The 46,775-nt window shown below is 66.8% G+C and carries 63 protein-coding genes, 2 tRNA genes and 1 pseudogene (1 of these 66 running past the window's edge); 28 read left to right on the top strand and 38 right to left on the bottom strand.

The features are described from left to right. Positions 1 to 31: 31 nt before the first annotated feature. Positions 32 to 268 (top strand): FixH family protein, encoded by a 237-nt coding sequence (locus HV701_RS18310; RefSeq protein ID WP_175134438.1) that lies wholly within the window; start codon positions 32 to 34, stop codon positions 266 to 268. Between the two features lie 19 nt (positions 269 to 287). Further along, complete coding sequence (locus HV701_RS18305) at positions 288 to 524, top strand: hypothetical protein (protein ID WP_175134437.1); 237 nt, start codon at positions 288 to 290, stop codon at positions 522 to 524. A 40-nt stretch (positions 525 to 564) separates the two neighbouring features. Here the strand turns inward: HV701_RS18305 and HV701_RS18300 are convergent. Both HV701_RS18300 and amaB read right to left on the bottom strand, forming a co-directional pair. Beyond that, positions 565 to 1,847 (bottom strand): annotated as a pseudogene (locus HV701_RS18300) (phospholipase A). Positions 1,848 to 2,066: 219 nt separating this feature from the next. Continuing rightward, positions 2,067 to 3,569, bottom strand: a complete 1,503-nt coding sequence (gene amaB, locus HV701_RS18295) for an L-piperidine-6-carboxylate dehydrogenase (protein WP_175134436.1) — start codon at positions 3,567 to 3,569, stop codon at positions 2,067 to 2,069. Positions 3,570 to 3,695: 126 nt separating this feature from the next. Between amaB and HV701_RS18290 the strand changes: the two genes are divergently transcribed. The 9 genes from HV701_RS18290 (at position 3,696) to HV701_RS27075 (ending at position 9,784) form a co-directional block, all read left to right on the top strand. Further along, positions 3,696 to 4,451, top strand: a complete 756-nt coding sequence (locus HV701_RS18290) for an amino acid ABC transporter ATP-binding protein (protein WP_236756999.1) — start codon at positions 3,696 to 3,698, stop codon at positions 4,449 to 4,451. A 117-nt stretch (positions 4,452 to 4,568) separates the two neighbouring features. Next, on the top strand, positions 4,569 to 5,360 hold the full coding sequence (locus HV701_RS18285; RefSeq protein WP_175134435.1) for an ABC transporter substrate-binding protein: 792 nt from the start codon (positions 4,569 to 4,571) through the stop codon (positions 5,358 to 5,360). 36 nt (positions 5,361 to 5,396) lie between these two features. Next, complete coding sequence (locus tag HV701_RS18280) at positions 5,397 to 6,089, top strand: amino acid ABC transporter permease (RefSeq protein ID WP_175134434.1); 693 nt, start codon at positions 5,397 to 5,399, stop codon at positions 6,087 to 6,089. Between the two features lie 2 nt (positions 6,090 to 6,091). Next, positions 6,092 to 6,781 (top strand): amino acid ABC transporter permease, encoded by a 690-nt coding sequence (locus tag HV701_RS18275; protein ID WP_175134433.1) that lies wholly within the window; start codon positions 6,092 to 6,094, stop codon positions 6,779 to 6,781. 25 nt (positions 6,782 to 6,806) lie between these two features. Further along, positions 6,807 to 8,099 carry an NAD(P)/FAD-dependent oxidoreductase gene (locus HV701_RS18270; RefSeq protein ID WP_175134432.1) on the top strand — a complete coding sequence of 431 codons (1,293 nt, stop codon included), beginning with the start codon at positions 6,807 to 6,809 and terminating at the stop codon, positions 8,097 to 8,099. 12 nt (positions 8,100 to 8,111) lie between these two features. Next, a complete protein-coding gene (locus tag HV701_RS18265; RefSeq protein ID WP_175134431.1) occupies positions 8,112 to 8,696 on the top strand; it encodes a helix-turn-helix domain-containing protein in 585 nt (194 codons plus the stop codon). Positions 8,697 to 8,801: 105 nt separating this feature from the next. After that, positions 8,802 to 8,878 (top strand) — tRNA-Arg (locus HV701_RS18260). A gap of 115 nt (positions 8,879 to 8,993) precedes the next feature. Next, complete coding sequence (locus tag HV701_RS18255) at positions 8,994 to 9,452, top strand: hypothetical protein (protein WP_175134430.1); 459 nt, start codon at positions 8,994 to 8,996, stop codon at positions 9,450 to 9,452. A 47-nt stretch (positions 9,453 to 9,499) separates the two neighbouring features. Then, positions 9,500 to 9,784 (top strand): four-helix bundle copper-binding protein, encoded by a 285-nt coding sequence (locus HV701_RS27075; RefSeq protein ID WP_175134429.1) that lies wholly within the window; start codon positions 9,500 to 9,502, stop codon positions 9,782 to 9,784. Positions 9,785 to 9,950: 166 nt separating this feature from the next. Here the strand turns inward: HV701_RS27075 and HV701_RS18245 are convergent, their stop codons facing one another. Together HV701_RS18245 and HV701_RS18240 are read right to left on the bottom strand one after the other, a co-directional pair. Next, positions 9,951 to 11,063 (bottom strand): glycosyltransferase family 4 protein, encoded by a 1,113-nt coding sequence (locus HV701_RS18245; RefSeq protein ID WP_175134428.1) that lies wholly within the window; start codon positions 11,061 to 11,063, stop codon positions 9,951 to 9,953. A gap of 21 nt (positions 11,064 to 11,084) precedes the next feature. After that, positions 11,085 to 12,035 (bottom strand): glycosyltransferase family 9 protein, encoded by a 951-nt coding sequence (locus tag HV701_RS18240; RefSeq protein ID WP_175134427.1) that lies wholly within the window; start codon positions 12,033 to 12,035, stop codon positions 11,085 to 11,087. 321 nt (positions 12,036 to 12,356) lie between these two features. Here HV701_RS18240 and HV701_RS18235 point away from each other — a divergent pair, with 321 nt between their 5' ends. Further along, positions 12,357 to 13,742 carry an aminotransferase-like domain-containing protein gene (locus HV701_RS18235; protein ID WP_175134426.1) on the top strand — a complete coding sequence of 462 codons (1,386 nt, stop codon included), beginning with the start codon at positions 12,357 to 12,359 and terminating at the stop codon, positions 13,740 to 13,742. A 48-nt stretch (positions 13,743 to 13,790) separates the two neighbouring features. Then, positions 13,791 to 14,318 carry a DedA family protein gene (locus HV701_RS18230; protein WP_175134425.1) on the top strand — a complete coding sequence of 176 codons (528 nt, stop codon included), beginning with the start codon at positions 13,791 to 13,793 and terminating at the stop codon, positions 14,316 to 14,318. Between the two features lie 19 nt (positions 14,319 to 14,337). Here the strand turns inward: HV701_RS18230 and HV701_RS18225 are convergent, their stop codons facing one another. The 4 genes from HV701_RS18225 to HV701_RS18210 all read right to left on the bottom strand — a co-directional run bounded on the left by HV701_RS18225 (position 14,338) and on the right by HV701_RS18210 (position 19,726). Then, entirely contained in the window at positions 14,338 to 15,600 is a 1,263-nt protein-coding gene (locus tag HV701_RS18225) for an arsenic transporter (RefSeq protein ID WP_175134424.1), read from the bottom strand. A gap of 89 nt (positions 15,601 to 15,689) precedes the next feature. Then, positions 15,690 to 17,021, bottom strand: coding sequence for a trypsin-like peptidase domain-containing protein (locus tag HV701_RS18220; RefSeq protein WP_175134423.1), 1,332 nt, complete (start codon positions 17,019 to 17,021; stop codon positions 15,690 to 15,692). A gap of 108 nt (positions 17,022 to 17,129) precedes the next feature. Beyond that, positions 17,130 to 18,725 (bottom strand): gamma-glutamyltransferase, encoded by a 1,596-nt coding sequence (gene ggt / locus HV701_RS18215; RefSeq protein ID WP_217467978.1) that lies wholly within the window; start codon positions 18,723 to 18,725, stop codon positions 17,130 to 17,132. A gap of 26 nt (positions 18,726 to 18,751) precedes the next feature. Beyond that, positions 18,752 to 19,726 carry a Bug family tripartite tricarboxylate transporter substrate binding protein gene (locus tag HV701_RS18210; protein ID WP_175134422.1) on the bottom strand — a complete coding sequence of 325 codons (975 nt, stop codon included), beginning with the start codon at positions 19,724 to 19,726 and terminating at the stop codon, positions 18,752 to 18,754. Positions 19,727 to 19,973: 247 nt separating this feature from the next. On the opposite strand from HV701_RS18210, the gene HV701_RS18205 reads away from it, so the two are divergent. Both HV701_RS18205 and HV701_RS18200 read left to right on the top strand, forming a co-directional pair. Further along, positions 19,974 to 20,630 carry a GntR family transcriptional regulator gene (locus HV701_RS18205; protein ID WP_175134421.1) on the top strand — a complete coding sequence of 219 codons (657 nt, stop codon included), beginning with the start codon at positions 19,974 to 19,976 and terminating at the stop codon, positions 20,628 to 20,630. A 174-nt stretch (positions 20,631 to 20,804) separates the two neighbouring features. Continuing rightward, the gene (locus HV701_RS18200; RefSeq protein WP_175134420.1) at positions 20,805 to 22,076 is read left to right on the top strand and encodes an MFS transporter; all 1,272 of its coding nucleotides are present in this window, start codon (positions 20,805 to 20,807) and stop codon (positions 22,074 to 22,076) included. A 19-nt stretch (positions 22,077 to 22,095) separates the two neighbouring features. On the opposite strand, the gene HV701_RS18195 is transcribed toward HV701_RS18200, so the two are convergent. From HV701_RS18195 to HV701_RS18185, 3 genes are all read right to left on the bottom strand, one after another. Continuing rightward, positions 22,096 to 22,968, bottom strand: coding sequence for an NAD(P)-dependent oxidoreductase (locus HV701_RS18195; protein ID WP_175134419.1), 873 nt, complete (start codon positions 22,966 to 22,968; stop codon positions 22,096 to 22,098). 126 nt (positions 22,969 to 23,094) lie between these two features. Continuing rightward, entirely contained in the window at positions 23,095 to 23,802 is a 708-nt protein-coding gene (locus tag HV701_RS18190; protein WP_175134418.1) for a fumarylacetoacetate hydrolase family protein, read from the bottom strand. Positions 23,803 to 23,873: 71 nt separating this feature from the next. Then, a complete protein-coding gene (locus tag HV701_RS18185) occupies positions 23,874 to 24,806 on the bottom strand; it encodes a helix-turn-helix transcriptional regulator (protein WP_175134417.1) in 933 nt (310 codons plus the stop codon). Between the two features lie 171 nt (positions 24,807 to 24,977). Between HV701_RS18185 and HV701_RS18180 the strand changes: the two genes are divergently transcribed. Beyond that, positions 24,978 to 25,406, top strand: coding sequence for a PaaI family thioesterase (locus HV701_RS18180; RefSeq protein WP_175134416.1), 429 nt, complete (start codon positions 24,978 to 24,980; stop codon positions 25,404 to 25,406). 90 nt (positions 25,407 to 25,496) lie between these two features. Here HV701_RS18180 and HV701_RS18175 read toward each other — a convergent pair whose 3' ends face one another. After that, entirely contained in the window at positions 25,497 to 26,954 is a 1,458-nt protein-coding gene (locus tag HV701_RS18175; RefSeq protein WP_175134415.1) for a phospholipase D-like domain-containing protein, read from the bottom strand. Between the two features lie 200 nt (positions 26,955 to 27,154). Here HV701_RS18175 and HV701_RS18170 point away from each other — a divergent pair. After that, positions 27,155 to 27,230: transfer RNA gene (locus HV701_RS18170), tRNA-His, on the top strand. A 92-nt stretch (positions 27,231 to 27,322) separates the two neighbouring features. Here HV701_RS18170 and HV701_RS18165 read toward each other — a convergent pair. From HV701_RS18165 to HV701_RS18060, 22 genes are all read right to left on the bottom strand, one after another. Further along, a complete protein-coding gene (locus tag HV701_RS18165) occupies positions 27,323 to 28,378 on the bottom strand; it encodes a tyrosine-type recombinase/integrase (protein ID WP_175134414.1) in 1,056 nt (351 codons plus the stop codon). Next, positions 28,375 to 28,599 (bottom strand): DUF4224 domain-containing protein, encoded by a 225-nt coding sequence (locus tag HV701_RS18160; RefSeq protein WP_175134413.1) that lies wholly within the window; start codon positions 28,597 to 28,599, stop codon positions 28,375 to 28,377. Before HV701_RS18160 ends, HV701_RS18165 begins: the two co-directional genes overlap by 4 nt. After that, positions 28,599 to 28,799: a hypothetical protein gene (locus tag HV701_RS18155; RefSeq protein ID WP_175134412.1), complete on the bottom strand. Its 201-nt coding sequence runs from the start codon at positions 28,797 to 28,799 to the stop codon at positions 28,599 to 28,601. The genes HV701_RS18160 and HV701_RS18155 overlap by 1 nt, the downstream gene beginning before the upstream one ends. Beyond that, positions 28,796 to 29,119 carry a hypothetical protein gene (locus HV701_RS18150; protein ID WP_254595203.1) on the bottom strand — a complete coding sequence of 108 codons (324 nt, stop codon included), beginning with the start codon at positions 29,117 to 29,119 and terminating at the stop codon, positions 28,796 to 28,798. Before HV701_RS18150 ends, HV701_RS18155 begins: the two co-directional genes overlap by 4 nt. Beyond that, positions 29,119 to 29,532, bottom strand: coding sequence for a class I SAM-dependent methyltransferase (locus HV701_RS18145; RefSeq protein ID WP_175134411.1), 414 nt, complete (start codon positions 29,530 to 29,532; stop codon positions 29,119 to 29,121). Before HV701_RS18145 ends, HV701_RS18150 begins: the two co-directional genes overlap by 1 nt. Continuing rightward, positions 29,525 to 30,337, bottom strand: coding sequence for a Lar family restriction alleviation protein (locus HV701_RS18140; RefSeq protein ID WP_175134410.1), 813 nt, complete (start codon positions 30,335 to 30,337; stop codon positions 29,525 to 29,527). Before HV701_RS18140 ends, HV701_RS18145 begins: the two co-directional genes overlap by 8 nt. Continuing rightward, positions 30,327 to 31,196 carry a hypothetical protein gene (locus HV701_RS18135; RefSeq protein ID WP_175134409.1) on the bottom strand — a complete coding sequence of 290 codons (870 nt, stop codon included), beginning with the start codon at positions 31,194 to 31,196 and terminating at the stop codon, positions 30,327 to 30,329. The genes HV701_RS18140 and HV701_RS18135 overlap by 11 nt, the downstream gene beginning before the upstream one ends. Further along, positions 31,193 to 31,474 (bottom strand): DUF4031 domain-containing protein, encoded by a 282-nt coding sequence (locus HV701_RS18130; protein WP_175134408.1) that lies wholly within the window; start codon positions 31,472 to 31,474, stop codon positions 31,193 to 31,195. The genes HV701_RS18135 and HV701_RS18130 overlap by 4 nt, the downstream gene beginning before the upstream one ends. A 2-nt stretch (positions 31,475 to 31,476) precedes the next feature. Then, entirely contained in the window at positions 31,477 to 31,950 is a 474-nt protein-coding gene (locus HV701_RS18125; RefSeq protein ID WP_175134328.1) for a hypothetical protein, read from the bottom strand. Continuing rightward, on the bottom strand, positions 31,950 to 32,651 hold the full coding sequence (locus HV701_RS18120; RefSeq protein ID WP_175134407.1) for a hypothetical protein: 702 nt from the start codon (positions 32,649 to 32,651) through the stop codon (positions 31,950 to 31,952). Before HV701_RS18120 ends, HV701_RS18125 begins: the two co-directional genes overlap by 1 nt. A 2-nt stretch (positions 32,652 to 32,653) precedes the next feature. Further along, positions 32,654 to 33,073 (bottom strand): hypothetical protein, encoded by a 420-nt coding sequence (locus HV701_RS18115; protein WP_175134406.1) that lies wholly within the window; start codon positions 33,071 to 33,073, stop codon positions 32,654 to 32,656. Beyond that, the gene (locus HV701_RS18110) at positions 33,070 to 33,324 is read right to left on the bottom strand and encodes a hypothetical protein (protein WP_054443002.1); all 255 of its coding nucleotides are present in this window, start codon (positions 33,322 to 33,324) and stop codon (positions 33,070 to 33,072) included. The genes HV701_RS18115 and HV701_RS18110 overlap by 4 nt, the downstream gene beginning before the upstream one ends. Positions 33,325 to 33,404: 80 nt before the next feature. Next, entirely contained in the window at positions 33,405 to 33,935 is a 531-nt protein-coding gene (locus tag HV701_RS18105) for a hypothetical protein (RefSeq protein WP_175134405.1), read from the bottom strand. 35 nt (positions 33,936 to 33,970) lie between these two features. Next, the gene (locus HV701_RS18100; RefSeq protein WP_175134404.1) at positions 33,971 to 34,267 is read right to left on the bottom strand and encodes a hypothetical protein; all 297 of its coding nucleotides are present in this window, start codon (positions 34,265 to 34,267) and stop codon (positions 33,971 to 33,973) included. Between the two features lie 9 nt (positions 34,268 to 34,276). After that, entirely contained in the window at positions 34,277 to 34,903 is a 627-nt protein-coding gene (locus HV701_RS18095; RefSeq protein ID WP_175134403.1) for a lambda exonuclease family protein, read from the bottom strand. Further along, on the bottom strand, positions 34,900 to 35,814 hold the full coding sequence (locus HV701_RS18090; protein WP_217467977.1) for a RecT family recombinase: 915 nt from the start codon (positions 35,812 to 35,814) through the stop codon (positions 34,900 to 34,902). The genes HV701_RS18095 and HV701_RS18090 overlap by 4 nt, the downstream gene beginning before the upstream one ends. A gap of 42 nt (positions 35,815 to 35,856) precedes the next feature. Continuing rightward, positions 35,857 to 37,071: a coiled-coil domain-containing protein gene (locus HV701_RS18085; protein WP_175134402.1), complete on the bottom strand. Its 1,215-nt coding sequence runs from the start codon at positions 37,069 to 37,071 to the stop codon at positions 35,857 to 35,859. A gap of 12 nt (positions 37,072 to 37,083) precedes the next feature. Further along, positions 37,084 to 37,248 (bottom strand): hypothetical protein, encoded by a 165-nt coding sequence (locus HV701_RS18080; RefSeq protein WP_175134401.1) that lies wholly within the window; start codon positions 37,246 to 37,248, stop codon positions 37,084 to 37,086. Then, positions 37,245 to 37,814, bottom strand: coding sequence for a hypothetical protein (locus HV701_RS18075; RefSeq protein WP_175134400.1), 570 nt, complete (start codon positions 37,812 to 37,814; stop codon positions 37,245 to 37,247). The genes HV701_RS18080 and HV701_RS18075 overlap by 4 nt, the downstream gene beginning before the upstream one ends. 94 nt (positions 37,815 to 37,908) lie before the next feature. Beyond that, the gene (locus HV701_RS18070; protein ID WP_175134399.1) at positions 37,909 to 38,271 is read right to left on the bottom strand and encodes a hypothetical protein; all 363 of its coding nucleotides are present in this window, start codon (positions 38,269 to 38,271) and stop codon (positions 37,909 to 37,911) included. A 3-nt stretch (positions 38,272 to 38,274) separates the two neighbouring features. Next, positions 38,275 to 38,529, bottom strand: a complete 255-nt coding sequence (locus tag HV701_RS18065) for a hypothetical protein (protein ID WP_175134398.1) — start codon at positions 38,527 to 38,529, stop codon at positions 38,275 to 38,277. Positions 38,530 to 38,572: 43 nt separating this feature from the next. Next, positions 38,573 to 38,917 carry a hypothetical protein gene (locus HV701_RS18060; protein ID WP_175134397.1) on the bottom strand — a complete coding sequence of 115 codons (345 nt, stop codon included), beginning with the start codon at positions 38,915 to 38,917 and terminating at the stop codon, positions 38,573 to 38,575. A 193-nt stretch (positions 38,918 to 39,110) separates the two neighbouring features. On the opposite strand from HV701_RS18060, the gene HV701_RS18055 reads away from it, so the two are divergent. After that, positions 39,111 to 39,614 (top strand): hypothetical protein, encoded by a 504-nt coding sequence (locus HV701_RS18055; protein ID WP_175134396.1) that lies wholly within the window; start codon positions 39,111 to 39,113, stop codon positions 39,612 to 39,614. A 54-nt stretch (positions 39,615 to 39,668) separates the two neighbouring features. On the opposite strand, the gene HV701_RS18050 is transcribed toward HV701_RS18055, so the two are convergent. The 3 genes from HV701_RS18050 to HV701_RS26835 are packed head-to-tail and all read right to left on the bottom strand — an operon-like array spanning position 39,669 to position 41,443. Continuing rightward, positions 39,669 to 40,238: a hypothetical protein gene (locus HV701_RS18050; protein ID WP_175134395.1), complete on the bottom strand. Its 570-nt coding sequence runs from the start codon at positions 40,236 to 40,238 to the stop codon at positions 39,669 to 39,671. Then, positions 40,235 to 40,681, bottom strand: a complete 447-nt coding sequence (locus HV701_RS18045) for a hypothetical protein (RefSeq protein WP_175134394.1) — start codon at positions 40,679 to 40,681, stop codon at positions 40,235 to 40,237. The genes HV701_RS18050 and HV701_RS18045 overlap by 4 nt, the downstream gene beginning before the upstream one ends. A 12-nt stretch (positions 40,682 to 40,693) precedes the next feature. Further along, a complete protein-coding gene (locus HV701_RS26835) occupies positions 40,694 to 41,443 on the bottom strand; it encodes a LexA family transcriptional regulator (RefSeq protein WP_254595202.1) in 750 nt (249 codons plus the stop codon). A gap of 71 nt (positions 41,444 to 41,514) precedes the next feature. Between HV701_RS26835 and HV701_RS18035 the strand changes: the two genes are divergently transcribed. The 3 genes from HV701_RS18035 (at position 41,515) to HV701_RS18030 (ending at position 42,178) form a co-directional block, all read left to right on the top strand. Next, positions 41,515 to 41,766 (top strand): transcriptional regulator, encoded by a 252-nt coding sequence (locus HV701_RS18035; protein WP_175134393.1) that lies wholly within the window; start codon positions 41,515 to 41,517, stop codon positions 41,764 to 41,766. Further along, positions 41,767 to 41,892, top strand: a complete 126-nt coding sequence (locus HV701_RS26965) for a hypothetical protein (protein WP_276529868.1) — start codon at positions 41,767 to 41,769, stop codon at positions 41,890 to 41,892. A gap of 67 nt (positions 41,893 to 41,959) precedes the next feature. Continuing rightward, positions 41,960 to 42,178: a hypothetical protein gene (locus HV701_RS18030; protein WP_254595201.1), complete on the top strand. Its 219-nt coding sequence runs from the start codon at positions 41,960 to 41,962 to the stop codon at positions 42,176 to 42,178. Between the two features lie 245 nt (positions 42,179 to 42,423). On the opposite strand, the gene HV701_RS18025 is transcribed toward HV701_RS18030, so the two are convergent. Beyond that, on the bottom strand, positions 42,424 to 42,588 hold the full coding sequence (locus tag HV701_RS18025) for a hypothetical protein (RefSeq protein WP_175134443.1): 165 nt from the start codon (positions 42,586 to 42,588) through the stop codon (positions 42,424 to 42,426). A gap of 384 nt (positions 42,589 to 42,972) precedes the next feature. On the opposite strand from HV701_RS18025, the gene HV701_RS18020 reads away from it, so the two are divergent. The 7 genes in view from HV701_RS18020 to HV701_RS17990 are tightly spaced (each overlapping or abutting the next) and all read left to right on the top strand, a layout consistent with a single transcriptional unit that may run on beyond the window. Then, on the top strand, positions 42,973 to 43,380 hold the full coding sequence (locus HV701_RS18020) for a recombination protein NinB (RefSeq protein ID WP_175134391.1): 408 nt from the start codon (positions 42,973 to 42,975) through the stop codon (positions 43,378 to 43,380). Continuing rightward, positions 43,380 to 43,955, top strand: a complete 576-nt coding sequence (locus tag HV701_RS18015) for a hypothetical protein (protein WP_175134390.1) — start codon at positions 43,380 to 43,382, stop codon at positions 43,953 to 43,955. Before HV701_RS18020 ends, HV701_RS18015 begins: the two co-directional genes overlap by 1 nt. Continuing rightward, on the top strand, positions 43,955 to 44,353 hold the full coding sequence (locus tag HV701_RS18010; protein WP_175134389.1) for a nuclease domain-containing protein: 399 nt from the start codon (positions 43,955 to 43,957) through the stop codon (positions 44,351 to 44,353). The genes HV701_RS18015 and HV701_RS18010 overlap by 1 nt, the downstream gene beginning before the upstream one ends. Further along, entirely contained in the window at positions 44,346 to 44,909 is a 564-nt protein-coding gene (locus tag HV701_RS18005) for an HNH endonuclease (protein ID WP_175134388.1), read from the top strand. The genes HV701_RS18010 and HV701_RS18005 overlap by 8 nt, the downstream gene beginning before the upstream one ends. Beyond that, on the top strand, positions 44,906 to 45,700 hold the full coding sequence (locus tag HV701_RS18000; protein ID WP_175134387.1) for a helix-turn-helix domain-containing protein: 795 nt from the start codon (positions 44,906 to 44,908) through the stop codon (positions 45,698 to 45,700). Before HV701_RS18005 ends, HV701_RS18000 begins: the two co-directional genes overlap by 4 nt. Continuing rightward, positions 45,700 to 46,455 (top strand): replicative helicase loader/inhibitor, encoded by a 756-nt coding sequence (locus tag HV701_RS17995; protein ID WP_175134386.1) that lies wholly within the window; start codon positions 45,700 to 45,702, stop codon positions 46,453 to 46,455. The genes HV701_RS18000 and HV701_RS17995 overlap by 1 nt, the downstream gene beginning before the upstream one ends. Next, on the top strand, positions 46,452 to 46,775 hold the 5' portion of the coding sequence (locus HV701_RS17990) for a hypothetical protein (RefSeq protein WP_175134385.1). The gene runs 153 nt beyond the window's last position; the window shows 324 of its 477 coding nt (coding positions 1-324); its start codon is at positions 46,452 to 46,454; its stop codon lies beyond the right edge, outside the window. The genes HV701_RS17995 and HV701_RS17990 overlap by 4 nt, the downstream gene beginning before the upstream one ends.

The raw sequence follows: 46,775 nt of genomic DNA, 5'->3' as shown, positions 1-46,775 counted from the left end.
CCCGAGTGATATCGAATAAAGGATGCCGACGATGAATACTGCCCATGTTGCCGCGCCGCTGGCGGTCAAACCCTGGTACCGCGAATTCTGGCCCTGGTTCCTGATGGCCGGGCCCTTCTTGGCGGTGGTCGGCTGTGCCGTCACCATCTACCTGGCCTATACGCAGTTCGGCGACCAGCCGATCCAGGAAGGCGTGGTCAAGCGCGGGCTGGTGATCGAGCAGGTGGATACGGTGGCCGCGCCGCCGGCCGCGGCCGGCGCGCGCTGATGCGGCCCGGAGAGACGCCATGGGACTGAGATCATTGATGTGGATACTGTGGCCCTCGTTCCTGGCGGCGGCCGTGGGCAGCGCGATCGTCTTCGCGTTGATCGATCCGCTGGACGTGGCGGTATTCGGGTATGTGCCGACGGGGCGGATGGGGTTCTATACGGTGTCGTTCTTCCTGCTGTGGGCGATGGCGGGGGCGTCGAGTGCATTGACGGCCTATCTGATGCCCAAGGTAGAAGAAGATCCGGATCTCTGAGGCCTGTCCGTATGGACAGGCCTCAGGCATGTGCGCGCCCTTACGGCACGATCGACAGGCCGACGCGGAACTGCGATTCGTTGCGCTGGTTGTAGCCCAGCAGCGTCTCGCCGTAGCCATTGAAGTATTGCAGGTGCAGGTAGCCGTTCATGTTGAGCCAGGTGCGCTGCAGCGGCCAGGCGAAATCGAGCTGGGTGGTGCGGCGGCGCTGGTCGCCCTGGCGGTACATGGCCGACACCACGGCGCCGTTGTCCTGCGCCCAGCGCAGGTTCCAGTCGACGCGGCCGGCGTAATCGGCGTAGTCGGCGTTTTCGCTGGCCACGCCGAAATAGGCCTTGACCTTGGGCGCGAAGGTCAGCGTGCTGCCGCCGTCGAAGCGGTAGTTGAACTGCGGCTGGATATAGGCATCGTTGACCGAGCGCGAGTCGTCGCCGGCCTTGCCGTTGGAGTTGTGCTCGACGCCGGTGTTCATGCCCAGGCGCCAGTTCTGGTTATGCGACGACCAGATGTCATCGGACAGCCAGAACACGCTGGGGTTGAAGGTGGTGTCGATGAAGGGCATGGAATCGCCCTGCAAGTCCCACAGCGAGGTCTGCGTGTAGCCCAGGTAGAAGTTCTCGCCCCAGGTGGCCGGGCGGCCGCCGGAAGGGGTGAACAAACGGTACTTGGCGCTGATCTGGAAACGCGCGGTGGTCTGGCCGCGCGTACCGATGTCGAAATACACCGGCTTGTACTCGGAGATCGCGCTGCGGAAGCGGTCGAACGCCGTTTGCTGCACCGTGGGCGAGACCGCCGCGTCCGGCGCCGGGCCGCCTTCGGGCGAGGCGCCGACCGCGCTCACCATCGCCGGCGGCACCGGCTGGCCGGTGCGCGGGTCCACGACCGGGCCGGGCGCCGGCGTGCTGGCCAGTGTGCCGCTGTCGCGGACGGTGGCGTCCAGCGCCATCATGGCCGGCTGGCCCTCGATGGAGACGGCCTGCAGGCCGCGGGCGCTGGCGGGGACCTCGGCGCTCCAGGCCATGCGCGCGAAATTGTTGACCGGCACGCTGTATTGGCCTTGCCTCCTTGCAACCGGGCCAGGCTGCGCACGATCTGGCCATCCTGGCCGCGCCATTGCAGCACCAGTTCGGGCGGAGCTTGCCACGTGGCGCGGGCATTGCCCTCGTTGAAATACACGGCTTCGATAGTGACGGTTTCGCCGGGGGCCGCGGAAGGCCGGTCCAGTCGGTACGACACGCCGGCAGCGGCGGTTCCGGACAGCCCCAGTGCCAGGGCGAGGGTCAGGGAGCGCAGGGGAAGGGCGATACGTCGGAACGAAGTCATGGGAATCGAGGGAAACGGTGACGATGCAATGTAGCATCGCACCAGCCTACATTTTGTAAGCCGTACTTATCGGATGTAGGACTTGCAACAAGGGAGCTGGCGCCGGCGCGCTCGCAGCCGGGGCAGGCAAAGGGCGCGTGGCCGATACCGGCGCCGCCGATGGCACGGGGCCCCGCGCATCATCGACGATGCGCGGGGCCCCGTGCCATCGAAACTGCCTTACTCGCCGAACTTGATGCCCTGCGCCAGCGGCAGGTTGCGCGAATAGTTGATGGTGTTGGTGGCGCGGCGCATGTAGTTGCGCCAGGCATCCGAACCCGACTCGCGGCCGCCGCCGGTTTCCTTTTCCCCGCCGAAGGCGCCGCCGATCTCGGCGCCCGAGGTGCCAATGTTGACGTTGGCGATGCCGCAGTCCGAGCCCGCGGCCGACAGGAAGGTCTCGGCCTCGCGCAGGTCGTTGGTGAAGATGGCTGACGACAGGCCCTGCGGCACGCCGTTCTGCATGGCCAGCGCCTGGTCGAAATCGGTGTAGCGCATCACGTACAGGATCGGCGCGAAGGTCTCGTGGCAGACCACGTCGGTCTGGCCCGGCATCTCGGCGATGGCGGGGCGCACGTACCAGGCGTCCGGGTACTGCTCGGCCAGCACGCGTTCGCCGCCGGTGATCTTGCCGCCTTGTTCGCCGGCGGCCGTGAGCGCGGCCTGCATGGCGTCGAACGAGGCGCGGTCGATCAGCGGCCCGACCAGGTTGCCGCCGTCCAGCGGATTGCCGATAGGGGCGCTGGCGTAGGCTTTTTGCAGGCGTTGCAGCAGGTCGTCGGCCACGCTTTCGTGCACGATCAGGCGGCGCGTGGTGGTGCAGCGCTGGCCGGCGGTGCCGATGGCGCCGAAGACGATGCCGCGCGCAGCCATGTCGAGGTCGGCGCTGGGGCCCACGATGATGGCGTTGTTGCCGCCCAGTTCCAGCAGCACGCGGCCGAAGCGCTGCGCCACGCGCGGGCCGACCTGGCGGCCCATGCGGGTCGAGCCGGTGGCCGACACCAGCGCCACCGTGTGCGAATCCACCAGGGCTTCACCGATGTCGCGGCCGCCGATCAGCACTTCCGACAGGCCCGCGGGGGCATCGCCGAAGCGCTGCACCGCCTGGGCGAACAGCGCCTGGCAGGCCAACGCGGTCAACGGCGTCTTTTCCGACGGCTTCCAGACCACGGCGTTGCCGCACACCAGCGCCAGCGCGGCGTTCCAGGACCATACCGCCACCGGGAAATTGAAGGCGCTGATGACGCCCACCACGCCCAGCGGATGCCAGGTTTCCATCATGCGGTGGCCGGGGCGCTCGGAAGCGATGGTCAGGCCGTACAACTGACGCGACAGGCCCACGGCGAAGTCGCAGATGTCGATCATTTCCTGGACCTCGCCTTCGCCTTCGGCCAGGATCTTGCCGGCTTCCAGGCTGACCAGCCGGCCCAGCTCGCGCTTGTACTGGCGCAGCGTTTCGCCGAACAGGCGCAGCAGCTCGCCACGGCGCGGCGCCGGCACGTCGCGCCAGGCCAGGCTGGCCTGGCGCGCGCGGGTGATGGCCGCGTGCGCCTGTGCCACGGTGTGCTCGTGGACCTGGGCCAGTTCGGCGCCATCGATCGGGCTGCGGGCGACCAGCGTGCCGCCGGTCAGGGTCGCGGGGTTCAGTCCGAGTGCGCGCAGGATGTCTTGGGGCGTGTCCATACCGGTTCCTTGGAGATGCCGGCGAAGGCGGGACCTTCGCTTAAGGGTTATGCCTAAGTGGCGATTCTGGAAATAAATTTACTATACGAAACTCCAGCGCGAAATGCGAAACCTTTTTTGAAGGCGATGTTCGTGGCAGAACCCTTGCTCGTAGTCGAGGCGGTCACCAAGACCTACCAGCGCGACGGCCAGCCCGATCACCTGGCGCTGGCCGGCATCGACTGCCGTCTGGCGCGAGGCGAAGTGCTGGTGGTGGTGGGGCCGTCGGGGTCGGGCAAGAGCACCTTCCTGCGCACCCTCAATGGCCTGGAGCGCATCGACAGCGGCACCATCCGCGTCGACGGCGTGTCATTGACCGACCCGGCCACCGACCTCAACCGCTGGCGCACCGACGTGGGCATGGTGTTCCAGCACTTCAACCTGTTTCAGCATCGCACCGCGCTAGACAACGTGGCGCTGCCGCAGCGCGTGGTGCGCGGCCGCGACCGGGCCCGGGCCGGGCGCTACGCGCTTGAACTGCTGGACCGGGTCGGCATGGCCGACTTCGGCGCGCGCTATCCCAGCCAGTTGTCCGGCGGCCAGCAGCAGCGCGTGGCGATTGCCCGCGCCCTGGCGCTGGACCCCAAGCTGATGCTGTTCGATGAGGCTACCTCGGCGCTCGACCCCGAGACCGTCGGCGGCATCCTGGAATTGATGCGCGCCCTGGCGCGCGACGGCATGACCATGGCGGTGGTGACGCACGAGATGGGCTTTGCCCGCGACGTGGGCGACCGCGCGCTGTTCATGGATGCCGGCCGCGTCGTCGAGTCCGGCACCCCGGCCGAGGTTTTCGGCCAGCCGAAGCAGGCGCGCACCCGCGCCTTCCTGGAAAAGATTCTGTAGCACGCAGCACCCGTTTCACGCAGCAGCAAGCAGGGCCGGTCCGGCCAGACCGGGCGCCGCCGGCATCAGGTGTACGCCCGGAACGACACACCTCATCCACCTTTGAAGGGGAAGCAAATGCTGAAAATCAAACAATGGCTGGGCGCCGCCGGTATGGTGCTGGCCGTGGCCGCCATCGCCCAGCCGGTGCGGGCCGATGAGCTGTCCGACATCATCAAGCGCGGCGAACTGCGCGTGGCGGTGCAGACCTCCGGCCCGCTGATGAGCTTCATGGACAAGAGCGGCAAGCGCACCGGCCTGGCGGTCGAGGTGGCCAAACGCATGGCCGACGACCTGGGCGTCAAGCTGGTGCTGCAGGACTATGAATGGAAGGGGCTGATCCCGGCGCTGCTGTCCGGCAAGGCCGACATGGTGGCCGCCGACATGACGCCGACGCCGCAGCGCGCCGCCCAGGTGTTGTTCTCGGCGCCCATGTTCTACGCCGACACCGTTGCCGTGGTGCCCAAGGACTCGCCCTACAAGTCGTACGCGGAACTGAACAAGGACGGCGTGACCGTCGGCGCGCTGGGCGCCAGCACCTACGCCGAGGTCGGCAAGAAGATGCTGCCCAAGGCCACGCTCAAGGAATTCTCCGGCGGCAGCGCGCCGGTCGGCCAGGCCCTGTCCAGCGGCCGCCTGGACGCCGGCATCATGTCGCTATCCACCGCCAACCAGTTCCTGGTCGACTTCGGCAACCTGCGCGTGCTGGACGGCGTCATGGTGCGCGAGCCGCTGGCCTTTGCCGTCGGTCCCAACGCCTTCCGCCTGAAATTCTGGCTCGACAACTGGCAGACGCTCAAGACCGCCGACAACACCCTGCCGGAACAGATTAAGTACTGGTACTCGACCGACTGGAAGAAAGACCACTGATCGCGCGCTTTTCCCACCACTGACCACAGGACCGGCATGGACTGGCTGATCGACTACTACAACTGGCGCATCGTCAGCCAGTACACGGGCCAGTTCGCCACCGGGCTGGCCAACACCCTGATCGCGGCCGGCGCCAGCCTGGTGCTGTCGGTGCTGGCCGGCGTGCCGCTGGCGCTGGCGCGCATGTCGCCGCGCGCCGCGGTCTGGCGGCCGGTGGCGGGCTACGTGCAGTTCATCCGCTCGACCCCGCTGCTGGTGCAGATCTACCTGGTGTATTACGCGGTGCCGATGCTGGTGCCGGGCGCCAAGGGCTGGAGCGAGATGCTGCTGGGCATCCTGGCCATGACGCTGCACCACGCGGCCTATATGAGCGAGATCATCCGCGTCGGCATCGAATCGGTGCCGCGCGGCCAGATCGAAGGCGCCAAGGCCTGCGGCATGAACTATCGCCAGCGCCTGCGCTACGTGGTGTTGCCGCAGGCCTTCGCCAACACGCTGCCGCCGCTGCTGGGGCAGACCGCCGTGCTGATCAAGGACACCTCGCTGCTGTCGCTGATCACGGTCTTCGAACTGGTGGCGGCCGGCGTGCAGATGAACAGCGACCGTATCGTGCCGACCGAGAGCTTCCTGACCATCGCGGCCGGCTACTTGCTGATCTACGCCGTGATGATGCTGCTGTCGCGCGGCGTGAGCCTGTGGCTGGCCGGTCCCGCCTGGAACGCGAGGTAAGCATGCTGGATTCCTACCTCTCCACCGCCGGCGTCGTGCTGCCGTTCCTGCTCAAGGGCTTCTGGGAGACGCTCAAGATCTCGTTCATGGCGATCATCGCCGGGTCGCTGCTGGGCTTTGTCATCGGCGTGATCCGCAGCTACCGCATCCGTGGCCTGCACCAGTTGCTGGGGCTGTACATCCACCTGCTGCGCGGCACGCCGTTCCTGGTGCAGCTCTATATCTTCTACTTCGTGCTGCCCAGCACCGGCATCGAGTTGCTGCATTGGGACTCGGGCACCGCCGCGTTCGTGTCGCTGTCGGTCTATACCTCGTGCTACGTGGCCGAGATCGTCACCGGCGCCATCCGCGCCGTGCCGCGCGGCCAGACCGAAGGCGCCATGACGCTGGGCTTGCGGCCGTTGCAGATCCTGCGGCTGGTGATCCTGCCGCAGGCCATGCGCCTGATCGTGCAGCCCATGAGCGGTGTATACGTGATGCTGATCAAGAGCACCGCCATCCTGTCGGTGGTCGGCATCACCGAACTGACGCGGCAGGGCGAGGTCTTCATCATCACCTTCCCGGCGAAGTCGCTGTTCATCTACAGCATGATCGCCATCATCTATTTCCTGTACTGCTACCCCTTGCTGCGCCTGGCCTCCTGGCTGGAAAAGCGCCTGGCCGGGGGCTTGCAGGGCGCCGGACTGCACTAGGCCCCGCCAACGCGAACCCGACACCATGGCCACCGAGTACATCGATACCTATTACAAGCGCACGCTGGGCGATGCCGAAACGTACTACGCGCCCCTGGCGGGCACGGCCGAGGCCGATGTCTGCGTGGTCGGCGGCGGCCTGGCCGGCCTGACGACGGCGCTGGAGCTGGCCCGGCGCGGCCGCGCGGTGACGCTGCTGGAAGGGCGCCGCATCGCCTGGGGCGCCTCGGGCCGCAATGGCGGCTCGGTGTCGCCGGCGTTCTCGGCCGGCGCCGATGCCATCCGCAAACATGTCGACGAAGACCACTACCGCCAGCTTTACCGCCTGTCGATGGAGGGCGTGGAGATCATCCGCGACAACATCCGCGACCTGCGCATCGATGATGCCCATAAGGTCGACGGCCGCCTGCGGGTGGTGCGCTACGAGGCCAGCGACCCGCTGCGGCGCTATTGCGAGGACCAGCGGCGCGACTTCGGCCGCGACGTGCGCCTGCTGGACCGCGCCGAGGTGCGCGAGCGGCTGCTGTCCGACGCCTATTTCCAGGGCATCGAGGACCCGTCCTCGTTCCATTTTCATCCGCTCAACTACGCCCGCGCCCTGGCGCGCGAGTGCGCGCGGCTGGGCGTGCGCATCCACGAGGACACCCCCGTGACCCAGGCCCGGCTGGAGGGCGCGGCCAAGCGGCTGCGCACCGCCGCCGGCCAGATCGACGCCCGCACCGTGGTGCTGGCCACCGGCGGCTATACCGGCGACGTGGTGCCGGCGCTGCGGCGGGCCATGCTGCCCATCGCCACCTACATCATGCTGACCGAGCCGCTGGGCGAGCGAGTGCGCCAGGCCATCCGCACCCAGGCCGCCATCGGCGACGATCGTCGCGCCGGCAACTATTACCGGGTGCTCGATGGCGGGCGCATCGGCTGGGGCAGTAGAATCACCACCCGTGTCGACGACCCGCCCGATCTGGCCGAGTCCCTGCGCCGCGAACTGCTCAGTGTCTATCCCCAGTTGCAGGGCCTGCGCGTGGAGACCGCGTGGTCCGGACGCATGGCCTATGCGCGGCACCTGATGCCGCAGATCGGCAGGCTGGCGCCCGATGTCTGGTATTGCACGGCCTTCGGCGGCCATGGCATGAACACCACCGCTATCGGCGGCCGGGTCGTGGCCGAGGGGATCGTCGGCGACAGCCAGCGCTACCGGCTGTTCGAGCCCTTCGGACTGGCCTGGAACGGCGGCGCGCTGGGCACGGCGGCGGTTCAACTCACATATTGGTCTTACCAGGCGCGCGATTGGTGGCGGGAGCGGCAGTCGCGTGCATGACAGGGTGTACAGATGCAAGGCAACAAACAGAGCGTGTTGGCACAACGGCTGCGAGCCCTGCGCCAGGCGCGCGATTGGACGCTCAAGCAGGCGGCGCAGGCCACCGGCGTGGCCGCGTCCACGCTCTCGAAAATCGAGAACGGCCTGCTTTCGCCCACCTATGACAACCTGATCAAGATCGCCGCCGGCCTGGACCTGGACGTGGCCGAACTGTTCACCGCGTCCGACGCCCACATGGGCACCGGCCGCCGCAGCCTCAGCCGCCAGGGCGAGGGCCGCCAGTACGAAACCCCGTATTACGACCACCGCCTGCTGTGCACCGCGCTGTCGCACAAGCGCATGATGCCGTTCCACACCCGCGTCAAGGCGCGCTCCTTCGACGAGTTCCAGGACTGGAGCCGCCACGGCGGCGAGGAATTCGTCTACGTGCTGGAAGGTGAGGTCGAGCTGTACACCGAGTTCTACGAGCCGGCGCGCCTGAAGGCGGGCGAGAGCTTCTATATCGACAGCCGCATGGGCCACCGGGTGATCAGCCTGAGCAAGCAGGACGCGCTGGTGCTGTGGGTGTCGACCCACGCCGACCTGGGCGAGGAATGATTCGGTCGGCCTGATAAACCGCGCCGGCCGGCGTCGTGCCGCCACGGCCCGCGGCAACAAGGTAAAATGCGCCGCCCGGAGCTTTTCCGGGCAGCCACACACCGCGCGGCAGTAGCTCAGTTGGATAGAGCACGGGCCTTCTAAGCCTGAGGTCGGGGGTTCGATCCCCTCCTGCCGCGCCAGAATAGCTTGTGGAATCAAACGATTGCGCGGATTTGTGGCTGGTGCCCCCGGTAACATCCCAGTCCACGGTAGTCGCCACTTCGGGACCATCTGCCAATTCACCCGGTGATTCCATTGACCACTCCAGACTCATCGCCGCAGGAACTGGTGGACCTCGAGCGCAGACATGCGCGGCTGGCGCGCGAATTGAACGACCTGCTTCACGCCAGCCAGCGGAGCCGGCGAGCCATGCGCTGCCTGCTTGCGCTGGCTTTGCTATTGAGCGGCGGCGCCTCGCTCTGGCTGCTCGTTTCGTTGTGCCAAATGGTCGCTCAGGGGTTCGTCGTTGAATGTGCGCGCATGTCATCGATCGATTGCCGCCGAGTGGGAGACACCGAGGGCGCTTATTGGCTGGCCTTGTTCGTTCGCATTCTTATGCTCGCGCTGGCCGGCAGTGCCTCGGTATTTGCGGCGTTGATGTTGCGGGCAATGCTTAAGCCGGCGCCCGACGTGGGTGCCATGCGAGCCCGCTTACAGCGTCTGGAAGCGTTGATCGCGCAGACCCGGCAGGCGTGCGCGGATTCCGGCGAGTGACGCCGCATGCCTGGGCTGGCTGACCAGACGCAGGCACGCGGGTAGCCATGGACAGAGGGCGCATCGCCGCCGGCCGGTACACGCACTGCCTGGAGGCGGGCGGCGAGCACGTCGCGCCGGCTCATTTTCGCGGCATGATGGCTTGCGCCGAGATATGCCGTGGCTCGGCGCACACCATGCTGCTGGGCGCGCAAAACCATGCCCCGGTATGCCGGGCTTGCGCCGCGCTGTGCCGGGATTGTGCGGCCAGTTGCGAGCGCATCGATGGCATGCAGGATTGCGCGCAAGCCTGCCAAGCATGCGCGCAGGCGTGCGAACGTATGGCGAGGTGATGTCTGCCTCGCCCGCTGCCGGCGCGACCTGCACACTGACATGGCGGTGGATGCCACAGCGGCGCATTGGCCGGTTGGCCACGCTTGATCGGATGACGGGACGCCGCTGTGGCGAAAGCCAGGCAGCAAATGGCGTGCCCGCGACCATGAGCAAGAGCGCCAGCGCTCAGGCCCGCGCCATCGCGCGGCGATAGGCGGCCAGGGTCCGTTCCATCTGGTTCGCCAGGCGGAAGTTGGCTTGTGCATAGTCTCGGGCCCGCGCCACCACCGCCGCGGCAGCGGCCGGGTCGGCGCGGATTGCCTGGATGCGGTCGGCGAAGCCGTCGATGTCGCCGGGTTGGGCCAGCCAGCCGGTGGCGCCCGGCGTGACGATCTCGGGCAAACCGCCGACCCGGCTGGCCACTACCGGGCAACCCGACGCGAAAGACTCCGGCACCACGCGCGACCAGGCCTCGGTGGCCGAAGGCACCAGCAATACATCGGCGGCGTGGAGCATGTCGGCCACGTCGTCGCGATGGCCGGCGAAGACTACCTGCGGGGAGATGCCGAGCTGAACGGCCAGGGCGCGCAGCTCGGCCGCGTAGGCCCGGGTGTCGGCCGTCGCCGTGCCCACCACCAGGGCGCTGGCCGGCACGGCCCGGCGGCGCAGCCGCTGCACCACGCGCAGCAGGTCGGATTGGCGCTTCTCGGGGCGCAGCATGCCGATGGTGGCGACCACATAGGCGTCAGGGGCCAGGCCCAGTTCGCGCCGCACGCGCTGGCGCGTGGCGGGTTTGTCGCCGGCGTGGAAGAAGGCCTCGTCCGCCCATTCGCCGACCACGCTGACGCCATCCGCGCGGGCCAGGCGGGCGTGCAGCAGGGCCGCGCGGCCGGCGTCGCTGGTGGCGATCACGTGATCGCAGCCCAGCTTCCACTCCAGGCGGCGGCGCGCGCTGGTGGGCATGGGCTTGGCGAAATGCCGCGTGCGCACCACGGCGCACAGGTCGCGGCACAGGGCGCCGCTCTTGCCGTCGGCGCGGCTGTGGCTGTCGATCACGTTGATGTGCAGGCGGCGCACGGCGCGGCGCAGCCGCCAGATCGTGGCGGGCGAATAGGGCGAGTCGAAGTCGATGTCCACGGTGGCGATGCCGCGCTGGCGCGCCGCCAGGCTGATCGCGCTGCCGGGCGGCGCGGCGATGGCCGTGTCGTGGCCGTGGCGGGTCAGCCAGTAGGCCTGTTCCAGGGTGCGGAATTCGAGTCCGCCCAGGTTTCTTTCGCCAAGGGTGTGCAGGATGCGCATGGTGCAGGTGAGGGTGGGGATTCAGGCGGTGGCGCGCGGCGTGCCGGCCAGCGCGCGCGCACAGGCTTGCAGGACCTGGTCCGGGGCGATGGTATTGATGCCATCGCGCGGTTGGCGCGGCACCACGGCGACGGCATGGCGCCGGCGCCAGAACCATTCGGGGTTTGGCTGGTTGAAGATGCCGACATACGGCACGCCGGTGGCCTGCGCCACGTGCGACGGGCCGCAGTCGTTGGCGACCACCAGGCGCGCGCCCAGCATGATCGCGCTCAGCTCGGCCAGCGGCCGGCAATAGGCCACCTGGATGTCAGCGCGCCGCAGGGCCGTCAGCTCGGCGTGCTCGCGCGCTTCCTGCCGGCCCAGTGCGAAGGTGTAGCGTGTGTCGGGGCCCAGCAGCGTCTTGAGGCGGTCGGCCAGGCGCAGGTAGTGCGCCACGCTCCAGCGCTTGAATGGTCCGGCGCCGCCGCCGGGAAGAAACACCACGTCGGCGCGGCCATCTACCCGCCGATGCGCGCGGGCCAGTTCGGCGAAGCAGCGGCGCGCACTGTCTTCGGCATCCAGGGGCCGGTAGGCGGCCAGCAGACGCAGGTTGGCCAGGCCGATGTATTCGGCTTCGTCCTTGCGGTGACAGTGGGTCCAGACCACGTCGCTCAATCGCGCGTTGCGAAAACCCAGGCGGACGGCCGGCAGGCGCAGCAGATTGATCAGGCCGAAGCGCTCGCTGCTGTGATGCAGGTTCACCGACATCTGCGTCCTGGCGCTCAGGCTGCGCGTGTAGTCGAGCAGCGTACGCACGCGCTGGAATTCGTCGACCCAGGGCAGGGCGTGGTAGATCGGACCGACGTCGTCGCGCGCGACAACCTTGATCCGCTTCGTGGGCCACCAGGCCTTGAGCTGGTACAAGGTGGCGAAGGCGACGATCTGGTCGCCCAACTGCGGCTGGCTTCTGACGTAGACAACAATGTCCGACACGCGACCTCTCCTGTGCGGGCCTGGGGAATGGCCTCGCAATCTACGGGAGCGCGCGGGAAATTCTTTCTCGATAGATTGAAAGAATGTGAAGATTGGGCCGGTGCGGCTTAAAGGATTTACACACTCGGCCCTGCCATCTATGGCAGGCGGGCGCTGGCGATGCGGGAAGGGGCGCCCTGGCGCTCCGTGCAGCGGCCCCGGCACGGCCTGGAACTGGGCCGTACAAGATTCTCGATGTATGGACTCAAACGGCGTTTGTTGCCATACTCATCGATTGATTTCCTGTCCATGCATTGCGGCATTCCCGGCGCAATAGAATCCATGCATAACGACGACGTATATGCGTCCTGGCCCTTGACTTTCGTGCGCGGCGCCGGCCCCCGCTACCGCCAGATCGCCGATTTCATCGAGGGCGCTGTGGCCGCCAATCGCATGCAGCCGGGCGACCGCCTGCCGCCGCAGCGGCGCCTGGCCCAGCATCTGGGCGTGGACCTGACCACCGTGACGCGCGCCTATGCCGAGGCTGCCCAGCGCGGCCTGATCGAGGCGCGCGGGCCGCTGGGCACCTTCATCGCGCGCCCGGCCGAACAGCCCCTGCGACAGATGCTGGACCTGGGCATGAACATGCCGCCGCTGCCGCTGGGCTGCGATCTGCAGGACCTGCTGCGGCACGGCTTGGCCAAGGCCATGGAACGGCACGATGTGGGCGTGATGATGACCTATCACCAGGCCGGCGGCGGACCGGCCGAACGCGAGGCCGGCGCGCAATGGCTGTCGCAGTCGGTCGAGAACGTCGACCCGGACCGGGTGCTGGTGTGTCCCGGCGCGCAGGCCGCGCTGGCCGCAGTGATGCTGGCCTACAGCCGCCCGGGCGATGGCATCATCGCCGAGCCGCTGGTGTATCCGGGGCTGTTGACCGCCGCGCGGCAGCTGGGCCGCCGCGTGCTGGTGGCCGAGACCGACGCCGACGGCATGACCCCCGCCGGACTGGAGCGCGCCTGCCGCGACGGCGGCCGGCTGGTCTACCTGAACCCCACGCTGCAGAATCCCACCGCCCACACCATGAGCGCGGCGCGCCGCCGCGACCTGGCGCGCTCGGCCGTGGCCTGCGGCGTGCGCATCATCGAAGACGACCCGTATTCGCTGTTCCTGGATGGCGCGCCGCCGGCGCTGGCCAGCCTGGCGCCGGCCTCGGTGTTCTACATCGCCACGTTGGCCAAGACCCTGACCCCGGGGCTGCGCACCGCGTTCGTGCTGGGCCCGGACCAGGACAGCCGCCACAACGTGTTGGCGGCGATGCGCTCATTCGCCGTGATGGCCGCGCCGCTGATGGGCGTGCTGACCACGCAATGGATCGCCAGCGGCGCCGCGCGGCAGATTCTGGACGGCGTGCGCGCCGAGGCCCACGCGCGCCAGCAACTGGCGCGCCAGTTGCTGCCCGGGCCGTTCCCGGCTGCCGCGGCGGGCATCCACCTGTGGCAGCCGCTGCCGGACTGCTGGACCGCGGCGGACCTGGAGCGGGTGGCGCGCGACGAGGGCCTGAGCGTGACCTCGTCGGAAGTCTTTCACCTGGGGCCGGGCACGCCCAACGCCATCCGCATCTCGCTGGGCAGCATTCCCGAGCGCCGGGCGTTGGCGCAGGCGCTGGAACGGTTGGCCGGACTGCTGCGGCGGCGTCCGCGCGGCTTGCGCGACGTAATTGTATGAGGCCGGGGCCGTAATAGGGCGGCTGTGCCCGCCCCGCCGTCACACGTCATGCTGTTCGAAACATTCCACGCCGTGCAGGACACCCTGGTCGAATTTGCCCGCGCCCATGCCGCTTGGCTGGCGCCGCTGGGCTTCGTGTTCGCGTTCCTGAAGTCGTTGCCGCTGGTGGCGCTGGTGGTTCCCGGCACGGCGCTGCTGCTGTCGATCGGCGCCATCCTGGGGTTGGGCGATAGCGCGTTCGTGCCGGTATGGCTGGCCATCGCCATCGGCGCGGCACTGGGCGATTGGGTGCAGTACGCTTGCGGCGTGCGGTTCGGGCCCGGTCTGCTGCAATCGAAGTCGCTGCGCAAACGCCCGCAGCTCCTGCATCGCAGCACCGTGTTCATCCAGCGGTGGGGCGTGCTCAGCATCGTGCTGTGCCGCTTCTTCGGCCCGTTGCGGGCCACCGTGCCGATGATCGCCGGCATCTGCGGCATGCGCGCCGCAGCCTTTCAGATCGCGAACTGGGCTTCGGCGTTCCTGTGGGCGGCGGCGCTGCTATTGCCGGGCTGGTGGAGCACGCGCGCGCTCCTGTGACAGGACCGGCGCGCCGCCATCAGCCGCCGGCCACCGCCAGCATCAGCAGCGCGCCCAGCAGCGCCGGCGGCATCACCCACGCGCCCAGCTTGAGAAAACGCAGCGCGCCGACATGCTGGCCCTCGCGCCGCACCGCGATCAGCCACAGCAGCGTCGCCAGCGAGCCGGTGATCGACAGGTTGGGCCCGAGGTCGACGCCGATCAGCAGGGCGCCGGCGGTCCGCGCCGGCAGGTCGGCGATCTGGCCGACCGAGCCGGCGATCAACCCGGCCGGCAGGTTGTTGATGAGGTTGCTGGCCAGCGCCGCCACGATGCCGGCGCCCCACAGCGCGCCGCCGGCCGAATCGCCCGCCAGCCGCAGCAATGCCTGCGCCAGGGCGTCGATGGCGCCGCTGCGCGCCAGGCCCTCGACCAGCACGAACAGGCCAGCCACCATCGGCAATACGCCCCAGGCCACATGGCGCAGGACCGGCAGGGGGCTGAGCCGTTGCTTCAGGTGGATCAGCCCGGCAGTGGCCAGGCCGGCGATGAAGGTCGGCAGGCCCAGGTCGGCATGCAGCGCCGAGGCCAGCATCAGCACCAGCGCGGTCAGCAGGATGCCGATGCCGGTCAGGCGGGCGCCGCTGCCCAGCGGTCGCGGCGCGATGTCGGCCCGCAGCGGCTGGCGCAGCGCCTCGCGCTGGCTGAAGCGCAGGGCCAGATAGGTCAGGCCGATGGCCGCCAGCGACGGCAGCGTGAAGCGTTGCAGCCAGTCCAGCAGCGGCGGCATCTGGCTGCCGTACACCACCAGGTTGGCGGGGTTGGAGATCGGCAGCACGAAGCTGGCGGCGTTGGCGATGAAGGCGCAGATGAACAGGTAGGGCAGCGGCCGCGCGCCCGCGGCCCGCGCCGCGGCAAACACCGCCGGCGTCAGCACCACGGCGGTGGCATCGTTGGACAGGAACACCGTCACCAGAATGCCCACCAGGAATACCAGGTCGAACAGGCGCCGCGCCGACCCGCGCGCATGGCGCGCCGCCACCATCGCCAGCCAGTCGAACAGCCCCTGCTGGCGCGCCAGTTCGGCCAGCACCATCATGCCGATCAGGAACAGGTACACGTCCAGCCCCTTGCCGACCGCGCCCAGCGCCGCCTGCCACGGGATCAGGCCGGTTGCCGTCAGCAGCAGCGCCGCGCCGCCGGCCCAGACGTACTCGGGCAGCTTCCAAGGGCGCAGCAGGATGCCGATGATCGCCAGGGCGGAAATGCCCCAGAGGGCGAGGGAAGCGGCGGGAAAGGGCATGAGCGGCGATGACGAGAAACCGGGGCGGGAAGCATTATCGCCGGTTCGGCGCCCGCCAGGGCCGGCCCCGCCGCGCCGCCGCGCGGCGCCTATTGGATCTGCAAGGTATACATCGCCCGTCCGCGCACCAGCGTCAGCAGCAGCGGTTGCCCTGGCGTGGCGCCGGCCAGCAGGGCGCGCAGATCGGCCAGCCGGCTGACCGGGCGCCGGTTGACGCCGATGACGACGTCGCCGCGCTGCATCCGCGCCGCCACCGGCCCGCGCTCGGGGTAAGTGGCGCTGACCGCCACGCCATCGTTGCCCTTCAGGCGCTGTTCGCGGCCGATCTCGGTGAATTCCACGCCGTTCAGGCGCGCATCGAGCGAGCCGCCGTGCAGCCGCTCGTTGCGTTCCGGTTCGATCCGCAGCGTGACGTCGCTGCGCTGGCCGTTGCGCGACAGCGTCAGCCGCACCTGCTGGCCCACCGGCAACAGGCCCTCGGCGTTGCGCAACTGGGCGCTGCTGCCGATGGGCTTGCCGTCCAGCGCCAGCACCCGGTCGCGCGCCTGCACCCCGGCCTGTTGCGCCGGCGAACCATCCGCCACCCGCGCCACCACCACGCCGCTGGCGTTCGGCGCCAGGCCCAGCTGACGCGCATTGCGCGGCGTGATGTCGATGGTGTCCAGCCCCAGGCCGCCGCGCTGCACCTGGCCGTGCTGCAGCAATTGGCGCATGACCTCGCCCGCCAGGTTCGACGGAATCGCGAAACCGATGCCGACGTTGCCGCCCGACGGCGTATAGATCATGGTGTTGATGCCGACCAGTTCGCCGTTCAGGTTGACCAGCGCGCCGCCCGAGTTGCCGGGGTTGATGGAGGCGTCGGTCTGGATGAAATTCTGGTAGCCGGCGGCGCGCAGGCTGGACCGCTCCAGCGCCGACACGATGCCGGACGAGGCCGACTGGCCCAGGCCGTAGGGATCGCCGATGGCCACCACGAAATCGCCCACCCGCAGGTCGCTGGAATCGGACAGGGTCAGGGCGTGCAGTTTGTCGGGCGGAATGCGCAGCACCGCCAGGTCGGTGTCCGGATCGCTGCCGACCACGGTGGCGGTGAAGCTGCGGCCGTCCTGCAGCGACACGCGGATGGACGTGGCGCCGCGCACCACGTGGTGATTGGTCAGGATGTTGCCCTGGGCCGCGTCGACGATCACGCCCGAGCCGATGCTCTGGCGCCCGCCGCCGCGGGCCTGGCCGAAGGCCGACGCCTGGCCGCCGTCGCCCTGGGCGGAAATGTTCACCACCGCCGGCGTCACGCGTTCGAGCATCGGCGCCAGCGAGGGCAGGGGCTGGCCGTCCACCGCCATGGGCAATGCGGCCGTGGCGCTGGGGGCAGTGAAGAGGGCGGCGACGGCCAGCGCCGCGGCGGACAGGATTCGGTTCATGAGGGGCCTTGCTGAGTCTGCGCCGCAGTATCGCCGCGCCGCGCATCGCCCATATGACCGATCAAGCCCCTTTCCGGCGGCGTTTTCCGCCGCCGTGGCCTGTCTGCCCTAGAATCCGACCGCCTGGCCGTCGCGCCGGGAATCGGACGCGGCTACATAGCCGCCGTGCGGCAGCCGGGCGATCAGTTGCGCCGAACCGAACTCCAGGCTGTCGGCCGGCGCCACCGCCACGTTGTGGCCGCGCTGGCGCAGCGTGTCGACCACGTCGGCGGGCAGGTGCGATTCGACGTTGACCACCGGGCCTTTTTCCACCCGGAAGCGCGGCGCATCGCTCATGGCCTGCGGATTCTGGCCGAAGGCCGCCAGCCGCGTCATCATCTGCAGATGGCCCTGGGCCTGCATCGAGCCGCCCATTACGCCGAACGACATCACCGGCGCGCCTGCGCGGGTGACGAAAGCCGGGATGATGGTGTGCATCGGCTTCTTGCGCGGCGCCACCTGATTGACATGGCCGGGCGTCAGCACGAAGTTCAGGCCGCGATTGTGCAGGCTGATGCCGGTATCCGGCACCACCACGCCCGAGCCGAAGCCGTGGTAGTTGGACTGGATGAACGACACCATGGTGCCGCCCGCGTCGGCGGCAGTCAGGTAGACCGTGCCGCCGGTCGCGGGCGTGCCGGCCACCGGCACCGCGGCGCGATCCATCGAGATCTGCCTTGCGCGCTCGGCCAGGTAGGCCGGGTCGAGCAGGGCGCGGGCATCGGTGCGCATGTGGCGCGGGTCGGCCACATGGTGGTGCAGATCGGCGAAGGCCAGTTTCATGGCCTCGATGCTGACGTGGTAGTAATCGGCGCTGTCGCGGCCCATCGCTTCCAGGTCGAATTGTTCCAGCATGCCCAGCGCCATCAGGGCCGAGATACCCTGGCCGCTGGGCGGAATTTCATGCAGTTCGTAGCCGCGGAACGACTGCGAGATCGGCGCGACCCACTCGGGCCGGTGCTCGGCCAGGTCGGCCGCGCTCAGGGCGCCGCCAGTGCGCGCCGCGAAGTCCGCGATCCGGCCGGCCAGCGCGCCGCGATAGAAGCTGTCGCCGCCGCTTTCGGCGATCTCGCGCAAGGTGCGCGCCTGCGCCGGAAAGCGCCACCATTCTCCCGCCTGCGGCGCCCGGCCCTGCGGCAGGAAGGCTTCGGCGAAGCCCGGCTCCTGCGCCAGCTTGGGCGCCTGGGTGGCCCACTGGCGCGCGATCGTCGGGCTGACCGCGAAGCCTTCCTCGGCATAGGCGATGGCCGGCTCGAACAACTTGGCGAATGGCAGCTTGCCGAAGCGTTCGGACAGCGCCTTCCAGCCCGCCACCTGACCCGGCACGGTGACCGTGCCCCAGCCCGTGCCCGGCATGGCCTCGCGGCCGGCGAAGTAGTCCGGCGTCCACGCCGCCGGCGAGCAGCCGCTGGAGTTCAGGCCATGCAACCGCCCTTCGTGCCACACCAGCGCGAACATGTCGCCGCCGATGCCGTTCATCACGGGCTCGACCACGGTCAGCGCGATGGCGGTGGCGATGGCGCTGTCCACGGCATTGCCGCCGGCCAGCAGCATGCGCAGCCCGGCCTGGGCCGCCAGCGGCTGGCTGGTGGCGACCGCGTTGGCGGCCAGCACCGGCATTTTTCGGGAAGCGTACGGAAAAGACCAATCGAAGGGGGAAGACATGGTGGCGTCTGGACTCTGTAGGAAAATTACTGCGGGGTGATGCCGGCCTGGTCGATCAGGCGCTTGGTGCGCGGGATCTCGGCCTTGATGAAGGCGGTGAATTCCTCGCGGCTGCCGCCACGCGGTTCGGCGCCGGCTTCGGCCAGCTTACCGCGCAGCGCCGGATCGGCCAGCACCTTGTTGACGGCGCGGTTGAGCTTGTCCAGGATCGGCGCGGGCGTGCCTTGCGGCGCCACCAGACCGTACCAGGGGGCGATGTCATAGCCGGCGTAGCCCTGCTCGGCGATGGTGGGGATGTCCGGCGCCAGCGCCGAGCGCTGCGAATTGGACATGCCCAACGCCACCAGCGTGCCGCTCTTGACCTGCGGCAGGCCGGTCATGATGGTGTCGAAGTACATCGACACCTGGCCGCTCAGCAGCGCGGGGATGGCTTCGCCGGCGCCCTTGTAGGGCACGTGCAGGATGTCGATGCCGGCCACTGCCTTGAGCATTTCGCCGGCCATGTGCGAGGTGGTGCCCGTGCCGAACGAGGCATAGGTCAGCTTGCCCGGATTGGCGCGGGCGTAGGCGATCATCTCGGGCAGGGTCTTGAACGGCTCCTTCGGATTGGACAGCAGGATGTTGGGCGTGTACGCCACCAGCGACACCAGCTCGAAGGCATCGGGGTCATAGGCCAGGCGCTTTTGCAGGAAGCGGTTGGTGACGATGGCGGCCGGGCCGCCCATCAGCAGCGTATAGCCGTCGGGCGCCGAGCGCGCCACCGAGGCGCTGCCAATCGCGGCGGCGGCGCCGGGACGGGCTTCGATCACGAAGGGCTGGCCCAGTTCGGTCGACAGGGCGGCGCCCAACTGGCGTGAAATCAGGTCGGTGGCCGAGCCGGCCTGGAACGGCACGACGATGCGCACCGGATGCTGCGGCCAATCGGTGGTCTGGGCGCCGGCCTGGGCGGCGAAGGCCAGGGTGGCGGCGCCGGCCAGGGCGCGGATGAAGCGGATAGGCATGGATTCCCCTTGAATGCGTTGTATCGACGCGGTGCGTCGAGGCGTTGTGTCGTGAAGGCGGTGGCGCCGGGCGGGTCTATCGCCCGTTGCCAGGCCAGCCGACGCGCACGGCCGGCGCGTCAGTCTTGGATTTGACGCGAGCGGGGCCGGCGCGGCTATTGGTGTTTGCATCCATGGATCATTGGATCCAATTTGTGTTATTTTTACATTTATCTATCATGGCGGCTTTGAAACCCCGGGGACGAGAATGCTGCAGTATCAGAAGACAGCCGTCAGCGCGGAAGAAGAGGCATACCAGCATTTGCAGCGCGAGATCCGGCTGGGCAACTACCCGCCCGGCCACCGCCTGGTGCCCGAAGTCATCGCCAGCGAAATCGGCACCAGCCGCATGCCGGTGCGCGGCGCGCTGCGCCGCCTGGCGTCCGAAGGCCTGGTCGAGATCCGCGCCAATCGCGGCGCCGTGGTGCGCGGCCTGAACCAGCAGGAAATGCGCGAAGTCTTCGAGATGCGCTCGGTGCTCGAAGGGCTGGCGGTGCGCAACGCCGTGCCCCACATGAGCGCCGAGCACATCCGCCGCCTGGCCAGCATGCTGGATCAATTGGAGCATGGCCTGGGCGACTACCTGGACTGGACCAGCGCCCACCGCGATTTCCACGAATACCTCTGCAGTTTCTGCCAACAGCCCCGCCTGTTGCGCCAGATCTCCGAACTGCACTCGGTGGTCGAGCCCTATATGCGGTTGTGGGCCGCCCAGCCTGGCCGCGTGCTGCGGGTGCGCGAATCGCACCAGGAACTGATCGACGCGCTGCTCACCGGCGATCCGGACCGCAGCGAAGCGGCCATGCGCCAGCATGTGCTCAACACCGTGCCGGCCCTGCAGGCGTTCCTGCAACAGGCCGGCTGACCCCCGCGCGCGCCGCCGCCGGACATGGGGCCGGCGCGCGTCCGGAGCGCCGCGCCGCCCGGATATCGCCGGGAGTAATATGGCGCCTCCGCCGGCCGGCTTCCGTCTCCTCGCGTTCCCGCGATGTCCTTAACGAAGCGCGCCAGCGCGATAACAAGACATAGGGAGAGGCAAGTGGAGAAGCAAGTATCGGGCGGCTGGTATTTCGGCTGGAACATCGTCGGCGCCGCCACCGTATTGACCCTGCTCACCGTGGGGCTGCGCATGGGCATCGGCCCGTTCTTCCTGCCCATGGCGGAGGGCCTGGGTTTCTCGCGCAGCCTGCTGTCGAGCATCGTCGCGGTCGGCATGCTCTGCTACGGCCTGGGCATGCCGCTGGCCGGCTATCTCGTCAGCACCCGCGGCACCCGATTCGTCTTGCTCGCCGGCACCGCCATCGTGGTGGCTTCGTCGATCTGGACGGTATTCGCGCGCGGCCCCATCGAGTTCCTGCTGGCCTTTGGCGTGGCCCTGTCGATCGGCCTGGCCTTCACCAGCCCGGTGGCGCTGACCCCCGTCATCAGCCGCTGGTTCACGCGCCAGCGCGGCATGGCGCTGTTCTTCCTGTCCACCGGTTCCATGGCCGGCATCGCGCTGATGACGCCTACGCTCACGTTCGTCATCAGCGCCGTCGGCTGGCGGGAAACCCTGCTGGCCTTCGCGGCGCTGTTCGCGCTGCTGACGGTGCCGGTGGCGCTGTTCGTGATGCGCGACCAGGCCCCCGAGCATACCGACCTGCTGCCGCACCAGATCATTGAAAAGAAATCCAGTGCGCGGCCCGCCGCCAAGGGGCCCGTGCCGCGCGTCCAGGACGCCGTGCGCACGCTGCCGTTCTGGCAGGTGGCGCTGGGTCTGTTCGCCTGTGGTTTCAGCATGAACCTGCTGGGCACGCATGGCATGCCCATGCTGATGGACCACGGCTTCGACGCCACCACCAGTTCGCTGGGCATCGGCCTGATCGGCCTGGTGGCGATCTTCAGCACGCTGGTGCTGGGGCGCATGTCGGACCAGGTCGAGCGCCGCAACATCCTGGCCGTCATCTACCTGGTGCGCGGGTTGGGCTTTTTCGCGCTGGTCATGGTGGGCGCGCACTGGGAACTGTATGCCGCGGCTACCATCGGCGGCGTGGTCTGGGCCGGCAGCATCGCGCTGTCGTCCGCCATCCTGGCCGACGTCTACGGCGTGCGCCTGGTGGGGGTGCTGTACGGGCTGACCTACCTGGGCCACCAGATTGGTGGCATGATCAGTTCGTGGTTGGGCGGCTGGGCCTACGAGACCTTCCATACCCATTGGGTGGCGTTCGGCGCGGCCGGCGCCCTGCTATTGCTGGCCGCGGCCATCTCGATGCAATTGCCGCGGCGCGGCGCCTTGCGCGCCGTGCCGGCGATGGCGGCGGGCGGGCGCTGAACCTGCGCCGCCCTCCGGTTCAGCGGTCCTTCAGCAGCGACACCAGTTCGGGCACGTAGCGCTCGCCGCCGCCCTGGCTGACCGCCTGGTCATAGGTGTGCAGCACCGCGGCGCCGATCTCGCGCACCGCGCCGGTCTCGGCCGCCATGGTGTTGTAGTAGGACAGGTCCTTCTGCGCGTTCGACATGAAAAAGCGCAGCGACGACGGGTCCTGCTCCAGCAGGTAAGGCTTGAGGCGCTCCAGCGCCACGCCGCCGCCGCCGCCCTTGGTCAGCACTTCGGCGAACACCGCCGGGTCGATGTCGGCGCGCAGCGCGCAGGCGGCCGCCTCGGCCAGCAGCGCGATGGCGCCCAGCGACACATAGTTGTGCAGCAGCTTCATGCGGTGGCCCGCGCCCACCGGACCGGCGTGCGCGATGTTCTCGGCAAAGCATGCCAGGATCGGCCGGCATTCTTCGAACAGCGCGGCATCGCCGCCTACCAGCAGATTGAGCCGGCCTTCGGCGGCTTCCTTCGGCGTGCGGGTCATGGGGGCATCGAGGAATCGGCCGCCTTTCTCGATGACCGCCTCGGCCACCTTGGCGGTCGAAGAGGGGATGGCGGTCGAGCAATCGATGATCACCGTACCGGGGCGCAGGCCTTCAAGCACGCCGCCGGGCGACAGCAGCACCGCCTCGACCTGCGGACTGCCCGTGACGCACAGGATGATCACATCCGACTGCGCCGCCAGCGTCGCGCCATCCGCGCAACTGGTGGCGCCTGCCGCCTTGAGCGCATCCAGGGGCTGGTTGCCCGGATGTTCCAGCACGGTCAGCGTATGACCGTGCTTGACCAGGTTGCTGGCGATGCCATGGCCCATCAGGCCGATACCCACCATACCGATTTTTGCCATCTTGCACTGCTCCTGCCACATGGGGCTGTTTGTTATGGCATAAATCTTACTCTCAGATCCGCGCGGGCCCGGCCGCCGCGCCGCCGCGTGGCGCAGCGGCCGGCATATGCCGGACCGCCACGCGTCTCAGACAATGCGCAGGCTCAGTTCCGGCAAGCCGTCCACGTGCGCCACGATCACATCGCCGCGCACCACCGGCCCCACGTTCTCCGGCGTGCCCGAATAGATCAGGTCGCCCGGGAACAGCTCGAAGGCCTGCGACAGCCGCGCGATCTGCTCGGCCACCGACCAGATCATGTGCGACAGCGTCGCCTGCTGCTTGCGTTCGCCATTGACCGCCAGCCAGATATTGCCTTCGCGGTAGTGGCCGGTCTGGGCCACCGGATGGATCGGGCCGATCGGCGCCGCATGATCGAAGCTCTTGCCGATCTCCCACGGCTTTTTCTGGTCGCCCATGCCGCGCTGCAGGTCGCGCCGCGTCATGTCCAGCCCCAGCGCGTAGCCATAGACGCAATCGAGCGCCTGTTCCACCGGAATGTCGCGCCCGCCCCGGGCCAGCGCCGCCACCAGCTCCACCTCGTAGTGGTAGTTCTGCGTCAGCGGCGGATAGGGGTGATCGGTCACCGTGTCCGGCAATACCACCTGGATCGCATCGGTCGGCTTCTGGAAGAAGAACGGCGCTTCGCGGGTGGGGTCCGAGCCCATCTCGATGGCGTGGGCGGCGTAGTTGCGGCCGATGCAATAGATGCGGCGCACCGGAAAGCGCAGCTCGCTGCCGGCAATCGGCACGGTGGTCTGCGCCACGCTGAATGGGGTCTGGACGGCTTGGGTCATCGCGGGTCTCCTGAACGTTGCGAGGGTCACGGCCAGATTAGGTCCGCGCCGTCCGCCCCGCCTGGAGACGATTACGCAATCCGTGGACGATTCCGCGTATTTCGCGGCGGCGGCGCCGTGCCGCGCAGGCCTTCGCGATAACCGGTCGGGCTGACCCCTTCCAACTGGCGGAAGCGGCGCGAGAAATACGCCTCGTCGGCGAACCCGGCGGCATGCGCCACCTGCGCCACGCTGCGCGCCGTGTGCGCCAGCAGATCGCGCGCCAGTGCCATGCGGCGCTCGGCCACCAGCTCGGTGAAGGTCTTGCCGGTTTCCTTCTTGAGCAGATGCGCCAGGTAGTTGGGCGACAGGAACGCCGCCGCCGCCGCGTCGTTCAGCGTCAGGTTCTCGCCCAGGCGCGCGCCGATATGCGCCAGCACCCGTCGCACGCTCTCGCGCCGGCTGCTGCCGGCATGATGGCGCGCCAAGTGCAGCAGGTCGGCCTCGTAGCGGCCGCACACCTGTCCGATCAACTGCAGCAGCAGCCCGCGGATCGCCGTCGACGAGCCGAAGCCGCGCCGCCGGTTCTGTTCCATCAGGCGCGCGATCAGCGCCTCTGCCTCGGCCAGCGCGTCGGCGTCCAGCTCGAAATCCAGGTACTCCTGGAACAGGAACGGCGCCAAGGCCGGCGCCTGCGAGACCGGCACGTCTTCCAGGTCCAGCGCGTCCACCGCCAGTTCCGGCCACAGGAACCGCTGCGCGAAATTGATGATGACGTAACGCGCGCCCGGCGGATGCGGTACCAGGTGCACCCGGTACGGCAGCACGAAACTCACGCCGCCGCGCGGAAACGGCCGCGTGGTGCCGCTGATGGTCTGGCGCGTGTCGCCCTCCAGGTTCACCTGGATCTGGAAGTACTCGTGCCGGTGCGGCTGCTCCAGCGGCTCGCGCACCTGCTGGGCGCGGATATCGAAATCGAAATAGTCCGCGCGCTCGGCCATGCCGTAGGTCTTGATGCGGTTCATGCGCGGGGTGGCCAGGTGGTGAGAGACATGGGAAGAATGTAGCGCCGGCGCGACGGCCGCGCCAGATGCGCCAGATATTGTCCGCTCACCGGCCGGGCGGCGCCCGCCGCTGGCGGGCGCCGCCCGCTTTGCGCTACCGTGGGCCATTGCGCAGCAGACACCTGACCTCCCATGACAGACTCCATCCCCGCCGGCTTCGCGCCCTGGCAACCCAGCAGCCAATTCATGCGCCATCTGGCGGACCTGGGCGGTTTCTACCGGCGCGAGGCCGACGACGTGCTGGCCATGCGCATTGGCGCGGCCCATGGCAACATGCACGGCATGGCCCACGGCGGCCTGCTCGCCACCGTGGCCGACAGTGCCCTCGGCTTCGTCATCGCCCACCAGTGCCAGGCCTCGGTCGTCACCGCGCAGATGTCGGTCGAATTTCTCAACGCCGTCATGCCCGGCGACTGGCTCGAAGCCCACGTCACCATCGACAAGCGCGGCAAGCGCCTGATCTACGCCACCTGCCACCTCAAGGTGGATGAACGCCTGGTGCTCAAGGCCAGCGCCGTCTTCGCCGTGCGCCAGGCGGCGGTGCCGGCCTCGGACGGCTGACCGGACGGACGAACGGCTCGTCATATGCAATCGGCGGCCGCCAGGCCGCCGATCGTCGTGCATGGCCGGCCGCCGGGCCGGGCCGTGGCGTCACAGGTAGGGCGTTGCCAGCCAGATCACCTTGTTGCGCAGCCGCTTGGAAAACGGGGCCTGCTGCAGGTCCTCCAGTGTCTGCCGGTGCGCGTTGGCCACCAACGCATCGATGCGCGCGCCGATCCAGCATGCCACCTGCGGATCATAGATCTCGGTATCCAGCTCGAAATTCAGGCGCAGGCTGCGCGGGTCCAGGTTCGACGAGCCGACGTAGGCCCAGCCATCGTCCACCGTCATCAGCTTGGAATGATCGAACGCCCCGCGCGAGCGCCACACCCGGCAGCCGGTGCGCACCACCTGGTCCAGCTGCGCCGTCATGGCGTAGTCGACCAGGCGCAGATTGTTCTTGCCGGGGATCACGATATCGACGATCACCCCGCGCCGCGCCGCCGTCGCCAGCGCGCCGATCAGCGGCTGGTCCGGCAGGAAATAGGGCGACTGGATGCGCACATGGCGCTGCGCCACCGCCAGCGCGCCCAGGATGATGCTGTGCGCGCTGCCCAAGGCCCGGTCCGGGCCGGATGGCACGCAGCGCATCGGCACCACTCCGTGCGCCGGCAATGCCTGCGGATCGAACCAGGGCTGCGCCGGCAGCGACTCGTGCGTGGTGAAATTCCAGTCGTGCGCGAACACCGACATCAACTGCGTCACGATCGGGCCTTCCACCCGGAAATGCGTGTCGATATTGGTGGCCGCGCCCGACAGCGCCGTCACGAACGCCGCCCGCACGTTCATGCCACCGGTGAAGCCGATGCGGCCGTCCACCACCAGCACCTTGCGGTGGCTGCGCAGGTTGGCATAAGGCATGCGCAGCACGCCCAGCGGATTGGTCATGAAACGCGCCACCGGCACCCCGCCGCGCGCCAACATCCGCACGATCGGCGGCCGCGAATACTTGGCGCCGATCGCATCGATCAGCACCCGCACCTGCACGCCGCGCCCATGCGCCTCGATCAGCGCCTGCGCCATCTCGCGGCCGATCGCGTCGTTGTCGAAGATATAGCTCTGCATCGCCACCGCTTGGCGCGCCTCGCGGATCGCCTGCAGCATCGCCGGATAGGCCTCGTCGCCGCCAGCCAGCGGCCGTACCGCGTTGCCGCCGAGCAGCCGGAAACGGCTGACCTGGTCGCCCAGCACCTTCAGCGACGCGAACTGCGGCCCCGAGATGGGCGCCACGTCCACGCTGGCCGTCTCCACCAATGCCGCGTCCACCAGCATGGCCTCGTCGCGCTGCTGCGACAGCCGCGTCTTGCGGATACGGTTGATTCCCGCGACGAAATAGGCCGCCGCCCCGAATAACGGCGAAAACAGCGCCAGCCCCACCCAGCCGATGGCCGAGCGCACGTCCTGCTTGGTCATGGCCGCGTGCACCGCGGCGCCCGTGCCGGCCACCACGCTGATGCCGAACACCATGTGCGGCCAGTACTCGATCAATAATTCGTGTATGCGATCCATGGCTACGGTGCGACCCAGGCCTCCAGAGGATGATTCGAGCGCCAAGGATAGCAAGGCGGGTGGGCATGGCAAGGGGCAGGGCGGGGCATGGTCCGCCGGGCCGGCGCCGCGTTTTACACCGTTGAAAAAAACATGCTAGAATTCGGCCTCTTTGCAGTTGAGCACGAAATGTTTTGTGCCGGCAGCGAAGCAAATCAGTGGTGGCTGTAGCTCAGTTGGTAGAGTCCCGGATTGTGATTCCGGTTGTCGTGGGTTCGAGTCCCATCAGCCACCCCAAAGAATTCATGTGAAATCAGGCACTTACGCGCAAGCGGGGTGCCTTTTTTCATTGCTGGAATGGTGGCAAGATCAGGCGATGGTGGCATGCGTCAGGCGCTGCCCTTGATCTTGACCACGCGCCGGCGGTCGTACACGCGCCTGGTGGTGGCAGGGTTGGCATGGGTTTCTGGGTTCTCATCCCTGCCCACCAGCACGGTCACGTAGTAGGCGCGCAGATCGTGAAACGTGAACCGCTCCCGGCCTGGCGCCTTGACCCAATCGGCCATGATCTTCGACCAGAGCGCCTTAAAGCCCTGCTCGGTATACGGCTGCCCGTCGCGGTTGGTGAAGACGAACATCGATTCCGGGATGGCTGACTTGCCATCGCGTGCTTTCCGGCCCAGGTTGGCCAGCTCGGCGAACAGCTGGCGCAGCGCCGGCGTCCACTCGATCAGGCCGCGGCGCAGCGCATCACCAGCCTTGGCCTTGGCGAATCCCACCACAATGCCATCCTGTCCCAGATCAGTCTTGCGCAGGCTCAGGAACTCGGCGCGCCGCCGGCCGGTCAGGGCGATGAATTTTGCCATGAGGCCGATGACGTGCGACGACGGGCCCTTCTTGGCAGCCGTGGCGCAAAAAGATTCGATCTCTTCCCATGACGGACACCTCGAGCGCGGCCGCTCCTTGTTCCGCCTTACCTGGCGGCACGGGTTGGCTGTGGCATAGCCGTGTTCGATCCCGAACTGGAATGCAGACGCCAACAGGGCGATTTCACGGTTGGCACGCACGGGCGCGGCGGCGCGCTCGACGCGCAGATACCGCGCAATGTGGGGCGGCTTTACGCCATCCACGGGCATATCTGCGAACCGCTCCAGGATCTCTTTGCTGGCCGCGATGTAGTCGTCCTGGGTGCGCGGTGCAAGTTCGTTCTTGAAGCCGCCGCTGGCCATATACTCGCGCAACAGCTCGGCTACCGTGCCCGTGTCAGGCGCGCGCCGTTCCATTTCCAGCACGCGCTTGATCGCTTCGGCGCGGTCGTGGCCCAGGTTGATGTATTTCCGGTCGTAGGTGTAATACCGGAATGTCCAGCCGCCTTTTGCTCGAGGCCGCGCCTCCATGCGTGGCAGGAGCCCAAGTTTCAGGTGCTTCGTCCGCTTGGCGATCATGCCGCACATCTCCAGTTCGGTTCGGCGCCGCGCTTGGGCCGCCGCTTCTCTTCACCCGACAGCCGGGCGTCATGGTACTCGCGCAGGATGCGCGGCCACCCGTCGCCGGCCGGTTGCGCATAGGGCCAGTCGTTGCGCTCGAGCCAGCGGCGTGCAGCAGCTTGGGTCACATAGCCGGTCAGTTCCTTGACCTCGTCCGGCGTGAGGTAGAGGGAAGACATTACTGCTCCTTTGCCAGTTCGTCAGCGCGGATGGTGATACGCTCCACAGGCACTGAATTGCCGCTGGTGAACTTCTCCACCACCAGCCGACAGATGTCCACCAGCGCATCCCTTTCATCCTTGGTCAGGCTGACGGTTTCGCCGTACGTCTTGCAGCAGGTCGGGCGCTGGGCGATGGCTTCCAGTTGCTCGGGGGTCATGGCAGTTCCTTCCCGATTGCCGCGGCGGCGCGCACGATGGCGCGGCGGGTGGCGGCGTACGGGTCATCCCCATGATGCTCGTTGACGTAACGGATTGGCTTGCCAGCTTCTGAGAAGCCGACAAACGGTTCGGGCTGGCCTGCGTCGTCGTAGTTGGTATAGGTTTCCATGCCAAGTTTGACTAGCAACCGCAGCGCATCGCCATCGTCAAGGAGGGGATTCCATTCACGGCCGGTTTGGGCTCTCCAGCACTCGCCATAGAACGTAATCCCCTCGTCTACCGCCTTCGCCGCCAGTTCCAGCAGTTCACGGTCATTCATCACATCTCCTTCTTGTCGGTGTCGGCCGGCTTCATGAACGTCAGCCAGTGGGTCTTTTCGCGCTTGCCGGACTTGTGGCCAAACAGCGGGCGATGCTCGGTCAGCGCCAGGATCTGGCTGACGGGGATTTGCACCTCGGCCCACTTGAGAATCAGCACGCCGGCCGGCTTCAGCACTCGGAAGCACTCGGCCAGGCCGCGCCGCAGATCATCCTGCCAGTCGTCGCCCAGGATCCCGTACTTGGCGCGCAGCCACGAATCCCGGCCAGCGCGGCGTAGGTGGGGCGGATCGAACACCACCAGGCCGAATGAGTCGGCGGCGAACGGCATGGCGCGGAAGTCCATGTTCAGGTCGGGCGTGATGTTGAAGGCCCGGCCGCCGCAGCAGGGGTCCAGGATGGCTGCTTCACTCATCGCGTTCCCCTTGTTCGGGCTGGGTGGCAGAAAGGGCGGCGCGGGCACGTTCGCCGCCATCCCTGTCCAGTGCATGACGCGCGGCCTCACCGTCAGGGCCAAATTTTCGGCAGCCAGCAACCTGTTCCGCGTACCAGCTCAGGGCCTCGTAGGCATCCCCGGCGCGCTGCTGGCGGCCCAGCATGGCGCGGGCCTCACGCAACTGCCTTTCCAGCGCGTCGATGCCCTCACGCGCATCCGGGCCGAAGAACTCCACCAGGCGTTCGGACCAGTGCGCACTGGAAGGTGCGAAGCGAACGGCGTAGCGCATGTCGTCGGTGACGACTCCTTCGCGCTGCTGGCCGCCGTCCTTGTCCCCGCGCATTGACGCCTGATACCCAGCGCTGATCTCGGCGCATTCCTGGCACACCTTCACGCCCTGCGCCTCGCCGCGCTCGCAGCACCACGGGCCGTCCTTGTGCGCCTGGGGCGCCGCGGTCATCTTGGCAATCTTGGTCAGTGCCTGGTTGACGATGACGCCGCGCTGGTCCGCCTCCACGTCCGCCAGGTCGGCAATCTCCATCAGCGCCGCACGCGCTACTTCCAACGCCTCGGCGCTGGCCTGGGGCGCGGCATCGGCGCGGCGATTCCAGGTGGTGATTGCGCCATCAGGCGGGGTGGTCGCCTTCGATTCACACCCGCATGCACGGCATCGCACACCGCCTCGGTACGTAGCTGGTTGACTGGGCTTTCCGATCATGTGGAAAGGGTTGTAGATTTCAGCCGGACCGCCGCAGAAGGGGCACGGCAACAGTTCATTCGCCATGTTCACCGTCCTTGCTGGACTGGGGCGAGGCATCTGACGCAACAAACGCGCCATCAAGAAATGCTTCCGTCAGCTTTGCAGCAACCCGCAGGCAAGAATCCTTCGTTCCGGTGTAAAGCGACCGACTTCCATCGCCCGCGACGACCTTGTAGCTGAACTTGCCATCAGGGACCGGCCGATACCGATTCACGGCCATCTGCTCGATACGCTCCTGCGCCTCCCCGGCTACAGGGGCGCTTGCCAGGGCGGCGCGGGCTTGCCAGCCTTCCCAACGATCCTTGTGCTTGTGGGCGCTCCATGCGTTGTAGTCGGTTGCGGCATAGCCGTTCCCTATCCACTGGCAGTGCGCCGGCAGCGGGAACTTCGCCTCAAACGCCGCCCGCTCGTCGGCTACAGGGGCGCTTGCCAGGGCAGACTCGCCGGGTTCCCGGGGAATGAATTTCGCGCAGTCATGGCAGTACCAGACGTAAGCAGCGACGTTGGCGACTTTGTTCTTATGGGCGCATCCCCATCCGGCCGAAGAGCCGCTTGCCAGGGCAGCTCGGGCGAAACGCAACACCCGGTCGCGTCCTACGTGGTGTGCTTCCTTCCCGCCCATGATTTGCTCTGCCAACGACCACAACGTGTCATCGCTGACCCGCTCATCGGCTACAGGGGCGCGCAGCTTGGACAGCGCATCAGCCACGCGCAACATGTTGTCGTGCGCGGCCTTGGCTTCAGATTCGCCGGTCCAGTCGTCACGTTCGCCGCTGGGGGTGTGGCATTCTCGGAGGGCGGCGGCCTCTTCGGTCAGGATGACGATTGCCTCGTCGATCGGGTTCTGCATTGCCGCCTGGGCGGCGTTGTTCTGGTTGGTCATGCTCTTTCCTTGGCGTTCGCGGCGACCCTGCGCTTGCTCTTCAGCAGCGAGCCGAGCTGGGCGCGGTTGATGTCCAGGGCGCCGGCGCTCACCGCTTTGGCACGCATGGTCATGCAGATGTCGTAGTGGCTGCGGTGGGTGCCGGCGGCCTGATGGTGGCGGCGCTCTACGCCGATGCGGGCCGCCATGGCGTGCAGCTCGTCGTCGGTGTCGGCCAGCATGTGGCACATCACCATCCGGCCGTACCGCGCCCGCATTCCGTCTACGTAGACAGCCATGCTCATCTCCCTGTGCCGTTATCGCTCTGCTCGGCGCCATCCGGTGCCGGCAGGAGATGGGCCGCAGTTGCATGCTCCAGCACGGTATGGCCCGTCGGCAGCATGATCTGACCGAGAAACGCGCCTTCGAACGAGAGGATGCCGGTTTCGATGGCCATGATCTGGCCTTTTATCCAGTCGCGCAGGATCGAGTAGACGGCGATACTTGCCACGTCCATGGCTTTTTTCTCGTACTGGGCCCGCGTGCCTGCGCGACGATGGCTCCACGGATTCTCCTTGAGCCAGGCCGCGGCGTAGCCCTTCGTCGACGCCTTCACGGAAACCTGCCGGCCTCGGTATTCGAACTGCACCAGCAGTTCGCCGGCGCCGTCGTCCACCATGCTGCCGAACTTGCTGCAGCCGAAGGCGCGCAACAGTTTCTGGATCTCCCCCAGTGCCTTCTCGCCGCTGGTCGCGGTGCTGTAGGGCAGGGCCATTAGGCATCCCCCTTACGTTGGGCTGCAATGGCGGCGTCGAGCATCGCCAGCAACGCCTCGTACGTTTCGTGGGCGCGGCGAATGGCGCTCCTGGTGGCGTCGCTGCTCGCATATGCGATCGACAAGGCGGCCGAGAATCGGTCACGCACCAGCATCGCAGTCTCTCGCAGCAGTTGCCAATCGACATCCACCACGTCCCGCGCATCGTCAGCAGCAGCGGCGCGGCCCTCGGCCTCCGCCAGCTTGCGCGACAGCCAGCGGATGCGATCCTTGACGGCGGTCATCCAAACGATGGGCGTGAACCCCTTGCCGCTCAGGAGTTCCTCGACCGACGGCTGGCGGTCGTAGGCCAGGAATGCGCCGTTTGCCAGCTCGTCGTCCGTCAGGGTGCCCAAGGTAAGTGCGGCGCGTTCGCAGTTGTAGCGGGCACCGTGCGGATCGGCCTCGCCCTTCGCTCGCCAGGTGGCACCAGGCGTTGTGCCATCTTCCTCCACCATGGATACGCCTGCGGCGGCGGGCAGCGGATGCGCCCCGCTGTAGATGCAGTGCGATCCCTGCCACACGCCCACGCTCACGCCGCGCGGGTCCGGCTCGACTTCCACTCGGATGCGGGTGTCGTCCTTCTGGGCAAGCTCCACCGGCTCAAGCGGCCCCGGGGGGCATTGGCTCAGGCCGTGGTCAACATCGTAGGAATTCGTCATGGTCAGGCTCCTTGGGTCTGCATGGCGTTCAGGCGCATGCGTGCATAGTTCAGCTTGATGACGTCCAGCTTTCCCAGCAGGCCGTCGATGGTGTTCGCGCCGACGCGGATGGGCGCCAGCTCGTAGTCGTGCAGGATCACGCCGCGGCAAGCCCGCTTCTCGACCTGATTCAGCGCCGACGCGCCGCCGTTGATGAGGCGCGCTTCGTGGGCGTGATGCTCATCGTGTTCCAGGGCGAGCTGAATCAGGTTGAAGACCCGCGCCAGCGCCGTCCATGCGGCCTCACAGGGCGCGTTCTCCAGGCAAGACAGCGCCGTATGTAGGCTGATGCCGAACTCGTCGCGCAGCGGTCCCATGACGGGCAGGCGCGGCAGGATGGGCCGGTGGGCCTTGTTGCGGCGGGGCTTGCGGGCGTGGGTCATTGCTGCACCGTCTCGGGGTAGGCGTTGCCGTCCTCCATCCGCTGGGCGACGTGCATGGACGTGCGAAGCAGCAGGTCGATCACCGCGATCTGGTTGGAGACGAAGCCGTAGCCCAGCGCCGCCGTGCTGATCAGCATTTCCAGCGCCTTGCGGACCTTGTCCGGGTCGCCGTGGGCGCCGACCTGCTGGATGTATTCGCCGATGGCGTGCTGTGCTGCTGCGTGGCATGCGGCGGGCGTGAAATCGGTCATGTTCTTCTCGGTATCAGGTGGCCAGGCGCCGGCGGCGGTGGGGGTGCTTGAGGTAGCCCGCCGCCGGGCCGGCCAAAGGGTTACTGGTCCAGGCCCAGGGATGCCTGCGGTTCCTCGGGAGGCGTCACCGAAAAGACGACGTCCTGCCCGTTCTGCATGAAGATCCGGCCCGCTGCCTGTTCGCTCGGCACCATGTCGATGTCGATGGAGCATTCGACGGTGCCGCCGTCCTGCGGATCAAACTGGAAGTTGTCGACGTTCACGTCGTCGAGGACAGTGTTGCTGGGGCCGCCCAGGCCGTAATGCAGGGTGAACTTCGCGCCGACGATCTTCTCGTCGATGACCACCTTGTTCTTCATCTTGGGATGGCGCAGGCGCGGCAGGTAGTTGGGGTCCTGCATGCGCTCGTCGGCTTCGTCGGCCATGTCGTTCTCGCCAGGGTGCGGACGGCGATAGAGCGACGATTTCAGCGTGGAATCGACTTCCGACAGGATGTCGTTGGGCGCGCGGAAGGTGAGCCGCAACGTCATCGCGGGCACATTGGCAGGCCCGTGTTTTTCAAGCCGGTTGGTGACTTGCAAGCGGGCGGTTTGCTCGGTAATCGAGAACATGGGTCAGGGCTCCAGGGGGCTACGTTGGGAAAGGGTCAGGCGTCAGGCGCGCCGGCAATACCTCCAGCCAGGAAAACAAGGCTGTCGGCGGCAGGCGAGTCGGTGTTAAGCGGGCCAATGGTCAGTTCTTCGGCCATCTTGGAAATCATTTCCTTGACCTCAAGCAGCTCCGTGCCAGCCAGACCGGCCTGCCGCTTCATGGGATTGCCCGAAAGCTGGATAGCGGGGCTTTGCGCAAGCTGGCGCGCGGCCAGGCGCAGGATGTGGCCCAAGGTATCTACCTCGTGGCCGTTGGCGTGCATATAGAACGTGCGGGACAGTTCGCAATTCATGGCGGTTCCTTAAGCGGCCTTGCGGCGCAGGGTGTCGACCATCGCGCGCAGCTCGGCTTCGAACTGCAGCAGGGCGGTCAGCAGGGTCTTGATGTAGGCTTCGTCGCGCGGGATGCGCTGCACGTACAGGCGCAGCTCCGGCGCCTGGCGAGGGTCGTAGCTGATGAAGTCCCACCACTGGCGGCCGGTCACAAGCATGTTCCCCTGCACCTGTGGCATGTGGTCGGCGGGCATGCCTTCCAGCCAGGTCTGGATGTGGACGGCTTCGTCGTGAGGGCATTTCTTCTCTACGCCACCATCCGTCCCGACCAAGCCGTCGGGCGAAGCGCCGATGTATGGATACTGGGGATGGGTCACGTATGGCGACGACACGATGATTCCGCCGTGCGTGACCATGTAAGCCTCGTCCGCGGCATCTTCCAGATCCTTGCCCCAATCCATCGACTTGCTGCCTACCTCGTGCTGGGCGATCCCAGCCAGACGCTCGAAGGCCTTCACGCGCATCAGCTTCGCGCGCGCCTCGGTGGGCTTGCCGTCGCGCTTCACCGCGATGATGTCCTTGAACGTCGATGCGGTCAGATTGCCTGCGCGCTCCTGGCGCCATTGCTCGGTTCGTTGTTCGGCGGGCGCGTTCATTCTTGGACACCTTCGAACGGGTTGTCTTCGGTGGCTTGCGCGTCTGGCGCGGCGTCCGGCTGGACGGCCTGCGTGGGCTGCGCGTCTTCGGCCTTGGCCAGCGCCTCAATGCGCGTGATCTCGTTGCGGCCCACTGCGGCGCGGCCATCCTTGCCCAGCGCCATCCAGGCCGCGGTCAGGTCTGCGGTGCGCTTCTCGGCGGGATCACTGCTGCGCGCGATCATTTCCAGGTCGCGGATGATCTGGTCGCGGTCCACTTCGGCGGCCGGCTGCGGCTTGGCGGCCTGCGCGAATTCGGCGGCGGTCTTCGGCGTGATGTCGCGCTCGCGCGGCGGCGCATCGATCAGCTCGTCGGACGTGTACACGCCCAGCAGCGCGCCAGGGGTATAAGCGCGGGTCCAGTTCTTCACCTGCAGGTAACCCATTTGCTGGCGCGGGTTGGTCTTCCACAGAGGCGAATTCTTCACGCTGACGTCGGAGATCTTGAGCCATTCGCTCCAGGTGATATCCGCCTCGCCGGCGATGACAGCGCCGACACGGCACTCCAGGGTGTTGCCGTCGCCCTTGTATTCGTAGTGGAACCGGCCCGTGATCGCGCCGGACGACTGCACCACCGCGTTGACCAGCTGCGCCTCGTACCCCAGCGTGCCGTTCACCAGGTGGGTCTTCTGGGCAACCACGAACGGATTCATGTTCCATTGCATCGCCTGCATGATCACGGCCATGCAGTCGGACGGGTTGCTCTGCAGGTGCTTGGGCACGGTGGCGCGGCCCGCCGCCATCATTTCGGCCGCGCGCATCATGGCATCCATGTTGTCAGCATGCAGCACCAAGCCGCTGGTGCTGGTGTTCGCCGCCGGCAAGTCCAGGGCGGTGGTGGGTTGTTGGTCAATCGTGGTGGTGTCAGACATGGTGGTCTCCTGCCCGAGACTCGGCCGGGCGTTATGGATGGGTTAGGCGGGGGTGACTTCGGGCTGCGTAGCGGCGGCGATAGCTTCGTCGCGCGCGGAGCGGGCGTGCTGCAATTCCTCTTCGTCGCCGTCGCGTTCAGCGGCGCGCCACTGCATGAGGGCGTCCAGCATTTGCTGCGCTGCGCGGTGCAGGCGGTCCAGTTCGGCCTGGCGCTCGGCGCGCTCTGCGGCTTCGCGCTGAACGCGCGCACGCTCGGCCGCTTCCGCTTCGGCGCGCGCGGCGGCTTCCTTCTCCTGCTGGGCGCGCGCCTCGGCTTCGGCGCGTTCCTGCTCGGCGCGGCGCGCGGCGGCCTGCTGCTCTTCGAACTCGCGGCGCTGGCGGTCGATCTCTTCTTGCTGGGCGCGCAGCGCGGCGGCCGCCTCATCCTGCTGGCGCTTGAGCGCCGCGGCGGCCTCGGCATCCTTGCGGGCCTGCTCAGCGCGCGCGGCTTCCTGGCGGGCGTTCTCGGCGTCCCGCTCGGCCTGCAGGCGGCGCTGCTGCTCTTCCAGTTTGGCGCGCTCCTTGGCCAGGCGCTCGTCTTCGGCCTTGCGTGCGGCGGTGGCAGCCGCTTCCTGCTCCTGCCGCTGGCGTTCCAGCGCGGCGCGTTCTTCCGCCAGGCGGGCGGCTTCCTGTTCCTGCGCCAGCGCGGCGCCGTGCATTTGTTCCAGCTTGGCGACGGTGTCCGCCTGCAGGGCCATGGCCTCGCCGGCGCGATGTTCGTACAGCTCGGTGGTGATGGGCAGCTCGGCAACGGCGGCCAACAGCGCGGCGATATCGGCGGCGCTCTTGCCCGCGGCCTGCACCGGGTACTGGTTGATGGCGTTGATCCGCGACTGGATGGCCTGCTGGCGCGCCAGTTCGGCCGCTTCCTTCGCCGCCTTGATTTCCGCCTTGCGGGCCTCTTCCGCCTTGATCTGCGCATCGATCGGCTCTTCAACCGCCTTCACCTCATCCTTGATCTTGGCCAGGATGGCGCGCATCTCGCGCTGCTTGGCCAGCATCGGCTTGTTCCAGCCTTCGTAGGCGGCGTCGGCCGAAGTGCGGATGCTGACGCAGCGGGCGCGCGCAGCGCGGGCGGCCTTATCGCCGGCGGTGGTGGTGACATCGAACTGAACGCCGTCCAGCTCCTGGCGCAGTTCGGCCAGGCCCTTCTGCACGGCGTTGAATTCGGTGAGCGCGGCGGGAGCGTCGAGGATTTCGTCTGCAACTTCGGTCATTGTGGTGGTCTCTCAGGGTTGGCGCGCGGCCACGGCGGTCTTGCCGCAGCCTTCGCAGGCGGTGAGGGTGGATTGGGCGTCCAGGGTGGGGCCAAGCACGCAGGCCATGAAGACGCCGACGCAGAGGGCAGCGGCACCGATCAGCAGGTCGCCGTGGGCGCGCAGGAGGCGGATCATTGGGCACCTCGAGCGGCCAACAGGCGGGCGCGGATGTCGTCCGCGTTTTCCTTGTCGGTGATGATGAATTGATGTTTGGCGGCCTGGGCCTTCCAGTACTGCTCCACTTTCAGGCCGGGCTGCACCATCCGGTCGTATGTGTAGCTGCCGGTGATCTTGGCGATTTCAGGGCGCTGGATGAAGGCGTCCCACTTCGCCACCAAGAACGGGCCTTTGCCGTTGGCAATCGCATCGCTGACCAGAGACGGCTGCGGGGCAAGCGTCCATTCGGTGCGCGGCAACGGCTCAAACGTCTGCGTGCCGGCTTCTTCCCAGCCCTCCAGCACCGTGCCGTCCCAGTTGCCATCGCGGACGATGAAGGCGAACTCGCGGCCCTGGAACGTCAGGACGCCTTCGGCGCGCACATTGATCGCGTCGATTCGGTCGCGGTCCAGGATGCTGACGTGCTGCGGGTGATAGTCATCCCCGTATTGCGCGGTCTCGCAGATCATCTGCATCACGTCGTCGCGATGCTCGGCGGGTATGTCGCGCTCGAACGCAGCATCGACAGATAATTTCGTCGTCATGCTGACTCCCTAAGAAAGGCCATCCAGGCATCGCCCAGCCGGCCCATGGGGTAAGCGGCGCACAGGCCGCACAGGGTGAAGAGGGCAACGGCGATCACAGGCACGCCTCGGCTTCGTCCGGGTCCATTTCGGACAGTTGGCGGTTGGCCACGCCTTCGATGCAGTTGCCCAGGTGGCTGGAAAGGAACTTGCCTACGCTCGGCACGGTCGCGCCGATCAGCAGCACCAGCAGCACCGCCGCAGGGTTGTCGGACAGTTCGTCCATCAGGTGTTCCGCCCACTCGGCTGCCGTCAGCCCGTAGGCCGTCGGCGCTTCGTTGGACAGGCAGGCCACCACGGCCGCCACGGCCTGCTCCTGCGTCACCGTCGGCGCGTCCTCGTCCGGCTCATGCGGCAGGGAGAAGGGCGGCGCGACCCGCATCAGGTCGTCCATCAGTTCAGCGTGATAGGCACCCATGGCTCAGTTCCTTGCATCGCCGGCGGCAACGTCTTGCGCCGCGCGCTGGGCCAAGGTCGGCTTGAAGTCGGGAGCCTGGGCCGCCGATTGACGGTAGTAGTCGAAGTCAGGCCGCAGTGCAGCTTCCAAGCGCGCGCGGCGATCTGCATCGAAAGCCAGCCAGCATGCGGCCAGCTTCTTCATGCCATTGCCGCCGACTAGCATCATTTCCGCGACTGCTTGCTCCGTCGTGGCGGTGCTGAAAATGTTCTTGGACATGGTTATCTCCTTGCCCCGGCACCCGGGGCGGGTGGGGGAAGGATCAGGCTTCGGATTCGAGAGCTTCGATTTCCGCAAGGCTGGCCAGCAGCTCTTCCTTTTCGGCAATGCGAGCGGCCTTGAATTCCTGCTCCATCAGCTCCAGAGCGGCGGCCGAAAGCTCGGCGAAGCGGGCGCGCACAACCTTCGCCAGCGCCAGATCGAAGGCCTTGTCCTTCCAGTAATTCGTGGAACCTGTGGATTCTTGGTGGCCGATCTCGCTGGCAACGTCCAGCCGGTGAAGCCTGCCAACGGAGCCATCGCGGAAGTGATGTTGCGGGCGACCGATCTTTCCTACGTATTCGCGGGCTTCGGCTACATCACGCTTCAGGTTTGCTGCGTTGCTCATGCTGTTCTCCCAGTTCTCCCCGGGGTGGGGAGGTGTTGGGAGAAATATAGCAACGCTACAGTTTTGGTGCAATAGCTATGCTATAGATAATTTGTAACCGACGCGTTAAGGCCGTGAGCCCATGCCAAGCGAGCGCCGTGAGAAGGGCGTCGGCGCGGGCTGCTATTCTGTGCAACAACGAGGAGGGTCAGAGATGAAGTTGCGAGCTGGATTATTTGCTGCCCTGTGCGCGGTCGCGGGTGCTGCCGCGGCAGGCCAGGCGGGGCTCACGCCTCAGCAAACGCATGAACTGGTGCAGCGATACGCGCGATCGCAAGGGCTTTGTTCGACGCATGGAGCGGGATCGAAGATTGCGAACGAGGAATGCCCCCGCATTGCTGAATACGAGAAGAAGCTGACAGCGGCGGGGCTAGATCCACGGGAGGCATTGAGCCGACTTTTTGACGGGTGCCGGCGCTATAGCTCCGCGTATATGCTGGCCAGCATATCGAGAGACAACAGGCAGCCTCCAGAGAGTGCGCTAGCGCAGCTCAAGGCAGAGAAATGGCTGAAGATCGATGAGAAGACGCTCAAGAGCGTCGTGAACACCACGTACTTTGAGTCATGGGCGCTGGCGCTGCCCTCGCAACAGCTAACGCGCGCCGTAGACTATGACTGCAGATATGGCCCTGATCCTAAATGGCAGCCGCTCAAGTAGGCATGAAAAAGCCCGCTCGGGGCGGGCGCGCTTTTTCGCTTTTGGCGTAAGGAATTACTGCTTAGGCTGTGCGTTGTTGATAGCTTTTATTGCTTCCTGCAGGATCTTCCGGGTCTCCTCTTGTTGACGTGCCATCTCGTTTTGTTGCGTTGCCATGTCGTTAGATGCCTTTTCAATCTTCTCCTGAGCGTCCCTCACCAGATTAGCTGTGTTGCGCCCAGACTCAAATGCACCGAAGCCAAGAGCCCAAGCCGCCCAGATGCTGCCCACGGTTACAGCAATAGCAGTCCCGGCTGCTGCCCACACTTGAGTTTTGACTCCTTTCAAGTGAGCAACTTCCACGCGGATCTCGCGAAGGTCCGCGGCCATAGTGCCAAGCTGTTCCGCTACGCGTTGCTCAAAGCCGGCCAAACGTGCATCCACGCGCGCTTCGGTGCGTTCGAATTTGGCGTCGAGTTCTTCTCGTGAAGGGGAGGTCATAGCGTTAAATGGGTGAGTCGAAAGATCGGCGTCTTCTTCAAGTCTTCCGGTTTCAATGGATTCAGAATCGGCATCAAAGATAGCAATATACTTGCTCCGAAACTCGTGAAATGCAACATCTGCCGGCTTTTGCGGCGGTCTCATTTGCTGGATGCTCCCTTGGGTTGGAGGATGTCCAGCACCCGTTGAAATGAGTCTTTACGCTTCTCGGGTGCATTTTCGACAACCCAGGCAATCTTTTTAGGGTTGTGGTTCCATTTAATTTTTGTTGGCGAGCGAGAACTGAGCTCAAGAATCGCTTCTAGCTCTTCTGTGCCGAAGTCCCAGTGGGAAATCAGGGAGCAATGCTCGCAGACCGAGGCGAATGCAAGAAATTGAAGTTCCCCTAAACTCATTTCTCCCGAGGTCCTCACCGACCAGGAGATTAATCGGTTCATATCCTTCAGCCCTTGCATTGTGGCTTGCTCAATCGGGAGCATTAAAGCTGTGAGGTCGTACCACTCGAGGTTGTTCTTGCAGCCAGGGCATTGGCGAACTCTTACCTTGCTGAGAAGTTCAGAGTCGTTCGGTGGGGTAGGTTCAGTCACGATTTACCTTTTCTAGAAGTCTTCGCTGCGCCAGACCTTCAGCACGCGGCCGAAGACCTCGAAATCCATTGTGGGTTCGACGACCCAGGCCTGGTATGCCGGATTCTCCGACAGCGCCACGAGGCCCTTGCCAGGGATCTTCTGCAGGCGCTTGATGAAGCCCTCGCCGTCCACACGGAAGAAGTACACGGCGTCGTAGTCGGCCGTGGTGACGCCGCGGTCGACTAGTAGCGGGTCGCCAGGGTTGAACATGGGGCGCATCGAATCGCCGAATCCGGTCACGATGCACAAGTTGCCGGCCGCCGTGGCACCGCGCACGTTCTTGTGCAGCCATTCCAGATCCACGCGCCAGCTCTTGATCATGCCTGGCTGGTCCCGCAGCTCCAGACCGTCGCCCATCTTGCCGCCCGTGTCGAATTGCGGAATGGGGACATCGTCGGATTCACGCGCATCCCCCCAATCGGCGTTGGAAACCGCCCGCGCAGGCTTTCCCCCGATACCGCCCTTTGCCGAACTTGTCAGTTCCGCTGCAGAAGCGACCTCTGCTGCCAGCCTAGGGCTGATCTCCGACAGATCGCAACCGAACGCTTTGGCATACACGCGCGCAGCATCCAGGCTGATGCGCCGTAGCCCATTGATGTGTTGATAGATCATCGCTTGACCGCCGCTCAGGTGGTGGTCACGAGCGAACGCCGCGCGGTTCACGCCTTCAAAGCGGGCGCGCAAGTTCGCGGCTTCTTGTTCGGTTGTCCAATCTTTCATATAGCGATGCTATTCGAATAAATCTGTAGCATGGCTTGTGTTTAAACTGTAGCAACGCTATAGTTTCTGCCATGGACCTGAACAGCTACCTGAACCGGGATGATGCGAGCAGCGCGGCAGCGCTTGCCCGCCATGTGGGCGTTTCCCCAGCGCTCGTATACCAGTGGCGCACTGGGCGCCGGCCTGTTCCCGTGGAGCATTGCGCGGCGATTGAACAGGTAACCGGCGGCGACGTCTCCCGCCGAGACCTCCGACCCGATGATTGGCAACGCATCTGGCCCGAGCTGGCCACCGCCGCGCCGGCCCAGCAGGAGGCGGCGTAGATGGTTGCCTTTCTTGCCGGCATCGGTGCCGCCGTAGTGGGCGCCCTCATCGGATTCTCGGCCGCGAACGCTGCCATTACCTGGGTCGAACGCTGGCTCGCCCAGCAGGAGCCGAGCCATGCGTGACCCCGATCCCAAGGACGACCGCATCCCCATCGGTCCCACCGATATCTGACCCACCCAGGAGAAAGTGATGAACGACATCAAGGCGGGCGATATCCCGCACGACATCCAGCGCGACGTGATCGGCGCGGCTACCCAAAGCGCGGTCAATGCGTTGCGGGACAACGGCGAAGACGATGCGGTCAAGGCCGCCCGCCTGGTGGCGGAAGCGGCCCTGGAAGCTTGGGGACTGCTGAACGGGATCAGTCCTTCGTCTTCTCCTGCTCCAACCGAACGTACGTCTCCATGAAGCCCCAAGCGAACTCCGCGATGGCCTTGCCATTGAGATCCCGCGGGTGCACTCCGTTGAACAGATTCGGTTGCGTTGTGAGGATCTTCTCCAAGAACTCGCGGGCCAGTCCGTATTCCTTCTTCGTCATGAGAACCCCTCCTGTGGGGAAAGTTGGTAGTGGTTGGTCGCCACGCCCGGGCAATCCGGGCAACGCCGATCGTAGCCGCAGGATGGGGTTCTCGCCAGTTTCGGGGCGCCATGGCTCAGTGCACCGTCGCGCCTGCGCGGTCGTCGGTGGCCCACGCCATTCGGTCGCGCTCGGCGCGCAGCTCTTCAAAGATGGCCAGCACCGCGGCCTCGCTGGGGTCGACGAAGGTGCGCCGCGCGATGTCCTGGGCGTTCTGCAGCAGCTTTTCGGTGTCGGTCATGTTGGGCCTCGTTTTTTCAGTACCGCCAGTTTGCCCAGGGGCGCATTCCAGGGCATTCCTTTCCTTTTGAGCAGCCATGATTCCCATTGAACCGGCCGGAATGTCCGGTCCCCACATCATCGAGACGGCCTTGCGCTTGGCAATGGCCAACCAGGCCCAGCGCCAAAAGCTGCTGGATGAAACGGGCTGGGACGCCAGCATGCCGTCCAAGATCTGTTCCGGCGCCACCGGCATCACGCTGGAAAAGCTGGATTCGATGTGCCGGGCCCTGGGCCTGACCATCGTTGAGGTCGGCTACATGGACTATCTGGCGCGCGGGAACGAGATCGGCTCGCGCTGCTGCAAGGCCCGGCTGAGTCTGGGCAATTGCGGGGCGAGGTATGCATGCGCTTCCCGCTCAACCCCCGCACGCGCCAGCGCGCACACCAAGCGATCGACGCCGCGCCCGATGGGTTTTTCTTTGCGCCGCCGGTCGAGCCCACGCGCACGCTGGGCCAGTCGGCAAAGCTGCACGCCATGCTTGCCGATGTTGCGCGCCAGGTTGAATGGCCCGTGAACGGCAAGATGGAGCGCCTGAGCGTCGACGATTGGAAGTCGGTGGTGGTGGCCAGCCTCATGCAGGAAAAGCGCATGGCGGCCGGCCTGCGCGGCGGCTTCGTCATCCTGGGCAAGCGCACCAGCACCATGACCGTGCGGGAGATGTCCGAGGCCATCGAGTTCCTGTACAGCTTCGGCGCCGAGAACGACGTCACCTGGTCTGAGCCGGTCGACGTGCCGGGATGGGTGCGCTGATGGCCTGGTCCGAGACTTCCATCGCACGCGCCCTCGCGCGGCAGACCTTTAACCGCAAGTACCTGGTGGTGGTGCCCAACTGCAATTGGACAGGCCACGAGTGCGACCTGCTGGTCGTGACGGAGAACCTGCGCATCATCGACGTCGAGATCAAGATCAGCCGGGCCGATCTGAAGGCCGACGCCAAGAAAGACAAGTGGTGGCACCGCCAGTATGTGGGCAACCCGCGCACGGTTGAGAAGCTGGGCCAGGGCGGCCGACTCCAGAGCCGTCGCCGCGTGTACGCGCAGCAGTTCGAACTGAGGGAGTGGCCCCGCCAAGTCTGGAAGCACTACTACGCGCTGCCTGCTGAGATTTGGACGGACGAATTGCTGGATTGCCTCGGCTCGCCAGCTTCGGGCGTGCTGTTGCTGACGGATGAAGACGGTCAGGTCAAGGCCCGCGTTCGGCGCCCAGCGACCCCCAACCGCGACGCGAAAGTCATCAGTCCTGGCGCCGCCGTGGACATCGCGCGCTTGGCGAGTCTGCGCATGTGGGACGCCTATGAACGCCTCGAGCAAAGGGAGGCTCGCTGATGCTTCGCCGCACACCCCTGACCCGCAAGACCCCGCTGCGCGCCACCGCCGGCCTGCAGCGCACCCCAATGAAGCGCCGCGCGCCGAAGAAGCGCCCCGGCCACGAACCGAAGTACCTGGCCGCCTGCCGCGGCGAGCGCTGCTATCTCCAGATCCCTGGCGTCTGCCGCGGCGAGGTGGAAAGCGTGGTGCCGTGTCACGCCAACTGGAGCGACTACGGCAAGGGCATGGGCATCAAGGCCCCCGACATCTACACCGTTCCCGGCTGCGCGCGCTGCCACGCCTGCCTCGACCAGGGCATGACCCTGACCAAGGCCCAGAAGCGCGCGACCTGGGAATGGGCTTACACACGCTGGTCCGCCGCGCGTAATGAAAAGCTTGGAGCAACCGATGAATGAAGAGTGGAAGCCCATCTCGTGGGCCCAGCGGTACGAGGTGAGCAGCCTCGGCGCTGTCCGCTCCTTGGAAGGACTGGACGCGGCCGGCAGGCCACGCAAGGGAAAGCGTCTGGTGCCATTCAGGAACGGGAAGAAGGGCTATATGGCGGTCGACATTCAGGGGCGCCGCGTGAAGGTGCATCGGCTGGTCTGCGAAGCATTCCATGGTGCCGCGCCTGCTGGTAAGCCGCAGGTCAACCATCTGGATGGAAACAGGGCACACAACGCCGCTCAGAATCTGGAGTGGTGCGACCAGTCGCATAACGCGCTTCATTCCTATGAAGCCCTCGGGCGCGTCTCGTCGGGCGGTCATGCTGGAAAGACCGGTGCCTTGCACCATTGCTCCAAGGCTGTGGTCGCCCGGCATACGGTTTCGGGCGAAGTGCGTATTTTTGGCAGCACTCACGAAGCGGCTCGCGCCATAGGTCTCTCTTCTGGTTCGGTGCCCCGCTGCTGCAACGGAATCCAAGCCCATTCGAAAGGCTGGACGTTTCGGTATTCAGGGGCGTCCGCATGAGCTATGACGTGATGAAGGCCTGCCGGCCCCTGCAGATGCCTTCCTCGCCGAAGGCGGTGTTAATGGCGCTGGCCGACTATGCCGACGAGGCCGGCTCGGCCTGGCCGTCGATCCCGACGCTGTGCGAGTACACGTGCCTGTCCGAGCGCACCGTTCACGCCGCCATCAAATGGCTGGAACAGGCCAAGGTGGTGGTGGCCGACCGCGCCAATGGGCGCCACACAACCTACGTTGTGGATGCGAATTCCTTTCAACAACCCCCGCAGCAGCTGCACCCCCGCAGCAGCTGCACCCCCGCAAATACCGCAGTAACCACCGCAGCCGTTGCGGTGGTACCCCCGCAAATCCCGCAGTCACCCCCGCAGCAGCTGCGGTCTAACAACCAAGAACAACCAAGAGAACAACCAGGAACAACCAATAAGCGCGTGCGCAAGCCGAAGGCCCCGGGCTTCGACGCGATGACGGTCAACCTGCCGGACTGGCTGCCAGCCGAAAGCTGGGAACGCTGGGTCCGCCACCGCATGCAGCTGAAAAAGCCGATCACCGAGGAAGCTGCACGCCAGCAGATCGCGGACCTCGGGACCTTCCGCGGCCAGGGCCACCAGCCGGACGACGTCATCCGGCACTGCATCGGCAAGAGCTGGCAGGGCCTGTTCCCCCCGAAGCAAGCCTTCGGTCCGCGCGCCGCGCCCGCCATGAGCGAAGCCGAGCGCCGCAAGCAGGAATTCCTACGTCTGGCCGGGCAGGGCGGTGGCCAGGACAACTACACCCTCGACATGGAGCGGGCCTGATGGACAGTCGCGATGTTTCTGCCTTCGCCGAGTTGCTGGCCGGCGCCTTCGACGCCTACAACCGCATGCCGCCGCAACCTGCCACGCAAATGCTCTGGCTGCGCATGCTCGAGCCCTACGAGTTCTCCGCGGTGACCGCCGCCTTTTCGCAGTACGTGGCCAACGAGCCGAAGTTTCCGCCCACGCCGGCGCAGATTCTGGCGCTGCTGGGCCACGGCACGGGCGACAGCCGGCCTACCGCCGACGAAGCATGGGCCACGGCCCTGGTGTCGCGCGACGAGGCGGAAACGGTCGTCTGGACGCTGGAGACGGCCCAGGCGTTCGCGGCCTGCCGCACCGTGCTGGACCTGGGCGACGAGGTGGGCGCGCGCATGGCATTCAAGGGCGCCTACGACAGGCTGGTGGCGCGGGCCCGGCATGAACGCCAGCCCGTGGCCTGGCAGGCGTCCCTTGGCTGGGACTCCGACCGCCGCGAGCGCGCGCTGACCGCCGCCGGCAATGCCGGCCTGCTGCCGGCGCCGCACGTCGCAGCGCTCTTGCCGCCGCCGGCGCCTCAGGGCGGGCTGCCCGACGACGAGGTCGCGGCCGAGAACATCCGCAAGCTGCACCAGATGCTGGCCAAGGCCATGACGCCGGCCGAGAAGCGCCGGCGCGCCGCCGAAGAGGCCAGCCAGGCAGAGCGTGATCGCCTCGACGCCCTCAAGGCGCAGACCGCGGCCAAGGTCGCCCAGCACCAGCAAGGAGCCCAGGCATGAGCAGCTACGCCGAAGCCAGCGCCGCCGTGGGCGGCAACGAGAGCGGGGGGTATGGCGTCTGCGCCGCCTTCGGCTGCTGCCTGCCGGGCACGATGTCCGCCAGCACCCAGGGCGGCAAGGATTGGCACTGCCGGCTGCACTTCGGCGCGCCGCGCTCGGAATTCGACGACATCAGCGCGCGCGTCCAGAACCGCAAGGCCCTGTTCATCGCCGCCTACTGGCTGGTGAATCGCCCCAAGGGCGACACCATCAGCCGCAAGGTGCGCGACCGCATCAAAGCCCTGGGCCGGGCCGACCTGCTGGAGAAGGTGCCCAGCGTG

It is taken from the genome of Achromobacter pulmonis (assembly GCF_902859765.1).
GTDB classification, from domain to species: domain Bacteria; phylum Pseudomonadota; class Gammaproteobacteria; order Burkholderiales; family Burkholderiaceae_B; genus Achromobacter; species Achromobacter pulmonis.
This window is presented reverse-complemented; position numbering and strand designations above follow the sequence as displayed.

Coding starts and splice junctions, on each gene's coding strand:
- HV701_RS18010 (WP_175134389.1), top strand. CDS start 43,955: ATGCTTCGCCGCACACCCCTGACCCGCAAGACCCCGCTGCGCGCCACC.
- HV701_RS18120 (WP_175134407.1), bottom strand. CDS start 32,651: ATGACGAATTCCTACGATGTTGACCACGGCCTGAGCCAATGCCCCCCG.
- HV701_RS18005 (WP_175134388.1), top strand. CDS start 44,346: ATGAATGAAGAGTGGAAGCCCATCTCGTGGGCCCAGCGGTACGAGGTG.
- HV701_RS18140 (WP_175134410.1), bottom strand. CDS start 30,337: ATGGCGAATGAACTGTTGCCGTGCCCCTTCTGCGGCGGTCCGGCTGAA.
- HV701_RS26835 (WP_254595202.1), bottom strand. CDS start 41,443: ATGAAAGATTGGACAACCGAACAAGAAGCCGCGAACTTGCGCGCCCGC.
- HV701_RS18190 (WP_175134418.1), bottom strand. CDS start 23,802: ATGACCCAAGCCGTCCAGACCCCATTCAGCGTGGCGCAGACCACCGTG.
- HV701_RS18245 (WP_175134428.1), bottom strand. CDS start 11,063: ATGCGCATCCTGCACACCCTTGGCGAAAGAAACCTGGGCGGACTCGAA.
- HV701_RS18090 (WP_217467977.1), bottom strand. CDS start 35,814: ATGTCTGACACCACCACGATTGACCAACAACCCACCACCGCCCTGGAC.
- HV701_RS18020 (WP_175134391.1), top strand. CDS start 42,973: ATGCGCTTCCCGCTCAACCCCCGCACGCGCCAGCGCGCACACCAAGCG.
- HV701_RS18270 (WP_175134432.1), top strand. CDS start 6,807: ATGGCCACCGAGTACATCGATACCTATTACAAGCGCACGCTGGGCGAT.
- HV701_RS18195 (WP_175134419.1), bottom strand. CDS start 22,968: ATGGCAAAAATCGGTATGGTGGGTATCGGCCTGATGGGCCATGGCATC.
- HV701_RS18180 (WP_175134416.1), top strand. CDS start 24,978: ATGACAGACTCCATCCCCGCCGGCTTCGCGCCCTGGCAACCCAGCAGC.
- HV701_RS18145 (WP_175134411.1), bottom strand. CDS start 29,532: ATGAGTGAAGCAGCCATCCTGGACCCCTGCTGCGGCGGCCGGGCCTTC.
- HV701_RS18205 (WP_175134421.1), top strand. CDS start 19,974: ATGCTGCAGTATCAGAAGACAGCCGTCAGCGCGGAAGAAGAGGCATAC.
- HV701_RS18265 (WP_175134431.1), top strand. CDS start 8,112: ATGCAAGGCAACAAACAGAGCGTGTTGGCACAACGGCTGCGAGCCCTG.
- HV701_RS18280 (WP_175134434.1), top strand. CDS start 5,397: ATGGACTGGCTGATCGACTACTACAACTGGCGCATCGTCAGCCAGTAC.
- HV701_RS18025 (WP_175134443.1), bottom strand. CDS start 42,588: ATGACCGACACCGAAAAGCTGCTGCAGAACGCCCAGGACATCGCGCGG.
- HV701_RS18060 (WP_175134397.1), bottom strand. CDS start 38,917: ATGAGCAACGCAGCAAACCTGAAGCGTGATGTAGCCGAAGCCCGCGAA.
- HV701_RS18150 (WP_254595203.1), bottom strand. CDS start 29,119: ATGAATGACCGTGAACTGCTGGAACTGGCGGCGAAGGCGGTAGACGAG.
- ggt (WP_217467978.1), bottom strand. CDS start 18,725: ATGTCTTCCCCCTTCGATTGGTCTTTTCCGTACGCTTCCCGAAAAATG.
- HV701_RS18110 (WP_054443002.1), bottom strand. CDS start 33,324: ATGACCGATTTCACGCCCGCCGCATGCCACGCAGCAGCACAGCACGCC.
- HV701_RS18075 (WP_175134400.1), bottom strand. CDS start 37,814: ATGACGACGAAATTATCTGTCGATGCTGCGTTCGAGCGCGACATACCC.
- HV701_RS18175 (WP_175134415.1), bottom strand. CDS start 26,954: ATGGATCGCATACACGAATTATTGATCGAGTACTGGCCGCACATGGTG.
- HV701_RS26965 (WP_276529868.1), top strand. CDS start 41,767: ATGGTTGCCTTTCTTGCCGGCATCGGTGCCGCCGTAGTGGGCGCCCTC.
- HV701_RS18185 (WP_175134417.1), bottom strand. CDS start 24,806: ATGAACCGCATCAAGACCTACGGCATGGCCGAGCGCGCGGACTATTTC.
- HV701_RS18095 (WP_175134403.1), bottom strand. CDS start 34,903: ATGAACGCGCCCGCCGAACAACGAACCGAGCAATGGCGCCAGGAGCGC.
- HV701_RS18235 (WP_175134426.1), top strand. CDS start 12,357: ATGCATAACGACGACGTATATGCGTCCTGGCCCTTGACTTTCGTGCGC.
- amaB (WP_175134436.1), bottom strand. CDS start 3,569: ATGGACACGCCCCAAGACATCCTGCGCGCACTCGGACTGAACCCCGCG.
- HV701_RS18165 (WP_175134414.1), bottom strand. CDS start 28,378: ATGATCGCCAAGCGGACGAAGCACCTGAAACTTGGGCTCCTGCCACGC.
- HV701_RS18275 (WP_175134433.1), top strand. CDS start 6,092: ATGCTGGATTCCTACCTCTCCACCGCCGGCGTCGTGCTGCCGTTCCTG.
- HV701_RS18085 (WP_175134402.1), bottom strand. CDS start 37,071: ATGACCGAAGTTGCAGACGAAATCCTCGACGCTCCCGCCGCGCTCACC.
- HV701_RS18015 (WP_175134390.1), top strand. CDS start 43,380: ATGGCCTGGTCCGAGACTTCCATCGCACGCGCCCTCGCGCGGCAGACC.
- HV701_RS18290 (WP_236756999.1), top strand. CDS start 3,696: ATGTTCGTGGCAGAACCCTTGCTCGTAGTCGAGGCGGTCACCAAGACC.
- HV701_RS18225 (WP_175134424.1), bottom strand. CDS start 15,600: ATGCCCTTTCCCGCCGCTTCCCTCGCCCTCTGGGGCATTTCCGCCCTG.
- HV701_RS18070 (WP_175134399.1), bottom strand. CDS start 38,271: ATGGGTGCCTATCACGCTGAACTGATGGACGACCTGATGCGGGTCGCG.
- HV701_RS18080 (WP_175134401.1), bottom strand. CDS start 37,248: ATGATCCGCCTCCTGCGCGCCCACGGCGACCTGCTGATCGGTGCCGCT.
- HV701_RS18035 (WP_175134393.1), top strand. CDS start 41,515: ATGGACCTGAACAGCTACCTGAACCGGGATGATGCGAGCAGCGCGGCA.
- HV701_RS18155 (WP_175134412.1), bottom strand. CDS start 28,799: ATGACCCCCGAGCAACTGGAAGCCATCGCCCAGCGCCCGACCTGCTGC.
- HV701_RS17995 (WP_175134386.1), top strand. CDS start 45,700: ATGGACAGTCGCGATGTTTCTGCCTTCGCCGAGTTGCTGGCCGGCGCC.
- HV701_RS27075 (WP_175134429.1), top strand. CDS start 9,500: ATGGACAGAGGGCGCATCGCCGCCGGCCGGTACACGCACTGCCTGGAG.
- HV701_RS18000 (WP_175134387.1), top strand. CDS start 44,906: ATGAGCTATGACGTGATGAAGGCCTGCCGGCCCCTGCAGATGCCTTCC.
- HV701_RS18105 (WP_175134405.1), bottom strand. CDS start 33,935: ATGTTCTCGATTACCGAGCAAACCGCCCGCTTGCAAGTCACCAACCGG.
- HV701_RS18310 (WP_175134438.1), top strand. CDS start 32: ATGAATACTGCCCATGTTGCCGCGCCGCTGGCGGTCAAACCCTGGTAC.
- HV701_RS18160 (WP_175134413.1), bottom strand. CDS start 28,599: ATGTCTTCCCTCTACCTCACGCCGGACGAGGTCAAGGAACTGACCGGC.
- HV701_RS18305 (WP_175134437.1), top strand. CDS start 288: ATGGGACTGAGATCATTGATGTGGATACTGTGGCCCTCGTTCCTGGCG.
- HV701_RS18115 (WP_175134406.1), bottom strand. CDS start 33,073: ATGACCCACGCCCGCAAGCCCCGCCGCAACAAGGCCCACCGGCCCATC.
- HV701_RS18210 (WP_175134422.1), bottom strand. CDS start 19,726: ATGCCTATCCGCTTCATCCGCGCCCTGGCCGGCGCCGCCACCCTGGCC.
- HV701_RS18135 (WP_175134409.1), bottom strand. CDS start 31,196: ATGACCAACCAGAACAACGCCGCCCAGGCGGCAATGCAGAACCCGATC.
- HV701_RS18030 (WP_254595201.1), top strand. CDS start 41,960: ATGAACGACATCAAGGCGGGCGATATCCCGCACGACATCCAGCGCGAC.
- HV701_RS18100 (WP_175134404.1), bottom strand. CDS start 34,267: ATGAATTGCGAACTGTCCCGCACGTTCTATATGCACGCCAACGGCCAC.
- HV701_RS18130 (WP_175134408.1), bottom strand. CDS start 31,474: ATGGCTGTCTACGTAGACGGAATGCGGGCGCGGTACGGCCGGATGGTG.
- HV701_RS18050 (WP_175134395.1), bottom strand. CDS start 40,238: ATGAGACCGCCGCAAAAGCCGGCAGATGTTGCATTTCACGAGTTTCGG.
- HV701_RS18055 (WP_175134396.1), top strand. CDS start 39,111: ATGAAGTTGCGAGCTGGATTATTTGCTGCCCTGTGCGCGGTCGCGGGT.
- HV701_RS18125 (WP_175134328.1), bottom strand. CDS start 31,950: ATGGCCCTGCCCTACAGCACCGCGACCAGCGGCGAGAAGGCACTGGGG.
- HV701_RS18220 (WP_175134423.1), bottom strand. CDS start 17,021: ATGAACCGAATCCTGTCCGCCGCGGCGCTGGCCGTCGCCGCCCTCTTC.
- HV701_RS18285 (WP_175134435.1), top strand. CDS start 4,569: ATGCTGAAAATCAAACAATGGCTGGGCGCCGCCGGTATGGTGCTGGCC.
- HV701_RS18230 (WP_175134425.1), top strand. CDS start 13,791: ATGCTGTTCGAAACATTCCACGCCGTGCAGGACACCCTGGTCGAATTT.
- HV701_RS18065 (WP_175134398.1), bottom strand. CDS start 38,529: ATGTCCAAGAACATTTTCAGCACCGCCACGACGGAGCAAGCAGTCGCG.